The following is a 57,671-nucleotide window of genomic DNA, read 5'->3' as shown; positions in this document are numbered from 1 at the left end:
CAGGCTTTCGGCGTTGAGTTCGGACGCGTAATCGCGGGCGGCAATCGTTCCATTGTCAAGTTGAACGCTGGCGGTTTGCCGAATTTTCGATCGTAGCAAACTGATCTCTAGGTCTTTCTCCAGCAGGGCGCCGATGCGGTCGATCTCGGTTTGCTGCTGCCGAAGTTGCAGCGACAGATTCCGGTCGAACACCTTCTGCTGAACGCCGATCTGCTCCCGGTTGAGGGCCAAAACCGTCCGGTCGTTGTGAAGCGTATAGGCCGACGACAGGTTCCAGCTCAACCGGATGCCCCCGATAAAAAAGCCCCGAAAGTCGTTGTTGAGGAAGTTCAGTGCCGGTCGGCCCGCCCCGCCCTGGGCAAACGCGCTCAGCCGGGGTTGCAGGCGGTTGTTCATCAGCCGCAGTTGCGCATCGAGCAGCGTCCGTTGCGACTCAAAAAGTTTTTGCTCCGGGCGGTTCAGCGACAGATTTACCGGAACGGTTGGCGCTTCGTCCACCACCAGCCGCGTGCTGTCGGTAATCGTTATACCGGTCAGCATGGCAAGTTGATCGCGCAGGCCCCGGCGGGTGGCCGCCAACTGGGCCAGTTGCTGTTCGGCGTTCAGCACTTCGGCGCGTAACACATCGACGTTCATCGTGGCAACCGTTCCATACTTTACGCCCGCTTCGGCTTTTACAATGCGGTTTTGCAATTCTGCCAGGCGGTTTCGGGTCAGGCGGGTGTTTTCGTCGGTTAATAGACTGTTCAGGAAATAGGCGTTGACCTGCTCTTTCAACCGGTTTTGGTCGACGGCTACCTGCTGCAAACTCACCGCCGTACTGGCCCGTTGCACCTGTTTCTGGAGCGTCGTCTGCTGGCCGTCGAACAAGGTGTAACTCACATCCGCCGTCAGCTTGTACTGATCCTTGCTGAGTTGCGGAATCATTGCGTTCGGCAATTCGATGGGCAGTTTAGTCACTTCCGATTGCCAGCTTGCCTGCCCGTTGACACCCACCTGCGGCAGTCGCCGGTTTTTGTCCAGATTGGCTACGGTCAGATCACCGGTTTGCTGCACCAGTTCGCGTTGGCGGCTCAATGGGTCATTGCCCAGGGCAGCGGCATAGCCTTGTGCCAGCGTCACCACCGACTGCGCTCGAACCGAACCCGTCAGCAGCAGTCCCAGGAAAAGTGTGGAGATCGATTTCATAAAAATCAGTTTAAAAATTCATTCTAAATTATTTTTCTAAAAATATTTTTAATAAAATACCAAAAAAAATCAGTCGGGTTTCAGGTACGCCATAATCGTTTCAAAGACGATCACTTTCCGTTCTTCCAGGAAAGCTTTATAGGCGGTATCGTCCATACTGCCGATGTAGAGTACAATCGGTTTTGCCATAAACGGAAATACCAGACTCCCCAACAGACTGACGATTAACTGCAGTGGTTTTACGTTCCGAATGGTCCCTTTCTCCCCTTCCATCTGCAACTGCCTGACAAAACTAGATGATTGAATAATGTCTTTCGCCTTGAGCTTTTCGAAAATTTCGCTGCTATCTTTCTGTAATTCAGATAGTATGAAAACCGGCACATGGGGATTCGCACACAGGAAATCCGTGTAGTTATCGACCACTTTCCAGATTTTTATTTCCAGTGGCACTTCTTCATTCAGGATGGACACGACTCTGCCTAAGAACGAACCCATCGTTTCCATGAAAATGCTCTGAAAAAGCTGCTCCTTCCCCCGAAAATAATAATTCACCATCGCCATGGTCGTGCCGGACTCCTCGGCAATGTGACGCAGCTTCGCCCCGTCGAATCCGCGTTCCAGAAATACCTTCTTGGCGGCTTCCTTGATCTTCTGCTCCGTGTTCTGCTCGGTCTGTTTCGGTTTCATCGGCACAAAGGTAAGGACATAATCGGTTTATTAAAAACTTTTTTAATAACTATTTTTAGTTGTGACACAGAGGTGATCAGAGGACATCAGAGATGATCAGAGAAAATTTTTGGTTAACACTGAAAAACCGCCGGGTGTCTCCGTTCGTGTAATAACCGGTCCAATCGGTTGTCGCTTGAGGCAAGTGAACTATATTTGAAGTATAAAGATAAGATCATAAGCTATACGGCCCCTGCAGTCGTATTTACGAGTGACTAAACTGTCGACTTTTTGTATGATACGTCCGTGCTGGCTCATCCTTTTAGTCATACCGCTCCTGCATTCCTACGCCCAGTCGAATCAACCCCTCCGAATTCCTGAAAAACCCCCGATCGCCAATCAATTTGAGCATCTGTCGGTAGAAGATGGCTTGTCCAATGACTTCATAACGGCTATTCTCCAGGATCGCGACGGTTTTATGTGGTTTGGAACGGGGGAGGGCCTCAACAAATACGACGGTTCTTCTTTTACAGTTTTTAAACCGGATCCCAGCCGGCCAGCCCGCAGCTTTCAGAATGGCTACATCATGGGCCTGTGCGAAGGCGACTCCACCCAGCTATGGGCGGTTACAAGGGGTGGTGGATTGCATGAAATCAACCGGAAAACGGGGGTCGTCATTCCGCATTCCATTCAGGCCAGCCAGGCCAACCGGTGGAATAACCAGCATTCCATCTTCATCGACCACCAGCGCATCCTCTGGATCAGTGCCTATGCGGGTCTGGCGCGCTATGACCCGGCCAGGCACCATTTCACCCTCTATCCCTCCCCCGTTGCCGAGGTGCCGGTAATCACGGCTTTTGAAGACCGCCAAAAACGTTTCTGGGTCGCCACCCACCAGGGATTGTACCTCTTCGACCGGCCGACTGGCAAATTCACCCCGGTGGCGGTTCAGGGATTGAAGGGCCCCCAGCCCTCCTTCCAATCGTTTTACCTCGATGAGAACGATGTGCTCTGGCTGGGTACGGCCCTGGCGGGCTACAGTCTGTTCAAGCTCGATCTGCGCAGCCAGCCGTGGAACCTGGTTCCCTACAACCCGCGCGGAGAACTTCATTCCTTCGTGTGGCGGAACACCATCCACCGGGATTCCACCGGGATGATCTGGATCGGAACCACCAAAGGCTTGCAGGGAATCAACCCGGCCAGCGATCAGGTCTTTACGTACGAGTCTGACCCAAACCGGTACAAAGGCCTGGCCAGCAGCAGCATACAGGCACTCTACCACGACCGGTCGGGGATGATCTGGATCGGAACGAATAACGGAATCGACCGGCAGGCCGTGAACACCAAGCCCTTTTCCACCTACCAGGTAAAGGCCAATGAGCGGAGGGCTCATGTACCCGAAAACAGAGCATACGCCGTCTTTAAGGATGCGCACGGTCAGCTCTGGTTCAACAATTCACCCGGAATATATCGACTTTCCGCCGATCAACAACGGCTTGACCCCATACCGCCCGAAAAGCTGGGAGCTGTGGGAGACCACTACAACGAGGTGAGATCGTTCTTACCCGACGGCAAGGACGGCATCTGGCTGGGATCGTATGATGGTTTATACCACTTCGATCAGGCATCCGGACAGTTTACGGGTTACCCGTCGGAAATGCCGGCCCAGTTTATTGCGGTTCAGCAAAAGGCGGGGAAACCGCAGGGCGACGTCTGGATTGGGGGCGATGGCGGTTTTGCTTCTTTCAATGTCCGGACGCATCGCTACACCTATTACCGCTATCAACCGGGAAAACCGGGTGGCATCCCCGACCGGTTTGTGTATGGGCTTCTGGTGAGCCAGTCCGGTGCGGTATGGATTCTGATCCACCGGTTGGGCCTGTGCCGGCTGAATCCCGAAACGGGCCAGATAACCCGCTATTCGGCCGGTCCCAAAGGACACCTGAGCAGCAACGACGTTCGAACCATCTACGAAGATCCGAACGGAATAATCTGGATCGGCACGTACCTGGGCGGTTTGAACCGGTTCGACCCGAAGACCGGCCTGTTTTCGACGATCACCCACCAGGATGGCATCCCCGGCCACACCATCGTTGGCATCACCGGGGATGCGTCGGGGCATCTCTGGCTAAGCACCAACGACGGCCTTTGCCGGATCGATCCCCGTACCAAAGCCATTCGCAGCTACCAGGTTTCGGATGGTTTACCCAGCAGCAACTTCAAGCAAAACGCCGTCTTTCGATCCGGAAATCAACTTATTTTCGGCAGTGAGAATGGCATTGTCCAGTTCGACCCCGACCAGATTCGCGATGATACGCGCCCCTTTCCGGTTTATGTTACCGGCCTGACGGTCATGGACAAACCCCGGCAAATCACGGGGAACGTTATTCATCTGCAACACGACGAGAACTTTTTGTCGATCGCTTTTGCGGCTCTGGCCTATGAGCAACCCCGGCAAAACCAGTATGCCTACCAACTCGTTGGAATCAACCCCGACTGGGTTCAGAACGGAAACCGCACCGTGGTCAATTTTACCAGCCTGCCACCGGGCCAGTACACATTCCGGGTAAAAGCCGCCAACAGCAATGGATTCTGGAGCCCGCACGAAGCCGCTATTCAAGTGATTGTCCACCCGCCGTGGTGGGCCAGCTGGTGGGCGTATGGCCTGTATGGGCTGGCGATTGCCGGGGCGATCTGGGGGTACATCCGGTTTTCTACCAACCGGTTCCGGCAACGCCAGGAGCTTGAACTGAATCGTCGGCAGGCTGAGCAGTTCAAGGCCATCGATGAGCTGAAAACCCGTTTTTTCTCCAACATCACCCACGAGTTTCGTACCCCTCTGTCGTTGATCATCGCGCCGGTGGAGAAACTGCTCCAGGAAGGCCGGTTCGATGGTCCGATGCTCCGGCTGATCCACCAAAATGCCGAAAAGCTCCTGCGGCTGATCAATCAATTGCTGGATATTGCCAAACTGGAGGGGAACTACATGACGGTTTCGCCCCTGCAGGGCCAGGTTACCGACTTCATCCACCCCATCGTCGCGGTTTTCCAGCGGGCCGCCGAGCAAAAAGGCATCACCTTGACGTATACGATGGACCACTTTCCCGCCCAGGCGCAGCTTTTCGACGCGGACAAGTGGGAGAAAATCCTGACGAATCTGCTCGCCAATGCCCTCAAATTTACCGGAACGGGTGGAAGCATAAGCCTGACCGTCGCGCCCGTTTGGGTAGCGGACGAAATGACGGGGGTTCACTTTCAACTGGTCGATTCGGGCATCGGCATGGCTCCCCAACACATTCCGCACATTTTTGACCGGTTTTATCAGGCCGACACCTCCACGACCCGCGCCCATGAGGGCACCGGTCTCGGGCTGGCGCTGGTTCACGAATTGATTCAGTTACTGGGTGGCCATATTGCCGTAGAGAGTGAGGTAGGGGTAGGAACCCGCTTCAACTGGATGCTGCCGGTCAGCCCGGTCACCAACGTCGACCACCCCCGGGTCCGGGTGTCCGGTGCGCCGTTGTCTGTTGCCGACCCACCGACACCACTTGATCACCTTTCCGGTACGAGCCCGTCACCGGAGGAAAATATCGCTCCCCGCATTTTGATCGTGGAAGACAATCAGGAGTTGAGGGAGTTTCTGGTGGGTGAACTGACCGCGTCCTATCAGGTTTTACAGGCGGTTGACGGGCAGCAGGGCTGGGAGGTAACCCAGGCGGAACTGCCCGATATCGTTCTGACGGATGTGATGATGCCCCGCCTGGATGGCCATGAATTGAGCCGGCTCATCAAAGGCCATGCGGATACCGATCATATTGCCGTCGTGATGCTGACCGCCAAAGCCGCCCAGCCCAGCCGGCTGCAGGGGCTACAGGAAGGAGCGGATGATTACCTGACCAAGCCCTTCAGCATGGCCGAACTGCGTCTTCGGCTTCAGAACCTGTTCAACCGCCAGCAACGACTTCGTGAACGCTACCAGCAACAGTTTTTGGCAAGCGCTACCGCTCCATCGGTGGAAGGGGAGGTCACACACCCCTTGCTGGAACGGATTTATGACCTCATGGATGAGCGACTCGATGATCCGCAACTGAGTGTCGAGTGGCTGGCCGATCAACTCGCCATCAGCCGTCGTACGCTTCACCGGAAAGTAGTCAGCTTAACGCCCTGGGTGCCCAATGAACTCATCCGGCAGTATCGAATCCGGAAAGCGGCCGGGTTGCTCCAGGCGGGGCATACGGTGTCTGAGACGGCCGATCTGGTTGGTTTTAGCACCCCTTCTCACTTCGCCATGGTTTTCAAAGAAGTGTATCAGCAAACGCCCACCGAGTTCATGACCAGCCCTACAAAAAGCCTCTGATGACGTGATTTTTCGGCCTTTTCCGGGTAAATGTCCCCAATTTGACAGCATCTGTCCCCAATTTGACAGCCTGACAGCCAGCAAAACAGCACCTTTGTCCTGTTGATAATGTGTGCTATCCACACCATTTTTTTACTAACCCACCGTATCCTTTTTGGTCTAAGCTGCCCTTGCGAAGCGGCAGACCGTAAAGCAATCGTTACTTCCGTGCCTGCCCCAGCAGCCACGCTCCCAACTCTTTACTCGCTTTGTAGTTTTCGTAGACCGTCGGAATGATTCGCCCATCGGTGTATTCATTGTAGAGCCAGGGGTCGCCGACGGCGAAAACCGTCCCTTTTCCCACTTTTGCCACCGCCATGATGACGTCGCCCTCTACCGAAACGAGGGCTTTGGCCGGGGCTTTGAGATCGAGCGTCGCCAGTTCCTTGATGTAAACGGCTTTCGTTTCCTTAAAAACCGGGTTTCCAGCCGGAATCGTCACCTTGCCCTGCTCCCAGTTTTTGCCCTTCACCATGTTGCGGTTTTTGTCGGTAAACCGGATGCCGAAGGTCTGCGCCAGTTCGTTGAAGTGTTTCGTTTCGCAGTTGGCGGTGTCATTCGCCATCATCACCAGCACCCCACCGGCTTTCACCCACTCGTTAATCGCCTTAATATCAGCTTCCTGGATATAGTTCGGCTTGGTGGTTTCTTTCGGCGAATCGGGATCGACAATGATGTACACGCCGATGCCTTTCAGGGATTCAGCCGTCGGCGCGGTTCGAACCGGAACGGTTTTGGCGCCCAGTTCACGGAAGGTGTTGCCCCAGTGCCAGAATCCAGAGTGCATCCGATCCTCCCAGGTGTAGTGGAATTGTTCGGGTTGACCGAGTAAATCCTTGCGAAATTCGTGGTTGAAGTGGTAATCGACGGCCACGGTTTTTCCGGCACCAAGGGCCAGTTCCGGGGCAATTTCCATCTCCAGACTCGCCATGATAAACGGCCCGACGCCCTTCAGGTCGTTTTTGCGGATCGGCTCGCTGAGGTAATACTCGTAGCTGCCATCGCGGTAGGGTGTTCCCCCCAAGCCGCCCACGCTGACGGTGCCGTTGAGGTTGATGGTCCCGTTCGGTTCTTCTTCAATGAAATTTTTCAGAATCCCCTGATACCCTTTCTGCGCCGAAGCCAGAAACGACTGGTCCAGGTATCCCATCCGCACGGCTTTCGCCAGCGTATACACAAACATGCACGATGCCGAAGCCTCGATGTAATTCCCTTTCCGGGTTCCCTGCGTGGTCATCTGGTACCAGCAGCCGGTTTTCGGGTCCTGGTAGTTTACGATGGGCGTTGCCAGCCGTTGCAGGTAGCTCACCAGATTGGCGCGTTGGGGGTGGTTGGTCGGGAAATAATCCAGCACATCGACCAGCGCCATGCCGTACCAGCCAATCGACCGACCCCAGAAGTGGGGCGACTGCCCGGTTTTCGGATCCGCCCATTTCTGCTCGCGGCTTTCGTCGTAGCCGTGGTAGAGTAACCCGGTTTTAGAATCGACCAGGTGTTTTTCGATCAGGGCAAACTGTTTGGCAATGTCGTCGAAATTTTCCGGCTGATTGAACACCCGGCTGAATTCGGCGTAAAACGGCTCGGCCATGAACAATCCGTCGAGCCACATCTGGTTCGGATAGCGGTTTTTATGCCAGAAACCACCCTCCTTCGTGCGCGGTTGTTTCGCCAGTTGATCGCGTAACAAAAAGGCCGCTTTCTGAAATTTTTCCTTCCCCGACAGCGACTGCTGAGCGAGCAGCAGCAGCACCCGACCGGTGGTGACGTTGTCAATGTTGAATTCGTCCATTTTGTAGGTGCGAATGCTGCCGTCTTCGCGCACAAACTGGTTGATGTCGTTCAACGTATAAGTAAAGTATTTGCTGTCGCCGGTGCGGTACCAAACCCGTTCGAAGGCTTTGAGAACCAGTCCCTGTTCATAATCCCAGCGGGCGGTTTTGTGGTTTCCAATCAGAATCGAATCCTTGTGCCACGTCATGAACGAATCGGCCATGCGCTGGGAATACGGTTTTTGCTGGGCGAAAGCGCAGGTAGAGAACAGGATCAGAAATAGATATTTCATGGCATGTTTAAAATGAGTTGTATCGCAGAGTTGAGCGGAGGACATCAGAGTTTAGCAGAGAAAAACTTTGATAACCCCTGATGTTCTCTGATTAACCCTGTGTAATAACTTAAAGGAAATTCTACGACTTTCTACCAATTCAAAGCGGTGTTAATTTGGCGGTTTCGTCAGAAAGTCAGTACTTACTTAAACCTCATTTCCCCTATCCACGGTATGCCAACCCTTTCAACCCCCGAACATCCGCATCGACTTCCCATCGACCAGTTGCTGAAGGACTTGAACGTCGATCCCAAAGTCGGGCTGACCGCCGAAGAAGCCAAAAACCGCTACGACGAATTGGGACCGAATGCGCTGCAGGAAGTCAAACGCGAAAGCGCCGTGACCATTCTGTTGCGGCAGTTCACCGGCGTCATTGTCTACATTCTGGCGGCAGCAGCCGGTATTTCGTTTTTTCTGGGCGAAACCGTCGAAGGCTTTGCCATCATTGCGGTTTTGCTCGTCAACGCCGTGACCGGTTTTTTGCTGGAATGGAACGCCCGGCAGTCGATGGATGCGTTACGAAAAATGGACACCACGCCCGCGCGGGTGTTGCGCGACGGCCGCATCCGGGAAATTTCGTCGGAAGAAGTCACGCTTGGCGATATCCTGATCGTAGAAGCCGGTGATCTGGTGGCCGCCGATGGCAACCTGCTCGAGATCAGCCAGTTGCAAATTGACGAATCGGCCCTCACCGGCGAATCGCTGCCCGTTGACAAAAACACGGAAATACCGCCGGACGAATCCCCGCTGGGCGATCAGCACAACCGCCTGTTCAAAGGAACGCCCGTGACGGCAGGCAACGGTCGCGCCATCGTGACGGGCATCGGGCAGCAAACGGAGCTGGGCAAAATTGCCACGATGGTGAAGGACGCCAAACGCTCGGCCACACCGCTGGAAGCGAAGCTGGATTCGCTGGCGAAAGTGCTGATCTGGGTGACGGTGGCCCTGGCCGCTTTGTTTCTGGTGGTTGGTTTGATCCGGAAAGAAGAACCGCTGCGACTGATCGAAACCGCGCTGGCACTGGCCATTGCGGCCATTCCGGAGGGCATGTCGGTGGTGGCTACCATTGCACTGGCCTACGGCATGCTGCGGCTGGCGGAAAAGAAAGTGATCGTCAAACGGCTGTCGGCCGTTGAGACGCTGGGCGGCACCAACGTCATTTTTACGGACAAAACCGGCACGCTGACCCAAAACCGCATCGAGGTCAACACGCTTGAACTGCCGGATTTCCACGCCGAGATCCGGGCCGATGCGGAAGCTAAAAAACTGGAGGTTTTGGAGGGTGATCAGGCCGTTACGGAATCAGACGCCTACCAGCAACTCATCCGCGTGGGCGTTTTGTGCAACAATGCGGATTATGACATCGTAAAGGGAAAACCCAAAGAAGTGGGCGATCCGGTGGAAGTCTCGCTGCTGAAATTCGCGATTGCCGCCGGTCACAACCCCGACCGCATCATCCAGAATTTTCCGCGCAAAGCCGAACAGGCGTTCAGCTCCGACACCCGGATCATGGGCACGCTCCACGCCCACGAAGGCGGTTATTTCGTGGCGGTAAAAGGCGCTGCCGAGGAAGTGCTCGAACGCTGTCATTCGCTCAATGAAAAAGACCGGAAAGCCTATTACGACATTTCTGAGAAAATGGCCGTCGACGGGCTGCGAACACTGGCGTTTGCATTTCGGGAAACCAACGAGAAACCCGGTGACGATTTTACCGACGGCCACCTGACGTACGTCGGCCTGATCGGTTTTCTCGATCCGCCCCGCACCGAAGTAACACCCGCACTCAAAGCCTGCCGGGCCGCCGGGATCAAGGTCATCATGGTGACCGGCGATCACCCCGCAACGGCCCTCACGATTGCGTCCAAAGTCCATCTGATCGAAGCTGGCGAAGAAATTGTCCTGACAGGCAAAGACCTCAAACCGCTCGATCAACTGACGGAAGCCGACAAGGAGAAGTTGCTGGCATGTCGGGTGTTTGCGCGGGTCAGCCCGGCGCAGAAGCTCGATATGATCGATCTGTATCAGCAGCAGGGCGACATTGTTGGCATGACCGGCGATGGCGTCAACGATGCGCCCGCGCTGAAGAAGTCGGACATCGGCATTGCGATGGGCTTGCGCGGCACGCAGGTGGCCGCCGAAACCGCCGACATGGTGCTGAAAGACGACTCGTTTGCGTCCATTGTGGCCGCCATTGCGCAGGGACGGGTCATTTTCGAAAACATCCGCAAGTTCGTGCTCTTCCTGCTGTCGTGTAATTTGAGTGAGATTTTTGTGGTGACGTTTGCGGGATTTCTCAACGTCGGCAATCCGCTGCTGCCGTTGCAGATTCTGTTCATCAACATCGTCACCGACGTGTTCCCAGCCCTGGCTCTGGGGGTGGGACGGGAAAATTCGAGCCTGATGCACCAGCCGCCCCGCGACCCCAAAACGCCCATTATGGATAGCCGCGACTGGCGGATGGTAGTTTTTTACGCCTTAGCCATGACGGTTTCGGTGCTGGGAGCCTACTGGCTCGGCACAACCCGATTGGGGCTGACGGCAAAGGAAGGCAACAACCTGACGTTTTACGCGCTCTCGTTTGCGCAGTTGCTGCACGTTTTCAACCTGCGGTCCGGCCATTCGTTTTTTGTCAACGAGATTACACGAAACCGGTACATCTGGTATGCCTTGCTGCTCTGCCTGGTGATTCTGGTTCTGACCTATTACGTGCCGTTTTTAAACCAGGTACTTAGCATTCAACCCATGACCAGCACCGAACTCTGGCTCATTGCCGCAGCCGGTCTGGCACCGGTGATGCTGGTGCAATTGGTGAAGGGAATTATTAAATAGGAACACGGATTGAACCGATAAAACGGATCAAAACAGATAAAATCAGTGTAAATCCGTTTAATCGGTTCAATCCGTGTTCCGATCAAACTATCAGCCCCGCCGATTTCCGGAACCAGTCGATCTCGGCGTGGTAGTCGGCCACGGCTTTCCGGCGCTCGTCGTCGGTCCAGCCCAGTTCGGCGGCCATCAGGTCGGCAACGGTTTCAGAAATCTGGTCGCTGGATTCCCAGTCGGTGAGTTCCAGCCCAAACCGCCGGGCCAGCACGTCCTTGAGGGTCTGCGCCATTTCGGCCCGCACCACAAAAACCACCTCGGCTTTGGTGTGTGGCAAGCGATCCGAAAGTCGTTCGGTCCAGTCGGGCCGGTCGTGCATGAGCTGCGCAATTTCCAGACTTTCCGTGCCATACTGCCGGTTCAGGTGTCTGGCAACGACTTCCGGAACGGCGTATTTATTGACCAGCACTTTCCAGAAATCATCCGCGTAGCCTTCAGCCCCAACCAGTTTGATGTGATCCGTAACGCAGGGTTCTTCGGGCATTTGCTGCAATTCGTAGAACTTGTCGATGGTGTCTTTCGCCATCAGCCGATACGTCGTCCATTTACCCCCCAGGATGCTAACGAGACCCGAGGACGGATCGACCTCCACCTCGTGGTCGCGCACCAGTTGCTTCGTGTCGGCGTTCGGATCGGCCTGCAACAACGGACGCAATCCGGCAAAACCGGCGATGACCTGATCGGCAGTGATCGGTTTTTCAAAATACCGGTTGACGTAACTGATCAGGTAATCGACTTCCGCCCGCTCGACCACCGGCTCCGATTCGCCCAGTTCCGACTCGGTTTCGGTCGTTCCAATCATCAGTTTTCCGTTGTAGGGAATGATGAACACCACGCGTCCGTCGTCGGTTTTAGGCACCAGAATGGCGGCATCCGACGGCATCAACTCGCCCGGCACAATGATGTGCACGCCCTTGCTGACCCGCATCCGGATGCCCATTTCGGGGTTCGCCAGCAAACGGATGCGGTCGGCAAACGGGCCGGTGGCGTTGATAAACCGTTTGGCCCGCACCCGCAACAACCGCCCCGTCAGCGAATCCCGGACGTACAAAACCACCAGTTGACCGGCCGCATCTTTCTCAAAGGTACGGGCTTCGGCGTGATTGAGGGCCACCGCGCCGTATTGCATGGCGGTTTTGACCAGCGACATGTTGTAACGCGCGTCGTTTAACTGACCGTCGTAATACAACACCGCACTGTGGATTTTATGGGTGAGCGAGGGGTTGCGTTTCAGGGCTTCTTCCTTGTTCAGCCACTCGCTTTTCCCGATGCTCAGGTCGCCGGAGAGCGTGTCGTACATTTTCAGTCCGGCGGTATAGTAGATGCCTTCCATCCAGCTCATGCAGGGCGTCAGCAGGGCCAGCGGGTGCGCCAGGTGCGGAGCGTTCCGGATGAGCGTCAGGCGTTCGCGCAGGGCTTTTTTCACCATATGGTACTGGTTCAGATCGGCCTGTTTGACAGCCTGTTCCAGATACCGCACCCCGCCGTGAATCAGTTTGGTCGATTTACTGGACGTTTCGGAAGCAAAATCGTGCTTCTCGATGAGAATGGCTTTCAGGCCCCGGCTTTGGGCATCGAGCAGACACCCGGCGCCGGTGGCACCTCCACCAATGATGCAGATGTCAAATTCCTGATTTTCGGCTTCTTTGAGATGGTCGGTACGCTGCATAAGACTGTTAATTATTTCGCAGAGTTTAGCGGAGAAACGCAAAGGTAAGCAGAGTCTGGTAGTTATTTTCATGCAACTTTTCGACCAACCCGCCCACAGGGCGCCACATGGATAACCCCGGATGCAATCCGGGATGAGGAGCGTCTGAGTTGTGCGAGGATGTGGTATACCGCGTCTGCCCCGGATTGCATCCGGGGTTATCCATGTGGCGTCCTGTGGGCGGGTTGGTAACTTCCTGGTTTGTTTTTTCCGTAGCTCTATTACCTTTGGTTATAACTATAGCTTTATTGATTGTTCAAATGGAAGATTTTCGGCTGAGGGTATTCTACAGCGTAGCCCGTCATCGCAGCTTTACGAAGGCATCGGCGGAGTTATTTATTACACAGCCCGCCGTCACCAAACACGTGAAGGCTCTGGAAGATATGCTCGGTTTGCGGCTCTTCGACCGGAAAGGCAACACCATTGTGCTGACGCCCCCCGGCGAGGTGTTGTTCCGGTATGCCGGCCAGATTTTCGATCTGTATCAGGAAGCCCTTTTTGAACTCAACACCTTTAAAAATGACTTGAAAGGCAGTTTGCGGCTGGGTGCCAGCACCACCATCGCCCAATACCTGATTTCGCCACTTCTGGCTTCCTATTACGAACGGTACCCGACCATCCAGCTCAGTTTGCTGACCGGCAACACGGAGATGATCGAACACGCGGTTTCGGCCAAAGAGATTGATCTGGGCATTGTGGAAGGCAAAAAACACCATGCCGGGTTGAAATACCATGATTTTCTGGAAGACGAACTGGTGGCCGTCGTGCACAGCAACAGTCGCTACAGCCGTCTGAAGGAAATCTCGCTGGAAGAACTGAGTGCCATTCCGATGGTGTTGCGCGAACGGGGTTCCGGTACGCTCGAAGTACTGGAAACTGCCCTCCAGGCGCGGGGCATCCGGCCTTCTGCGCTAACGGTGGTCATGCACCTGGGCAGTTCGGAAAGCATCAAATCGTTTCTGGAACACGCCAATTGCCTGTCCATCCTGTCGTCACGAGCCATTGAAAAAGAAGTCAAGAGCGGAGTGCTCAAGATTGTCACCATCAAGGATTTTCGCCTGCCCCGAACGTTCAGTTTCGTCCATTTACAAGGCTTACCCGAAGGACTGGCCGCTGGTTTTATGACGTTTGCCCGTCGGTATTATATGCCCTGAGCCAGCGAACAAAACCGTTACCGAACAAATGTACAACACGATACCAGGCAGATTGATATTTATTTGCACTGATTATGTTACCATTTGACTATATCATCATCTTAATAGTAACCTTATGCATTTAACCTGATCAAATCGCTTCGTTTATTGACAGCACAGACTGGGCGCATAAACGGGAAATGTAAGGGCCTTTCAACTCGAAACGTGTAACCAATACTTCCTTTTCATGCTCCTCTGTTCTACCACCAGTCTACCAAAATCATTTGCCTCTGTCCAGGCTTTGCGTGCCCTGGCGGCCCTCCTTGTAACGATCTTCCACGTATCCATGAAAATGGAAGATGTTGCGATTTATTCCCCTTTCTTACGTTGTTTCAAAGCCGGTTTTGGGGGCGTCGATTTGTTTTTTGTAATCAGCGGTTTCATCATTACCCACACCAACGGGTCGATAATGAACCGACCCGATCAGTTGATTCCGTATGTAAAAAAACGCTTCGGACGCATTTATTCCATCTACTGGCTGGTATTCCTGTTGGCCGGTGCGTTATTCCTCGGGCTCAACGCCTTTGCGCCCTCGTTGAGATGGCTTTCCTACGGTTTGAATCCCGTCGAAATCGTGAAAGCACTGACGCTTTTTCCCTTTCATGAAAGCCTGTTACCCGTTACCTGGACATTGAGCTACGAACTTTATTTCTATGTTCTGTTCGGGCTGCTGATTGTCTCCCGGTATTTCATGATCATCCCCGTTGTTCTGGTAGCGGCAACGGTGCTCAACGGTTTGCCAACCGGGCAGCCCCCGTTGTTCGAATTCAGGTATCATTCCTTCCTGTTGAGTCCTTTCATTCTTGAATTTTGCTTTGGTGTAGGTGCCTATCTGCTTGCCCGCCGGTATGTTTTCGAAATTCATCCCTTGTTGATGATGCTGGCCGCCGGTTTTTTCTTCCTGACCGGAGAGTGGGTTGACCCGGCCGACCATTGGTTACGAATCACGGGGTTTGGTCTTCCGGCCACCGTTCTTTTGCTGGGCCTGATCCGCTGGGAAGTCGCAAACCGCTTCTCCTATCCGGACTGGCTGTTAAAACTGGGGGATTCGTCTTACCTGTTGTATTTGATTCACGTTCCGGCCGTTATGATACTTACGCAGGCCCTGATGATTCTGGGGTTTTCAACGTACGTGGTGGTTGCGAACATTGTGCTGGTGGCCCTTCTGGCCTGGTTTAGCTGGCAGGCGCACCGGTGGGTCGAAAAACCGCTTTTACACTGGATTTACACCAGACGGCCCAAAACCGCAGTACCCAGAAAAGCCCATCCGGAAACGATTCGCTATGAATCGGTACCGGTATCCGTTCTTCACACACAAAATGACCAGGTGGCAGCGTTATCCTGAAACGGTCGAGGGATTTTTTTCTGTCCAGAAGCCTCTTTTGAGGCTTTTTTTATTCGTAAAATCTCCCGAAGATTGGGTTTTCATCACCTTTTGCTCTCCAATGCGTAACAACCAGTTTTATTACCTCGTCCTTTTTGTTTTAGTTATCGTCGATGCCTGGCTGCTGGCCCACCCGAACCTGATTGGCCAAATCAGCATTTTCTGGTACGACCACGATTACCTCGAAACACTGCCCAAAGCCATGGCCACCGTGGCGGTTACGGTTTTAGTGGCTCTGTTGATCAGCTTTCTCATCAGCCGGGCCTTGAGCGGTTCGCTGGCCATTCTGCTGGCGGTCACGTTGTTTGTGGTCTGTCTGTTTGCGATTTTTCAAACCTACACCCGGTTTTCTACCGGAACGTATCAATTGATGGGTTCCGGATTTAAAACCGGCGCGGTATTGCTTCCCGTGATTCTGGCAATTATCTTCGGAAAAACGTCGTACGATGTTTTAACGACGAAAAAGCCTAAAAAACGCCGATGACGTTGACGACCTACCTGCTTCCCCTTCTCTATGGTATCACTTCTTTTTTTTCGTCGACGTTCCGGTCCCCGGGCGCTACGGCCCTGGTCAACCCGGGCGGGGCCGAGAGCCGGTTGTATAAACCCGATCGGGTTTTTGATGGTGAAACCGTACACGATGGGTGGGTGGTTTTGGTCAAAGGTGCTACCATCGAAGCCGTCGGACCCGCAGCCAGTGTTCGGAGCGAAGGTGCTGACGTGATTGATTTAAAAGGAACTACACTATTGCCGGGCCTCATTGAAGGCCATTCCCACCTGCTGCTCCACCCGTATAACGAAACGACCTGGGACGATCAGGTGTTGAAAGAGCCCCGCTCCTACCGCGTTGCCCGGGCTACCATTCACGCCCGAAATACGCTGCTGGCGGGTTTTACGACTGTTCGCGATCTGGGAACGGAAGGAGCGGATTACGACGATGTGGGACTTAAACAGGCCATCGACCAGGGCGTTATTCCGGGTCCACGCATGATTGTGGCCACCCGTGCCCTGATTGCAACGGGCAGTTACGCACCCAAAGGATTCAGCCCCGACGTCGATGTGCCGCAGGGGGCTGAGGAAGCCGACGGCCACGACAAACTCATTCAGGCCGTCCGACGACAAATCGGCAAGGGTGCCGACCTTATTAAAGTCTACGCCGATTACCGCTGGGGGTTGATGAGTGAGGCCCGGCCAACGTTCACGCTCGATGAGTTGAAACTGATTGTTGAAGTGGCCCGCAGCAGCGGACGGCCCACCGTCGCGCATGCCACCACGGTGGAAGGCATGCGCCGGGCGATTCTGGCGGGGTGCGAAACCATTGAACACGGCGATGGTGGTACGCCCGAAATCTTCGCTCTAATGAAAGATCGGGGGACTGCCCTCTGTCCAACCGTGGCCGCAGGGGATGCCACCAGCCAGTACCGGGGCTGGAAAAAAGGCATTGACCCTGAACCGGAGCGCATTCGCAACAAACGAATCACCTTTAAACAAGCCCTGGATGCCGGGGTAAAAATCTGCTTCGGTGGCGATGTCGGGGTGTTTACCCACGGCGATAACGCCCGCGAACTGGAAATGATGGTGGACTATGGCATGAAACCGCTAGAGGCCTTACGCTCAGCCACCTCGGTTAACGCCGGCGTGTTTCATCTGGCCGACCGGGGTCGCATTCAGGCCGGTTTACTGGCCGATCTGATGGTGGCGGAGGGTGATCCGACCAAAACCATCGGGGCCATCCGAAAGGTGCGCCTGGTGGTAAAAAATGGTCAAATCATCAAATTATAGTCGCAACTAATGGCATCCATTTCGGGTTAAACAAGTAGATTTTACATAATCCTTGCGTTTTTACCAAAGTAATCACTTGTCGTTAGTGGTTTTTGGCTAATTTCGCCCGGCAACTCCGCGCCCGGCATTGTCCGCCCGTTGCGCAGGGTCGTCAATATGGAGGATAGATAGCCAACCTGAACGATTAAGTTTACCATAACCGATTTACTCTACCCCAAATACGTATGTCAAACACTGCCGAACTGTCTGTTGATGGTAAAACCTACCAATTTCCAATCGTTGTTGGTAGCGAACAAGAAAAAGCCATTGACATTTCCAATCTCCGCGACCAAACGGGTTATGTTACGTTAGACAAAGGATACAAAAATACCGGTGCGACCCAGAGCGCGATCACTTTCCTGGATGGTGAAGAAGGCATTCTGCGGTACCGGGGCTATTCCATTGAAGACCTTGCCGACAAAGCCAGTTTCCTGGAAGTGGCTTACCTCCTGATTTACGGCGACTTACCAACTCAGCAGCAATACGCCGAGTTTGAAGACAGCATCCGGCGTCATACGATGGTGAATGAGGACATGCGGAAAATTTTTGAGGGTTTCCCCAATAATGCCCACCCGATGGGCGTACTGTCGTCGCTGGTGAGCGCTCTGAGTGCGTTCTACCCGGATTCATACGATGACAAAGCGCCGGATCAGACGCAGATGCATATCATTCGGCTGCTGGCCAAACTGCCAACGATTGCCACCTGGTCGTTCAAAAAATCGCAGGGCCATCCGGTCAACTACCCGAAAAATCAACTCGACTATTGCTCGAATTTCCTGCACATGATGTTTGCGCTGCCGGTGGAAGACTACCAGATTGATCCGGTGGTTTCCCGCGCACTGAACAAACTGCTGATTCTTCACGCCGATCACGAACAAAACTGCTCGACCTCAACGGTACGGCTGGTCGGATCGTCACGCGCCAACATTTACTCGTCGATTTCGGCCGGTATCAACGCGCTGTGGGGGCCGCTCCACGGCGGTGCCAACCAGGAAGTGATCGAGATGCTGGAAGAAATAAAAGCCAATGGGGGCGATGTGGCGAAATACGTCGACATGGCGAAAAACGCCAAGACCACCGGTTTCCGGCTCTTCGGTTTCGGCCACCGGGTGTACAAGAATTTCGATCCCCGCGCCCGCATCATCAAAAAAGCCGCCGACGATGTGCTGAGCAAACTCGGTGTGAACGATCCGGTGCTGGAAATTGCCAAAGGACTCGAAGAAGCGGCTCTTCACGACGAGTATTTCGTGTCGCGGAAACTGTATCCAAACGTCGATTTTTATTCCGGCATTATTTACCGCGCCCTCGGCATTCCGACCAATATGTTCACCGTGATGTTTGCCATCGGTCGTTTACCCGGCTGGATCGCTCAGTTCGTTGAAATGCGGGCCCAGAAAGAGCCGATCGGTCGTCCCCGTCAGATTTATACCGGCCCGACGCTGCGCGAGTTTAAAGCCATCGGTGACCGATAATATTTACGAACGTTAGGTCTACGACAAGAGCCCCGGATGTATTCGGGGCTCTTTGTTTTTACGCTAGTTAACAAAAAAGAGGTGGTCAGCAACGGCCAACCACCTCTTCATTTGTCAAACAATACTGAAAACTTTTCCGTTGCGAAGCCGCAAAGCCAGCTTCCGGCAGTATCTTCTTAATCGAGCGTATCGTCTCCGTCGACCGGCCCGCCAATGGGATCGACCAGCGCATCTTCGTTGGCGTTCACCATTGCCCGGATTTTGGCTTCCAGTTCGGCCATCAATTCCGGGTTGTCGGAAAGCAGGTTTTTAACCGCATCGCGTCCCTGCGACAGCCGGTTGCCTTCGTAAGAGAACCAGGAACCGGATTTTTTCACGATTTCCAGTTCAACCGCCAGATCAAGTACTTCACCGACTTTCGAAATTCCCTGTCCGTACATGATGTCGAATTCGATCACTTTGAACGGGGCAGCCAGTTTGTTCTTGACCACCTTCACTTTCGTCCGGTTGCCAATGATTTCGTCGCCGTCTTTAATCTGTCCAATCCGGCGGATGTCCAGCCGAACCGACGAGTAAAATTTCAGGGCATTCCCACCCGTGGTGGTTTCGGGGTTCCCAAACATAACCCCGATTTTTTCGCGCAACTGGTTGATAAAGATACAGCAGCAACCGGTTTTGTTGATCACGCCCGTCAGTTTCCGCAACGCCTGGGACATCAGCCGGGCTTGTAAACCCATTTTGCTATCCCCCATGTCGCCTTCCAGTTCGGCTTTCGGAACCAGCGCGGCCACAGAGTCAATAACGATGATGTCAATCGCCCCGGAGCTAATCAGGTGTTCGGCAATTTCGAGCGCCTGTTCACCGTTGTCGGGTTGAGATATTAATAAGTTTTTGGTATCGATTCCTAATTTTTCAGCATATGAGCGGTCGAACGCGTGCTCGGCGTCGATGAACGCAGCCAGACCACCGGCTTTTTGAGCTTCAGCGATGCAATGCAGGGTCAGCGTGGTTTTCCCCGACGACTCCGGTCCGTAGATCTCAACGACCCGCCCCCTTGGAACGCCACCGATTCCCAATGCCAGGTCCAACCCCAGCGAACCCGTCGAAATGACCGGAATATCAACGACCTTGCTTTCACTCAGCCGCATGACAGTGCCCTTGCCATAGGCTTTGTCCAACTTTTCAATGGTCGTTTGCAGGGCTTTCAGTTTGTTCTCAGTAGCCGTACTAGCGGTTGCTTGTGCCATGTGATGTGTTTTTCCTCAAAAAATGATTTTTAGTATGTTTAGCCTTATAAAATTACGATTTTGCACCAAGATTTGCAAGCATCGTTTGTAAAATAATCAATAATATATGAAGCGTAGTATACGCACGGTAGGCCGACAAAAACTAACACAGGTTAAACACTTTTCAGGAATACCATCGTATAACCGGCCGATTACTACCATACTTGTATGGTATTTATATTTTATAACACATACAACCTGCGCTCAGTTGAACAACCGGGTCTTCGATCAGCGCTTTCGGCTCGATAGCATCCAAAAACTGAGTTTTCGCTTCACCAGTTTGGGATTTGTTCGAAATAATGAGTTTTTCGGCCCTATTGCCGACGGGTATACGCTCTTTGGTTACCAGCTCAATCCCCGGATTGCCTACCAGCCTGCGCCGAACGTAGTGCTGGAAGTCGGTGTGTTTTTCAGGAGCGATTTTGGTCAGGAACGGATTACACAAATCGCCCCGACGTTTACCGTCAAATTTCGCCACCGAAACTGGAATTACCTCTTTGGGACGTTGGAAGGGTCGGTAAGTCACAACCTGATCGAGCCGCTCTATAACTTTGAAAGGCTGCTGCAACAGCGCATCGAGAACGGCCTGCAAATTAACCACCAAACCAACCGCACCTTCTTTGACGGCTGGATCAGCTACCTCCAAAATACCCGGCCCGGTTATACGCGTCAGGAGCAGTTCTGGGGGGGCATTTCGGCGGAATTTTCGTTGCTATATTCTCCCGGTTTTCGGCTGAGCGTGCCGCTCCAGTTCACGGTTTTTCACGCTGGCGGTCAAAACATCATCAGCCCGCTGCCCGTCCGAACGGCCCTGAACGCGGCCGGCAGTCTGAGTTTGACGTGGCAGAACGAAGCGTCTGGTTTTCTGCGCTCGGCCCGGCTGGACACCTATGTGGCTGGCTATTCTGAAAATGCGGAAAAATCTTATTCCGGTGGCGCTCTTTATCCCAACCTGACCCTTCAGTTCAAACCACTGACGGTTCTGGTTAGCTACTGGCACGGAAATGCTTACCGGGCCGAACTGGGCGGTGATTTATACCAGAGCCTCTCGCGCCGGTACAACAGCACTTACGGCGAGCGCAACCGGCAACTTTTGATTCTACGGTTTTTAAAAGATATTCCGATCGCCGACGGCCTTTCGGTAGCCGTCCGTTTCGAGCCACATTATGATGCTGGGAACGGAAAATTTGAGCATTCGGAGGGGGTTTATATCACCTTTCGGCGGTAAAAAACCGGAAGAGTCTGCTACATTTGTCTATGGTTCGTAAAATCCTGCTGGCGCTTTTGGGCGTATGTATTGTGTTGGGAATCTGGTATCGCGACCTGATCGGGTATGGCTGGATGCAGGCAAAGGGGCAATTCCGGATTTTGTGGAACACGCGCCCGGTCGAAGCGGTGCTGGCCGATGCGTCAATTCCGGATTCTTTGAAGCAAAAAATTGAACTTATTCAGGAAATCAAACGTTATGCCGTTGATTCTCTGGGTATTAATCCTTCCAAAAACTACACGACTTTTTACGACCAGCACGGGCAACCGATTTTGTGGGTCGTAGTAGCTTCGGAAAAATACCGGCTTGTGGCCAAAGAATGGGAGTTCCCGGTCATCGGCACGTTTGCGTATAAAGGTTTTTTTGAACGTGACCGCGCCAATCAGGAACAGAACGAACTAAAACAACTGGGCTACGATACGCGTTTAAATGAAGTATCAGCCTGGTCGACGTTAGGATTTTTCCGTGACCCTATTTTGTCGTCCATGTTGAAACGATCGGAAGGGCAGTTGGCCGAGTTGATCATTCACGAACTGACGCATGGCACGCTGTTTGTGAAAGACAACCTGGAATACAACGAAAACCTCGCGGATTTTGTCGGTGAATACGGAGCCTTAAAATTTCTGACCCAGAAATACGGAGCCAACTCACCGGCGGCTCTCGGGTATCTGGATTCGAAGCAATACGGCGAAAAATACGATGAACATGTTCTGCGCGGAACCCGGAAACTTGATAGTTTATACGCTACTTACAACCCTCAAACACCCGAACGGGTCAGGGAGGAGAAGAAGTGGCAGTTGATCGGCCAGATTGTCGAAACCGTCGACACCCTGGAAACAAAGTCGCTGGCGGGCATACCAGTTCCTAAAAAGCGCCGGTTTAATCCGCAGAATTTGCCGAATAACGCGTACTTCGTGGGCTATAAAACCTACCGGCAGCAGCAGAACAGCTTCCGGCGCGAATTTGAAGAGAAGTTCAATAGCAATTTTAGTCAGTATCTGACGTATTTGAAAAAGACGTATCCGTCTTTATGAGTTTGATGACGGTTGAGCCACTTTTTTTGGCGGTTCATTCGTTTCCAGTTGGAAGTATCTATCTCTAATCCTGACATTTGCGGGGCCAAGGGTCAAGCGATCATGAAAAAAGTAGTCCTTATCCTATCCATCCTAACCAGTGCGGCTCTGTCGCAGGTGGCGCTGAAACCGGAAAATGCGTACCGTCGCGTACCCAATTCCAGTTTTGGGGCCGGTGAGCACCTGGAATATAAAGTCCATTACGGCATTTTCAACGCTGCGGAAGCGGTGGTCGATGTAGCTCCTACGCTTTATAAAGTCAACGAACGGCCTTGCTACCGCGTCAACGTGTATGGCCGAACCGTCGGTGCCTTCGACCTCGTCACCCGGATTCGCAACACCTGGCGGTCATACATCGACACGACGGCAATTCTGCCGCAGAAATTTTTTGCCCACATCGAAGAAGGCAATCACCGCAAGGAAGAGAACGTCACGTTCAATCACTTTGCCAATACCGTTCGGGCCGAAGAAAAAACCCAGAAGGATGTTTTTAAAGTGCCGGATAACGTTCACGACGTCATTAGCGGGTATTACTACTTACGAACCATCGACTTTAGCCGGGTCAACACGAACCAAACCATCGAAGTACCCGCTTTTTTCGACGATCAGGTCTACAACATGAAGGTACGGTATCGGGGTCGGGAGGTGGTTAAAACCCGGTTTGGTCACATCAATGCCATCAAACTGAATCCGGTTTTGCCGGAAAATAAATTGTTCAAAGGCGAGGATGCGATTCGGATCTGGGTATCGGACGATGCCAACAAAATTCCGGTAAAGATCGAGGTGGAATTGTGGGTGGGTTCCATGGAAATGGATCTGAAAAAACACTCCGGTTTACGCAACGACCTGAAATTTTTTAAGCAGTAAAGCCCCTACGAACGGCTCCTTCCAGCGCGGTTTTCCATCCAGAAACCCTACGAACCAAAGCCCGGGCGCAGGCGATAAACCACGGCAGATGGTCGTAGGTGATTTCGGTATAGGGGCGGCTTTCGGCCCCAAAGCTCTGGTAATACGCCTTCACCGACTCCGCTCCTACCGCCGGACTTTCGAAATCAAATTCCACAGGTTGTCCGGCAAATTCCTCAATAAGTTGATTGATCATCCACAACCGGGCCTGTTGCTTCCGCCCGGTCTGTGATGCGCCATTAAAAAGATAACTGATCCGGTCGCGATCCAGCACAAACAAGCCACCCGCTTCAGCGTTTTTTTCGCCTTCCTTTCGGGCCAGCCAGATGCGCGTCATTCCCCGGTATTTTAGTTGATCGACGGCTTTCATAAACCGGTCGTAGATTGTTAAATCCAGTTGAATACCACCGACTGCCTTTTCTTCGTTGTGTTCCCGATGCAGTTGAATCAGTAGCCGCATGTCCGGTTTTTCTTCTACCACCCAGCCCACATTGCGCGCCCGGTTGAGATTGGTTTTTCGGTCGGTTGCATAATGACGGTAGATTTCTTCATACGGTTTATTGAGCGGCAAAACGTGGTTAATACGCTCGATCACGGAAAAACCGGTCGGAAATCGCAGTTCGTTTTCATTTTTTTCGTTAAACCGGTACGAAACCACCCAGCGAAATGACCGGTTTAATTGATCGAAAAATTTGGAAGACCATGAAGCTAAATCGATTCCGGCCCGGCTGAAAATCCCCAGTTGCTGGCAGTAATCGGGTTGATAGGCATACCGTATCCCGTACTTTTTTTTGTAAACCACCGGCATCACGGCTACGTATTGTCCGCCCCGTTCGGCCACGATACCGCCCCACTGTGGAGCGCCGACGCCCGTGGTCAGGGCATCCAGGTACCACGAGAACGCATAGATCAGTCGTTGGGACGATTCGGCAACGCAATCATCCCAGCGAACCGCGTCGAGGTCAGCGCGGTCGAGATACCGGACGGTCATCGGGAGAGAAGCGTTTGCTGCAGCCATTGCTTCATCCGGTGCAAGAACCGCACCGAATCCGGCAATCGATTGCTGACCAGCCGAACATACGGCTCCGGTTCGGCCCCGAAACTTCGGTTAAAAGCCACCAGATTTTCGACTTCCGGACTTTCAAAATCAAAACAGAGCGGCTGCCCGGCGTATTCACGAATGAATTGATCCAGAATAACGGTTCGGGCGTTGCCCCTTCGCCCTTCCGGACTAGCCGCGCAGAACAAATGAATGATCCGGTTTACGTCCGTCACCAGCAGGCACCCCGCTTCGATCCGTCCGTTTTGCTTTGCCACCCGAATGGTTACCTGCTGCCGGTTTTGCAAAACCGCAACCAGTTGCCGAAGTTGACCATAGGCCTGGGGCGCAACGCGACCAATACCAGCGGTGTTGTGCTTCCGAAATAAGTCGATCAGCGGAGCAACATCGTCGGTATCGACAAACTCCCATTCGCGCTGCAAACCGCGTTTCAGGTTGTTTTTTCGATCTTTCGAATAGCCCGCAGCCAGTTCCGCATACGGTTTCCGGAGATTCAATACGTGATTTGTCAGGAAAATTGGTTGTAGTTCCGGCGCAACTAACCCGGCTGAATTGACGGCATTGAACTGATACGAAGGGATGTAGCGTATGTGCTGATGGAGGGCTTCCAAAAACCGGGGTAAAACCGAAGAATCCGGTGTTTCGCCAACCGAAAAGACGCCGAGCTGGTGGCAGAATAAAGGCTGAATAACGGACTTGACGCCATACCGTCTGCGAACCGGCAATGGCATCACTCGTTCATAATCACCTTCTACCAGCAACTCCCACCCCGGCGAAACGACGTCCAGATACCACGAAAACGCATACACCAGCCGCTGCGGAGAAAGGGCCACGCACCGATCATACGCGGCATCGTCGAGGTGTTGTCGGGAGAGCAGACGAACCAAAGGAGTTTAGAGTCTGGGGTTCATTACTTTAGGTAGTTAAGAATTAAGAGTTATGAGTTAATGCGTCAGCCAACTTTTAACTCATAACTCTTAATTCTTAACTTATTTCAACGAACCCTTCAGCTTTTCGACGGTTTCGCGGATTTGCGGGTTCGTGTTGGTGATGTCGCTGATCGTTTGAATGGCATGAATCACCGTGCTGTGGTCACGTCCTCCGAAGTGATAGCCAATCGATTTCAACGACAGTTCCGTCAGGTCTTTGGCCAGAAACATGGCAATCTGGCGCGGGAAAACGGCTTCTTTCTTCCGGCTTTTGCTTTTCAGATCAGAAACCGCGATTTTGAAATGATCGGCCACCACATCCTGAATGGTATCGATGGTCACTTCCTTGTCCGAGTCGATGATGAGGTTCCGGAGGGTGTTCCGCGCCAGATCCAGATCGATTTCCCGGCGGTTGAGCGACGCCTGTGCCATCAGCGACACAATGACGCCTTCCAGTTCGCGCACATTCGTGTTGATGCTGTGCGCCAGGTATTCGATGACGTTATGCTCGATAAAGATGCCTTCGGCCAGCAGTTTTTTCTGGATAATCGCCGTCCGTGTTTCCAGATCCGGCTGGGTCAGATCAGCCGTCAGTCCCTGCTTGAAGCGCGACTGAAGTCGGTCCTGCATGCCCTGCAAGTCGCGGGGGGCACGGTCGGACGTCATGATGATCTGCTTCTTGGCGCCGTGCAGGTGGTTGAAAATATGGAAAAACGTCTCCTGGGTTTTTTCTTTCCCCGCCCAAAACTGCACATCATCGATGATCAGCACGTCGACCTGCATGTAAAAACCCATGAAATCCCGCAGCGAATCGGTACGGATGGAGTTGATAAACTGGGTGGTAAACTTTTCGGAAGACACGTACAGGACGAATTTGTCCTGATTGTTATTTTTGATATAATTGCCGACGGCCTGCACCAGGTGCGTTTTGCCCAACCCAACCCCGCCGTAGATCATCAGCGGATTAAAGGCCGTGGTTCCCGGATTCTGGGCGATGGCGAAACCCGCCGAGCGGCCCAGCCGGTTGCAGTCGCCTTCAATAAAATTATCAAATGTATAGGCCGGATTCAGGTACGAATCCAGTTGCAGTGAGTCCAGGTCTTTCATTTCAAATGGACTCTTCAAAATATCGGCGTCGACGTTATCCGGTTTGGCATTTTGAGGTGACTTTGACGTCGGCACGTTGACTGTCAACGGCTTACTCCCTTCGTCACCTTTATCGACAATGATCGAATATTGCAATTGACCGTGATGACCGATGGCAAAGTCGAGCGCTTTTCGGAGTAAATGAACATAGTTTTCCTCCAGCCATTCGTAAAAGAACTGGCTAGGTACCTGGATGGTCAGTTCGCTTCCATTCAGGCGCAGGGGAACAATCGGCTCAAACCAGGTCCGAAAACTCTGGTCAGGAATGTTCTCCTGGATCACCTGCAGGCAGCGGTTCCAGACCGTCACTGCTTCACGCTGTATGCCGGGTACGGATATGTTCACAGTTTCATTTTACCTAATAATAAAGCCAAATTGCCCAAGACAATCAGCCCGGTGGGTGAAAAAAGGGAGACAAAAGTAGGAAAAAAAATAGAGCAGACAAGGTGACTTGCCAAACTCCGGCCGGATAAAAATACAGCCCCATTTTTTATCTATCAATACATTAAAATAGATTATCAAAATAATACAACCCAATAGTGAACAGTGAAGCCTCCCGCTGTGGCTTTACTCCGAAAAGACCTAACTTTGGAAAAGAATGGATTTGATGAATTCGATGGTTGAATGGTTGAAAATGGTTTGATGGTTAAAATGGTTTGATGGTTAAATGGCTAATGGCTGCTTGTGAAGGCCATCCTTTTTACCGTAAAACCATTCAACCATCAAACCATTCAACCCTTTTTAACCCTACAGCCCTTGATACTATGTTTTCTATAAAATCGCTCTTTCCGGCCGTTACGAAAGCGGAGTGGACCCGGCAGGTGGTGGCCGACCTAAAAGGAAAACCGGTTGAATCCCTGAAGCGGCTCACACCCGATGGCCTGGAGACGGAGCCGTTTTATACAAACGAAGATCTGGCGCAACTGCCACTTGCCACAAACCAGCAAAGCCAACAAACGGGCCGGTCGCTGGGCTGGCTGAATGTTCCTGGTGTGCGGTTTGAAACGGAAAGTGAGACCAATACAGTTCTGCGTACGGGGCTCACCAAAGGAGCCGATGGTTTTCTTCTTGATTTGACCGAGGCAAAAACCGAAGAAATTCAGTGGAGTCGGCTACTGCATGGCCTGAAACTGAGCGACACGCCAGTTTGGTTTCGCGTCGATGGGCAGTCGGAGAACGTGGCGATGGCGTTGAAACAGATTCTGCCGTATCAACTGAAAGGCGGAATTGTCGACGAACCGGTGAGCCGTTCCCTCCAGTCTGGCACCCATCCCGATGCAGCTCTGGCTCAAATGGCGGAAGCAACGCGCCTGACGCTGGATTCACCCCACTTTCGGACCATCACGGTCGGCAGCACGGTTTTTCACAACGCCGGGGCCACTGCCACGCAGGAACTGGCCTTTACGCTTAATTCGGTGGTGGAGGTCTTTGATCACCTCACCAACGCCGGTCTAACGATGGAACAACTGATTCCCAAAACCGCCCTAACGGTTTCGGTCGGAACGAGTTACTTCACCGAGATCGCCAAACTCCGCGCCCTCCGCATCCTCTGGCAACGCTTGTTACTTCATTATTCGATATTCGACCGCGTCGGCGGACCGATTCGCTATTCAATATTCATCCACGCCCAAACCTCCACCTTCTACGACGCCACGGCCACGCCTTACAACAACCTGCTCCGGGCCACGACGGAAGCCATGTCCGCCGTCATCGGGGGCTGCGATGCGCTGACCGTTCATCCGTATGACACGGTTTTCGGCGAACCCGATGAGTTTTCCACCCGCATTGCCCGGAACATTTCCATTTTGCTAAAAGAAGAAGCCCATCTGGACAAAACGCTCGACCCCTCGGCGGGTTCGTATTACCTCGAAACCCTGACGAACGAGTTGGTCGAATCGGCCTGGGCGTTGTTTCTGGACATCGAAAAGCGGGGCGGTTTGTTGAAAGCAACCGAAAGCGGTTTTGTTCCGGGCGAACTGGAGAAAGCGTACCAGGCCAAAGTGGAAGCAGTGAAGAACGGCCGGATTTTGGTGGGCGTGACGAAGTTTCGGGTTGATGAGGAGGTCAGGGTAGCCAAACCGGTAAAGTTTTTTGAAACCCTACCGGTTTTACGATTGCCCCAAGAATTCGAGTAATTTCCAGAAGAAAAAACCGGTATGAGACCTGATTTCAATACGCCACTTCACCAAACGACACCTGACAACCTTCCATCGTCAGTTAGCCCGTCGCGCCCTTTCATTACCTCCGAAGGCATCAAAATAAAACCGTACTACGAAGCCGCCGACCTTGCCGACGCCCAGCACCTGGGTTCCGTCGCCGGTATTCCTCCCTTCCTGCGCGGCCCCTACAGCAGCATGTACCTGACCCAGCCGTGGACGATCCGCCAGTATGCCGGTTTTTCGACCGCCGAAGCGTCCAATGCGTTCTACCGCCGGAATCTGGCGGCCGGGCAAAAAGGGCTTTCGGTCGCGTTCGATCTGGCGACTCACCGGGGCTACGATTCCGACCATCCGCGCGTGGTGGGTGATGTGGGCAAAGCCGGGGTTGCCATCGACACCGTGGAAGACATGAAGACGCTCTTCGACCAGATTCCGCTCGATCAGATGTCGGTGTCAATGACCATGAACGGGGCGGTTTTGCCCATTCTGGCGTTTTACATCGTGGCGGCAGAGGAACAGGGCGTCCGGCCGGAGCAATTGTCGGGCACCATTCAGAACGACATTCTGAAGGAGTTCATGGTACGGAACACGTACATCTATCCGCCCGAACCGTCGATGCGGCTGGTCGGCGATATTTTTGCGTATACGAGTCGCTACATGCCCAGGTTCAACTCTATCAGCATCAGCGGCTACCACATGCACGAAGCGGGCGCGCCCGCCCATATTGAACTGGCTTATACGCTGGCCGATGGCCTGGAATACATCCGAACCGGTTTGAAAGCCGGGATGAGCATCGATGATTTTGCACCCCGCCTGTCGTTTTTCTGGGGAATCGGCATGAACCATTTTATGGAAATTGCCAAAATGCGGGCGGCCCGGGTGCTTTGGGCCACGCTGATCCGGCAATTTGAGCCCAAAAATTCGAAGTCGCTGGCGTTGCGAACCCATTGCCAGACCAGTGGCTACAGCCTGACGGAACAGGACCCGTTCAACAATGTGGCCCGGACGTGTGTCGAAGCGCTGGCGGCTGTGCTGGGGCATACGCAATCGCTGCACACGAATTCGCTGGACGAAGCCATTGCGCTGCCCACCGATTTTTCGGCGCGGATTGCCCGAAATACGCAGCTTTATCTGCAATACGAAACCGACGTGACGTCCGTGGTCGATCCGTGGGGTGGTTCGTATTACGTCGAATCGTTAACCGATCAGTTGATTCAGAAAGCCTGGGCGCTGATTCAGGAAGTGGAAACCCTGGGCGGCATGACCAAAGCGATTGAAACCGGCCTGCCCAAACTCCGCATCGAGGAAGCGGCCGCCCGCAAACAGGCCCGGATCGATTCCGGCAAAGATGTCATTGTCGGCGTCAACCAATACCGCCCCGATTCGGAAAAGGAACTGGAATTGCTGGAAGTCGATAACCAGGCCGTTCGGGAAGGACAGATCCGGCGGATTAATGAGGTGAAAGCCCGGCGGAACCAGGCCAAAGTGGAAGCCGCGCTGGAAGCGATTACCGAAGCCGCTCAAATCCCCCCCCGCCCCCTAAAAGAGGAGTCTACACCCCCTTTAGGGGGATGGGGGGCAACCAACCTCCTGACCCTCGCCATCGAAGCTGCCCGCCACCGCGCCACGTTAGGAGAAATTTCATACGCTATGGAAAAAGCATTTAGCCGTCACAAGGCCACGATTCGTTCTGTGTCGGGCATCTATTCCGCCGAGGTGTCGGATGATGAAAATTTCCGGCTCGCCCGTCAGCTCACCGACCGGTTTGCCGAGCGGGAAGGCCGCCGTCCACGGATTCTGGTGGCCAAAATGGGGCAGGATGGCCACGACCGGGGGGCCAAGGTCATTGCCACCAGCTTTGCCGACCTGGGCTTCGATGTGGATATGGGGCCGCTGTTTCAGACGCCGGAGGAAGTGGCCCGTCAAGCCGCCGAAAACGACGTTCACCTCGTGGGCGTGTCGAGTCTGGCCGCCGGGCATAAAACGCTGGTGCCGCAACTGATCGAAGAATTGAAAACCATTGGCCGCGACGACATCATGGTCATTGCCGGGGGCGTTATTCCCGCGCAGGACTACCAGTTTCTGTATGATGCGGGGGTCAAAGGCGTTTTCGGGCCGGGAACGGTTATTTCAATAGCAGCTCAGAAAATATTGAAGGAGCTGATGCCCGAGTTAGGTCAGCCCTAGATCGTAAACCGTTTTTTCGTATTTTTATAAAAATTGATTTTCACTATGATCACAAGCCGCGTTGCTGATTTACTGGAAGCGCCGGATGCCAAACTGGTTATCGAACGGGCACAGGCTATATTGAACGACGAAGCACAACGGCGTAAAGAATTCCGTGAGTGGCTGCGCGATGATGTAAAAGCGGAATTTATAAATGGTGTGGTTGTGATGCACTCGCCGGTTAAAAGAAGGCACCTTGAAGCTTCCAAATACCTGGTCAATTTGCTTCAAAATTATGTCACTGTTCACAATTTAGGTGAAGTCGATTTTGAAAAAGCGCTGGTTGCCTTATCCCGAAACGACTACGAACCCGATATTTGCTACTGGAACAAAGAAATAGCGGCATCGTTTCACGACGATCAGATGGAACATCCCGCCCCGGATCTCATTGTTGAAATTCTCTCCCGAACCACCACCGGGCGCGATCGCGCAACGTCCGTTGGGGGAATAAAATTCGAAGACTATGCGGCCCACGGCGTCCGGGAGTATTGGATGATAGACCCGGTTCGGCAATCACTGGAGCAGTATAAACTGGACGAGGATTTGATGGCTTTTGAAGAAGTTGCGGTTCTTTTTGTGAATGACACCCTCGAAAGTCTGACGATTCCCGGTTTCCGGATTCCGGTTCGGGCTATTTTCGATAAAAGTGTGAACCTGATTACCCTGCAAGTGTTAATCAGGGAATAAAGACCGATCAATCCCGCACCGGAAAACGCCCCAATTGACCTTCCAGGTCCGAAATAGCCCGCTCCAGCTCATCGTTGTTGGGACTGACCGACAACCAGAAAGGTTTGTAGGGATCGCTGTACCAATCCGGGGCCGCTTCCTGATCGAGCTTGATCCCGAATGAATACCCACTCAAGCCCTTCGACGAATTGCTAAAGCCCAGGCACGGTTCTACAAACGAAAGCCGGGGAGAAAGCTCCCGCTGAGAAACCACTGATCGCATCCAGTTGATCAGCAACTCAATTTCCCAGGTCGACAACAGGGGTGCCGTCGTCGTATACTCTTTGTTTCGGTACCGGGTTTTTAAACTGATCAACAGCCAGTTACGATCCATAAAATACTGCGAATCGCTGTATTCATAGTCCAGGATATCGAGTTCAAAAGAAGCTTCGGGGCCAGTCAGTTTCATGGGTTAGAAAATCAGGCGGTCTGTTTGCGGCAAACCGAAGTACAATCAACACAATCTTACAGCGCAGTTCAGGCACGGGGCAGCCAGGGCAAATCGCAGAACCGAATCAGGAAAAAACCGGGTCTCAACCGAAAGCCAGTAGCCATTCAAACACAACCAACACGTAGGGATAAACGTAAAGTAAAAATACAAAAGGGATAGAATTTTATAGCATTTTCCGTTTAAAAAATTTAACTAGGCGAGAAATAATTCAACGTCACCTCTTTATCGTCGGATAAACGAAATTAAGTAGGGACTGTACACGAACATTTTTTTTGTGTTATTGGAATAGTCGTTAATTTCACCTGTCCAAACTTCCTGTGAAGATACAGTTCACCACAAGCCATTGACTTTATGTCTACCAAACGAGTACTGATTGCCGAAGACAGCTCCGTTATCCAGAACCTTGCCCGTAAAATTCTTGAATTCCAGAATTACGACATCACCTCCGTTAAAAACGGGGAGCAGGTCTTGCAAATTCTGGAAAAGGAAGATTTCAGCATCATCCTGCTGGATATTAACATGCCCGTGATGGATGGCATGGAGTGCGTACGCCGGGTGCGGGCGCTCGCCGACAAGGAAAAAGCCGCGGTTCCCGTTGTAGCCATCACCGGAAACGCGAAAAATTATACGGAGGAAGAATTTAAAACCGCCGGTTTCAACGATGTTCTGGTGAAACCGCTGAACTTCGACCGGCTGGTCGAAGTCGTGAATCAGCTAACGGATAAATAAGGTGTGAAGAAATGGAGGAGTGTCTGTTCAATCACTCCTCCACTCTTCCTTCCTTCAATCCTTATGATTGTTACACTCCTCGGAACAGGAACATCCTCCGGTGTGCCGCTGATTGGTTGTGCGTGTGACGTATGCCGCTCGATTGACTTCCGGGACAAACGGTTGCGGACCTCCGTTCATCTTGACATTGATGGAAAAAGCTTCGTTGTCGATACCGGCCCGGATTTTCGACAGCAGATGTTACGCACCGGTATCCAACGACTCGATGCGGTGCTGTTTACGCACGAACACAAAGACCATACCGCCGGGCTGGACGAAGTTCGGGCTTACAACTTTCTCCAGGGGCAGGATGTTCCCGTCTACGCCCACCAGCGCGTTCTGAACCAGCTTCAGACTGAATACGCCTACATCTTCGCCGAAAAAAAGTACCCCGGCATTCCGCGTCTCCAGTTGAACGAGATCAGGAACGAGCCGTTTGAAATTGAGGGTGTTCTGTTTACGCCCATCGACGTATTACACCATCGCTTACCGGTTTTTGGTTACCGCATTCATAACTTCACCTACCTGACCGACCTCAATTATATTTCCGACGAAGAGCTGGAAAAGGTGTACGGAACGCGGATTCTGGTGCTGGATGCCCTGCAAATCGAGCCCCATATTTCCCACTTCACGCTCGAACAGGCCCTCGCTCTGGTGGAGCGGATTCGGCCGGAACAAACCTATTTTGTCCACATGAGCCACAAAATTGGTCTTCACCGGGAAGTCGAAAAACGATTGCCGCCGTCGATCCGACTGGGTTACGATGGGTTAAAAATTGAACTGTAGGCGATCTCACCCCAACCGATCCACCATCTCGATGCACGCCCGGCCGTTGTGATACGGGCATTTCCACATGCTGATTTTGGTATTTCCGAGTATTTTGTGGTTTTCGTCAATGCCGCTATACCACTCGCCGTTCTTCTTGTCGAGCATATAGGCTTTTATGAAGTCCCACGTTTTCAGTGACTTATCCAGAAACTGCTGCTCCTTGGTTAACTGATACGCATTCATAAAACCGACCATGGCCTCGGCCATCACCCACCACGAGCGTTCGCGGTTCACATGGTTTTCTTTGGGATCATACTCGTAGTTCATCCCGCCGTCGGCTTCCAGGCCGGTGGCAGCCGCCCGCGCCATTTTTACAGAAAGCGTCTTGATGCGTTTGATCAACGCTTCGTCGTGCAGGGCTTCGGCCGATTCGACCAGCAGCCAGGAGGCTTCAATGTCGTGGCCGTAGGAAATGGCGGTTTTCCGGACCTTCCAGTCGTCGTCCATGAACAGATTCATCCGGTACGTTTTCGGATCGATAATGTATTTCTCAAAATTACCGATCAAGCCATGAATCTGCTGGTTCAGACCCTTATCCGGCCAGGCGCGGTAAAGGTTAGTGAATGCCTCCAAAATGTGGAGGTGCGTATTCATGGTTTTGCTTTCGTGATTGTCTTTTTTGCTGATCACGTAGTCGTCGGCCATGCCCGACCAGTCGCGGGTCATCGACTCGTAAAAGCCGCCCCGTTTGGGATCGTAGGCGTGTTTGATCATGCGTCCGTAAATCTCTTTCGCAAAATCCAGGGCGGGCTGGTGTTTGGTGGCCCGGTAATATTCGCTCAATCCGTAGATCGCAAACGCCTGACCGTATTGTTGCTTGAAGGTCTGCTGCGGCTCGCCTTTGTAGTCGACGGCCCAGTACACCCCGCCTTGCTCCTTATCCCGAAAATATTTTTCGATGTAGTTGTAGGCACGTTCGGCGTAAGGCAGGTATTCGTCGTGCTGCATGTGCCGGGCGGCAGCGGCAAACGTCCACAGAATGCGGCTGTTGAGCACAATGCCTTTGGCGGCATCGGTTTTTGGCACATTCTGATAATTGACCTGCCCGTAATACCCCGCAACCGGATCGGGGCCGTATTTCTGCCAATAGGCCAGAATGTCTTTTAATTCCTGATTGAGTTCCTGACGGATCGCTCGAAGGTCAACCATACCAAGCTTAGGAAAGTATAAAGAAATAGCGAATACTGAACATTGAATAACGAATATCGAACAATGCCGTGAATTTATCTACTCCGCCCCTCGATATTCGTTATTCAGTGTTCGTTATTCGATATTCTTTTAACTACTACCCTAATTTCCCGAATCACTTCCGCTCCGGGACTTACTATGGCCGCTGTGTCCGTGTCCTCCACGCTCCTCCTGCAATTCGGCCTTCGTTTTGCCAGTGTGGTCTTCTTCAGGCTCCTGCTTGGTTTTATGCTGATTGGATCGGCTTTGCGCCATGTTTGGCGTTTGGCCGGATGTATCCCGGGCGTTGTAATTCCGGTTATTATCGGAACCGGGCTGCTTGTCGTTCGAACCGGGGAGGTTCGTGGTTTTGTTGTGTGCCATGAGTACAGATAATTTGGTACAAGAATTGAACCGGTAGTAGGGAAAATTGTTTGGAGCGGTACTTTTGTACCCTATGCACACCAATTACTATTTTCTCCGTCAGCTTGCTCCTGCCCTGAAACCGCATTTGGTTGGCCTGAAACTCATGGAATGTTTCAGCCAGGATCGGGACGAACTGGTGCTGGTGTTTGCCCACGCCCGGGGGAAAGTCAATTTTTACCGCCCGTTTTTCATTAAAGCCACCCTTCGACCCGATTTTTCGGGCCTGCTGTTTCCCGAAACCATTCAACGCGCCCGCATCAACAGCGTCGATCTGTTCGAGAATTTGTATGACCAGCCGGTGATCGACGTCCGCTCGTTTCTGAACGAACGCTGTCTGGCCATCACGCTGGAAGGCGGTTTTACGTTGCTGTTCAAATTCTTTGGAAACCGCCCCAATCTGCTGATCTTTTCGGATGATGCGGTGATCGACCTGTTCAACAACAAACTGGCGGCCGACACGCAACTCGTTCTGTCGGCTCTCAACCGGCCGCTTGATCAATCCTGGGAAGCCTACCAACAAAGCGGTTTCGACCACCGGAAGCCGTTTCCGACCTTTGGGAAACTTGTCAATGCGTATCTGGAGGAAAAAGGCATCAACGAAAAAGACGAAAGCGGGAAGTGGGACTTGATTCAGGAAACTGTGCGGCAACTGGAACAACCGCGCTTTTACCTCACGACCTTCCAACACAAACCGGCGCTATCCCTTCTGCTTTACGGCGAACCCATCCGGCAGGAATTTACCGATCCGCTCGAAGCCAGCAACCGGTTTTTCGCCAGCTTTATGGGGCAAAATACGCTGGAACGCGAGAAAGGCGAAGCCCTGCGGTTATTGGAAAAGCGGCTGAAACGCACCAAAGCCTCCATCGACGCCAACCTGCAACGGCTCATTGGCCTGGACGAATCAGTTAAGAATGAAGAGGTTGCCAACATCCTGATGGCCAATCTGCACCAGATTCCCGAAAGTCCGGGGGCGCGTTCGCCGGAGGTGGTGGAACTGGAGGATTTTTACCGGAACAAACCGATTAAAATCAAGCTAAAAACCGATCTCAGTCCCCAGAAAAACGCCGAACACTATTACCGGAAAGCAAAAAACGAGAAAATTGAAACCGGTATTCTTCAGGAACAAATCGAAAACCGGGAGTTGGAAGTTCAGCAGCTTCAGAAGCAAATCGACCTGATTCAACCCGTGGAATCGCTGCGGGAGTTGCGGAAATACCTGAAAAAGAATCCGATCAACGAAGAAAAAGCCGCCGACGGAACCGCCCCTCTGTTCAAACAGGTGATGCACGAAGGTTTTGTGATTTTGATTGGCCGCAATTCGAAAAACAATGATTTGCTGACGCAGCAATACGCCTACAAAGACGATCTGTGGCTGCACGCCCGCGACGTGCCGGGTTCGCACGTCGTGATTAAATACAAAGCCGGGAAGACGTTTCCCAAAACCGTGATCGAACGGGCGGCTGAACTGGCGGCCTGGTATTCCAAACGCCGGACGGATTCGCTCTGCCCGGTGATTTATACACCCAAAAAATTCGTCCGCAAACCCAAAGGGCTGGCGGCCGGTCAGGTGAAAGTCGAAAAAGAAGAAGTGATTCTGGTGGTGCCGAAAGACGAAGGATTGCTCAAAACCGCTTAACCCCATGATGTTCCGTAGTATAGTGTTTATCACCAGTTTTCTGGCTTCATTTTTCGTTGACGCTCAGGTTGAAACGCTCAACCAGAAGGCATCCGGCTACCGGGGCATCTGGTATTTTATCGGCGACACCAAAAACGAGTATGTCTACAAATACAGTGGCGGTTTAGGAACGTATCCGGCCAATCACTATCCATTCTCGGTTTACGCCCCGGCGGTCGGGCGGACGTTTTTCTGTTATGGGGGCGTCACCGACTCCAGTTCCCGCGCGTTGTGTCATATGGTCGGGTTCTTCGATCACAAAACCGGGATGGTGTCGCGCCCCACGCTGGTGCTGAACAAAAAAACTGATGACGCACACGACAATCCGGTGATTCAGTTGGATCGTCAGGGGTATATCTGGCTCTTTTCCACCTCGCACGGGACTGAACGTCCGTCGTTTATTCACCGGAGCCGGAAACCGTATGACATCAGCGCCTTCGACCGCATGGAAGCCACGCGCCGGGATGAAACCGGGCAAACCGTTCCGTTCAACAACTTCTCTTACCTGCAAACGTATTACCAACCCGGCAGCGGTTTTTTCAACCTGATGACCCATTACGACCGGGGCGTTTTACCCTACGGTGCCAACAAACCCCGCCGAACGATTTCCTACATCACCAGCCCGGATGGCATTACCTGGTCGGCCTGGCAGGATATTGCGAGCATCGAGGAGGGCCATTACCAAAGCAGCGGGCAACGCGGCAGCAAGATTGGCAGTGCGTTTAATTACCACCCTAACACCAAAGTCGGTGCCGGACTCGATTACCGCACCAATGTCTATTACGTCGAAACCGACGATTTTGGCAAAAGCTGGCATACCGCCGACGGAAAACCGGTTCAGTTGCCCCTCAAAGACACCCTCAACGCAGCCCTGGTGAAAGATTACCGGAAGTTGGGCCGGAATGTGTACATCAGCGATGTCAACTACGATGCCACCAACCGACCGATCATTCTGTATGTCAGCAGCAAAGGCCCGGAACCGGGACCCCAAAACGGCCCGTATGAATGGCAGGTGGCTCACTGGACCGGCAAGCAATGGGCAATCCAGGCCGTGGCGCAATCGGATCACAACTACGATATGGCATCGCTGGTGGTGGAAGGCAATGCGTGGCGCATCATCGGCTCCTTCGAAGCCGGGCCGCAGCCGTTTGGCACGGGCGGTGAACTCTCCATCCTGGAAAGCCGGAATGCCGGAAAATCCTGGAAAACCGTGAAAGCCGTTACGCAGAACAGCGTTCGAAACCATGCCTATCCCCGTCGCCCCGTGGTGGCCCATCCCGGTTTTTACGCCTTCTGGGCCGATGGCAACGCCCGAAAACCGTCGGCTTCTTTTCTCTATTTCTGCAACCGGGAAGGGCAGGTGTTTCAATTACCGGCTGAAATGAAAGGGGAAATGGAAAAACCGGTGCCGATGGGAAGAGATTAATTTTAAATGTAAAATATTGAACGCCAAATGTAAAAGTTGAAGCTGGGATGATTTTCTCACTTTTACATTTGGCGTTCAACATTTGATATTTTACATTCCTTTTATTTAGCGATTAAAACCGCTTTTGTCAGCCGACGGTCGCCGGTGGTTAGCGTCAGGTTATAACGTCCGACCGGCAGGTGAAGCACCGGCCAGGTAACCGTATGCCGTCCGCTGGTAAAAGGCCGTTCGGATAAGGTAACTACTTCCTGCCCCGCCAAATTGGTCAACACCAGCCGCCCCGTAAACGCCCCGGCCACATCGATTTGAGCCGTTAGCTGATCGCGGGTGGGATTCGGCAAAACCGTCAGTTGCGTCGCCGGAACCGGGTCGTTCAGGGCCGTAATGACTTCCGTCACTTCGACCTGCTTCAAAATCCACCCATTCGGATCAATTTGAATTTCAGTCGGTTGTCCTTTCACGGTAAGCTCGAACGTCTGGTCGGCGCTGGTGTTCACGACGGTGATCAGGGTATCGCCCACCGAGGTTCTCACCAAAACCGGGACTGGCATCGTGAAAAAAGCCGGGTTGGCCGTGCCGGTGGTTTGCTCCAGCCGCAGGTTCACCCGGTATTGATTGGCTTGCCCCGCCAGGGCTCCGCTGCTCCATTTCACGCGGTAGGTCGGGTAATTCTCGCCGTAAATCCACTGCTTAAAAAAATAGTCGAGCGGTTTTCCGTAGACCTGCGACGCAATGGCGGCAAAATCCTCGGTGGTAGCGGCTTTGTAGGCAAACTCCGAAGCGGCATATTTCTGCAAAATCTCCCGAAACTTCTGATCGCCCACGATGCCCCGCAGCATGTGCAGGACGGTCGCGCCTTTGTAATACGTCCGGTTAGAATCAAAGATGTTGTTCACATTCGCCAGATCCTGCACAAACAGTGTCCCGCGCGCCCGACGGGCCAGCAGCATATACGAATTCATGTAGGAACGAAGCGCGGGAGTTCCCCCGACGGATTCCCGGTACAGCACTTCCGCGTAGGACGCAAACCCTTCATTGAGCCAGATGTGTTCCCAGGTTTTGCAGGTAATTTTGTTACCAAACCACTGATGAGCCAGTTCATGGGCAATCAGATCGGTGTTGAAGGCCCCCATCGAACTGATGGTCTGGTGCTCCATTCCTCCACCCCAGCCGAATTGCGCGTGGCCGTATTTCTCTTTGAGAAACGGATATGGTCCAAAGTAATTCGTAAACACCGCCAGCATGGCCGTGGTCTGATCCAGCGTCTTTCGCACGTTTTCGGTCAGGGCTTCGGGGTAAAGGTAGTGCGTCACCGGCATCGAATCCGTGGGCGATGAGCGGAACGTCTGTTCGTAGAGCGCGTAATTCGACATGGCTACCGAAATCAGGTAGTTGGCAATCGGATAGCGGTTTCGCCAGCGGTACGTACGCGTGCTGTCGGCGTTGTCGATGACCCGTTCCAGTCGACCGTTCGAAACCGAAACAAATTGCTTCGGAGCGGTAATCCAGACATCCGACGAATCGGCTTTGTCGGCGGGTGAATCTTTACAGGGAAACCAGTCACGGGCACCATACGGCTCACTCAGACTCCAGATAGCGGGTTGATTTTGAGAGCCATGCGTACCAAACGTAAAGCTTCCTAAACCCGTTGCGCCCGGTTTTCCCTGGTAATAAACCGTTACGGTTAGCGCCTGACCCTTGCCCAGTGGCTGGGTGGGCGTAATGGAAAGCTGGTTGTTTTCCTGCGAAAACGCGAGTTTCTGCGTGCCGGTTTTCACCGAATCTGCCTTCATTTCATTGGCCAGATCCAGGAAAAACCGGTTGAGGTTATCGCCCGCGCTGGTGAGTCTGATCGTGGCAGCCCCGCGCAGGTAATTGGGCGTGTAGGTGATGTTCAGGTCGAGTTTGTAATAGGTCACGTCGATGGTCGCATCGCCGGGGTACTGAATGCGCGCCGACCGGCTGGATTTTGCCAGCGACCCGAAATAGTTCAGGCGCGTATGCTGGCAGGTAGCAACGCCATTGTCGGGTAATTGGGCGGATGCGGTGAGGCAAAATAAAAACAGGCTCAGCGCGTGAACCTGCTTCCGGATCATTATTTCAGCGAAATGTGTCTTCATACTAGTTTTCTTCATCCAGAATATCCCCCGGCAACGCCTTGGGTTCGGCTTTCAGTTGGTCGTATTGCTGTGTCAATTCGGTCAGTTTGCGCTGTTCTGCTTCGGGTAATTCGAGCTGCCAGCCCATCGTTTCGGCCAACTGGTACATCATAAACTGAATCTGGTTGTTGGCAATCCGGGGTAAATCGCTCTCCATCGCGCGGTCGAGCATCGTTTGTTTGGATTCGTCGAGCAGCCGGGTGTAATCCTCGCTCCGGAAGTGATTCAGATAGCCCGGATCGATGTCGTAAAATTTATAGTCGGTATCGATGGACAGCACCTGCGGTTCGGGAAACGATTCGATGATGAGCTTTTTCTCGCCCGACTCCGGCTGCCGAAACCGGATCTTCGCAAAGTCAAATCCAACCAGCACTTTGGCCTTCGCAATGATTAACGCTTTTTTGGGGTCATTGATGAAATACAGAAACTTTTTATCGTCCTGATAACTCAGAATTTCCGTAAAATACCCTTCGGCCATCACCACCTTAAAGACTTTCTCGATCCGGTCCAGCAAAATCGTGGACTCCTTGCGAACGTCGGTGATCGGATTCGCCTTTTTTTTGCGCCACCAGTTGGAGATCGCAACACCGCCAAAACCGCCCAACAGCAGCGTAATGAGAATGAATAACGTATTCGAAGACTCCATAGAAGAGTTGGATAGTTGACGAAAGGTACAGACTTTTGCAGTTCTACCAAACAGGGCCTGCTTTCCTTTAAGACGCTAAAAAAGGGAATTGGTTTCTACTCCATGACGAATAAATTATTGATTGTCGTTGCCGGCCCCACCGCCGTTGGAAAAACCAGCCTGTGCGTCCGGTTGGCGAAGGTGTTGCAAACCGACGTCGTCTCGGCGGATTCGCGGCAGTTGTACCAGGAACTTACCATCGGAACTGCCAAACCAACCACCGGGGAAATGCAGGGCGTCCGGCATCATTTCGTTGATTCCCACAGCATTCTGAATCCGGTGAGTGCCGGGCAATACGAGCGGGAAGCCCTGGCGGTGCTGGATGAACTGTTTCAGACAAAGGACGTCGTGATTTTGTCGGGCGGGACGGGGCTGTACATCAACGCGGTCTGCTTTGGCCTTGATGATGTTCCGCAAGCCGATCCGGCCCTGCGTGCCGAACTCATGAACCGGCTCGAAACTGAAGGACTGGAGCCATTAAGGGAACAACTCCGGCTGCTGGACCCAACGTATGCCGAAACCGCTGATCTGCAAAATTCGCAGCGCGTGATCCGGGCGCTGGAGGTCTGCCTGAGTTCAGGAAAACCGTATTCGTCTTTTCGAAAACAGGAAGTTACGGGTCCGTTGTCGCCCCGCCCGTTTCAAATGGTCTTCATCGCCCTGGATCGTCCGCGGGCGGAACTTTACGACCGCATCGACCGCCGGATGGATGCCATGCTTGCCAGCGGTTTAATCGAAGAAGTACGCTCCCTCCTGCCCTACCGGCATTCCACCGCTTTGCAAACCGTTGGTTATAAGGAAGTTTTCGGGTATTTGGATGGAGATTATGATATGACCGAACTGGTGCGTCTGCTGAAACGCAACTCCCGGCGCTATGCCAAACGCCAGTTGACGTGGTTCCGCCATCAGGGAAATTATCAGTGGTTTGGAGCGGAGGAGGAAGAAGAAATCTTGAAGGTTATTGAATATCGAATAATGAATATTGAATGACGAATAGCGAAGCAGGAAAAGAGAATCGAAAGCCCCTATTTCGATATTCGTTATTCAATATTCATTATTCGATATTGCTCAAACTATCACTGCGCTTTCCGCTCATTTTCCCGGTACGCCAGAATGCCGCCGATCAGGTTGCGGACGTTGGAAAAACCGTTCTGCTCCAGGAATTGCTGCGCGCGACCGCTGCGGGCTCCCGACCGGCAGTAAATAATGACTTCTTCGTCTTGCAGATCTTCCAGGTCATCGATCTGGCTGGGAAGACTGCCGAGTGGATACAGCTCTCCCCCCAGATTATCTTCGTCAAATTCGTATTCTTCGCGAACGTCGATCAGGTTGATTTTCTCGCCTTTGTCTAACCGTTCCTTGAGTTCCTGTGCGGTAATGTCCATGTCAATCGTGTTTTGTCATTTATCAGAAAGGCAAAAGTAGGGTTACTTTCGGATAATTAATTTCTGAACCACGGTCTTTTTACCGTCTGACAGCCGAACCAAGTAAAAACCGTCCGCTAACTGACTGACGTTTAACTGATTTTGTCCAACCGCCGGACGGGCATCGACCAACAGCCGACCGTTCAGATCGAGAATTTCAATCTGCCGAATCGCCGGATTCTTCCAGATCAAAATACCGGAACTGGGATTCGGAAACACCAGCAGTTGGGCTGCAGCTTCCGCGTCATCCTCAATTCCGGTGATGGGAGCATCTTTTCCGGTTCCCATCACGGGCCGGATCATTGGCACTCCGCCCGGATTGTTGGGGTCCCAGGACGAACCCCGGCCTTCAAAAACCTGATTGCCGAACGGGCTGTTTTTATCGAAACCGATGGCTACAATATAGTCTTCACTCACCTGCGTCCAGCCGACGTAAAAGGTGTCGGTAACGGCCACGCCATACTCGAGCGGAATTTCAACGAAACCGCTCCTGGAATTGGCGTAACTGATGACGGCAGCCTTCTGATACAGCACCCGACCCGGTCTTCCCCGGTCATCGGCATACAGGCTAAAAACCGCTACCTGCCCGGTCAGGTTCGTTTTCACCGGTGCGAAACAGATCTGAAGGGCCGACACCGCATCCGGTTTGTTCAGCAAAAACCGCATGGCCACCCGCCCTTGCCGTTGCGTATTCTGAATCGCGGCTTCGGCGGTACCGTCGTCGTAGGCATAGTAGTTATCCAAAACCGTTACCGACGCGATCGTGTCGTTTCGGCGGAGGTTGACGCCGGGAATCGTATCGGTGGTCTGAACCGCAAACTGGGTTTGCAACCACGCTTTTTCGGCCGTAAAACCGGCGGGCAGTGGTTGCGGTTTCATGGTTTTGGGCTGCGAACTCAGCGACGCAATTCCTTCTGAGGGAGACTGGTACTGCTGAAAAACCGTACCGCTTAGCTGGTCTTTCACAACCGCGCGGTACGTTGTGAAGTTGAAGTTGTTGAACAGATTGACTATGTCCGTTCGGATCGTATCGGCGGTTTCACCCACGGGGTTCAGCCGGTATTGCTTCATCGGCATGGCCGAATACCGTTTCAAAAACGACGAAACCGGTTGCCGGGTCGCAATGTCTTTGATATACAGATTGGTAGCCGACCGGCCTTTGTCCATATAAATGTAGTCGAGATGCCAGCTATCGAACGCGCCCGACGTCCGGCCAAAGGCCTCAAACCGGAACTGAAAGGATGCATGCAGAAACCGGGCCTGGTTGACGGCGACGAACGATTGCGTAAAATTATTGTTGGCCGTATCCCCTTCCTGTTTCCAGACGGTTTCCCAGGTTCCGGCATTGTTCAGAAACTGGAGCCGCAGCGAATCCTCGGCATCGGGCAGTTCGCCCAGCCCTTTGCGCTGCCAGTAAAAACTCAGGAAAATGGCATCCGCTGCCGACATTCCTGCCAGATTGATCGGGTTAGCCGTGAGCGTATCGGTTGGCCCATTCGCGTCCTGATCCAGAAAATCGTAGGGCGTTCCATTGGCTTTCAGTCCGTCAAACGTGGCAACGTTCAGCGAAGGATGGTTGATGGGGAGCGTGTTGTTGATGTAGACGTTGCTGGGTTGCCACAAAACCGCGTTAGGCCGGTCGACCGCCGTTGCAAAATCGTCGAAAAAGGGCAGTTTCAGCGCCTGAATCCGGGCTCCGGCGGTTGCCGGTTTAGGGAGTGTCAGTTCGTTCGGAAAGGATTCCATCGGGACAACCCGAATCTGCGCAGAAGCGGTCGGCAGCCAGACAAAAGCCGCGAGAACCAGACTATAGAGAACCGTCGGGCTACATGCATGACTAACCAACCGTAACCAGCCGGCAACAGCCGATGGATGACAAAAAACCCGTCTGTTGCTTGCTATAGGGTGCTTCATTCTTCCTGCGTATCATCATTTTCGACCGGACCAACCACCCAGAGGTCAATCACATCGCCCACGCGAATGGTCGCCCCGGGTCGGGCAGCCGGGTTTTGCCGGACCACCGTGCCGACTTCTTTTTCAGGATCTTCTACAGGAAGAATCGTGCCAACCTGCAAATTAGAACCCCGGATCAGCATTTCGGCTTCGTCGCGTGGTTTACCTACAACGTCCGGAACGGCAAACATAGTATTGCCCAGGCCGTCGCCCACCACAATGTCGATTTTTGATCCTTTGGCAATCCGCGTACCCGGCAGGATTTCCTTTCCTTCGTAGAGTTGCTGCAAAACCGTACCCTGCGCCAAATCGGGAACGTATTTCAGTTTACCCATCTGTAACCCGTTGCTGGACAGCGCATATTGCGCGCTGACGTACGTCTGATCCACGAGCTTGGGCATGGGAATCATGGGCGGATTTTCGGTCGTGATGGTAATGTAGATTTTGCGCCCTTCTTTGACTTTGAAACCGGGTTTGGGATACTGCGAAACCACCGTCAGCGGCTCGGCACCGGCCACGTAGGCAGAATCCTCCACTTCAAACCGCAGGTCGTGGTCGCTTAAAAAATCCTCCAGTTCCGACGTATTCATCCGGCTCAGATCCGGAACCGTGATCGTCTGACCGTGGTGGGTGGTAAACGGGAGATACAGGAAGAAAAAGCCTAAAAACAGAACGGCTACCAATCCCAGCATAATACCCGCGTGGGTAAGCAGGTCGGTCGTCGAACGGGTGCTGATTTTCGTCATGAAATCAAGGTATGAACGCTGGGTTAAACCACAATATTAGCGGTTTGCCGGGCGGTTATTGATACAGGCCCAGCATTTTTTTTATGTATTTCCCTACCACATCGAACTCCAGATTGACCACATCGCCCACCTTGAGGTCGCGAAAGGTCGTGTGCTCGTAGGTGTAGGGAATGATGGCGACCCGAAACGAATCCGGTCCCGAATTAAAAACGGTCAAACTCACACCATTGATACAAATCGAGCCTTTTTCAACGGTAATATTGTTCTCTTTGGGGTCGTTGGCCGTCAGGCGGTATTGAAAATCGAACAGCCAGCTTCCGTTCTGGTCGGCAATGCCGGTAACAACCCCCGTCTGGTCGACGTGGCCCTGAACAATGTGGCCGTCGAACCGGCCGTTGGCAGGCATACAACGCTCCAGATTGACCCGGTCGCCGGTTTTGACCTGACCGAGATTGGTTTTCTTTAGCGTTTCTTCCACCGCCGTAACGGTATACGCCTTACCATTCACCGATGTCACCGTCAGGCAAACGCCGTTGTGGCTCAAACTCTGGTCAACTTTTAATTCGGGGGCAATTCGGGATTGCAGATGGAAGGTGAGGTTGGTCCCCTCGGCGGTGATGTCGGTCACCTCGCCGGTCGCTTCAATGATTCCGGTGAACATAGTACGCTTAATCTTGGATAATGCCGTCAATACGACTAACAGGATGTAGAGGAGAAGAATTCCTTTTCAGATAGCGGTGTCAAAGTCGGCGGGGTCGTCATATTCATTGGAAAGCACCAGCAGGAAAGCACCGCTCGTCAGCTCCTCAATCTGATGCCAGTCTCCCGGCTCCAGGAGCAGGCATTTCCGGGGATCATCCAGCACAAAATCCGTTGATTGCGCCCCGCTCCGGGCCTGCATCCGGCAGCTCCCATTCAGGCACAGAATGGCGTGCCAGGCCCGGTGATACCGCTGTCCGATCCGCAGCGTTTCTTCGGTTTCGTAGATGTAAAAAACGCGTTTGATCGATCCCGGCATAATTTTTTCAATCACGGTCAGATTTCCGGAATCGGATTCAAACGTATCTAAAACTAAAAGTTGAGCCATACTTTGCCTTTACCCGCGTCAATTGGGCGGTAAACTACTGAGAAATTTGGCAAAAATTTAACAAAACAAGCCTTTTGAGCAAAACCACAAAAGTACCCGTCCTGCGCGGTATTTTCCGGTCCGGGCGACCTGTTTTTGCACAAAAATGACACCAACCGGCACACGAAGCCGGAAAACGAATGCAATTATCCTGCAAAAACCCGTTCTGAATCTGTAATTTCACGGCTCAAAACCATCCTGTTATGCCTCGGAATCGTTTTTTGCTGGTGGGTCTGTTTCTGATTGTGCTGGCGATCATCTACTATTCTTTTTTCGACTCCGGGAATACCGATACCCCGGCGGTGACCAACCCGGAATCCTATCGTCTGGAAGTGCTCCAGAAGCGGAAAGACAAAGAAGAATTCTTCCGAACGAGCAGCGAGTCGCCATTTACCGATAAAACCAAATTCAAAAGTCTGGTCTATTTCAACCCCGATCCGGCCTACCGCGTTGCGGCCCGACTGGAGCCTTTTGCCGACAAAAAGAAGCTGGTGGTTCCCCTGACCGACGGCAGCGAGGAAGTCTACGAGAAATACGCCCATGCGGTTTTTACGATCGACGACGAGTTGTGCCGTTTGCTGGTGCTCAAACACGAGAACACGCTGTCGGTTCTCTTCAAAGACCAGACGAGTGGCAAGGAAACCTACGGCGGGGGACGCTACCTGGATTTCAGCCCCGACGACGTGAAGGAGAACCGCCTGGTGATCGATTTCAACGAAGCCTACAATCCCTATTGCGCTTATAACCACGAGTATGCCTGTCCACTGCCGCCAGCCGAAAACAGCCTTCCGGTTGCGGTTCGGGCGGGGGAGAAATATGTTGAAAAATGAGCCTTTCCTGCGGAGTTTTCACTGTTTTAGGCTAACACTATATAAATTCCAGGCGTCTTTTCGGGCGGTTTCAATCTCGTGGGCTAACAACGGATCGGTCAGGACTTGCGCCCGAGTTTGAATTTTTTTTAAAAGCTGCTTATTTCTGTAATATTTATTTCCAAAAGTGTTGTAATCGTACATTTTGGGCAATACATCATCATTTAACGGGAGTATATGCTCACGATGCATCTTATCCAAAAAAGTTGTAAAAAACGTCTCGGCAACAGCGGTTTTTGCCTCGTCTCTCCATAGCCGTTGAATCGTTAATTCAAACGTCCGGCGATTTTTCAGGAGCGTGTTGTAAGCAGCATTCAATAGTTTCCGCTGCTCATCCAGATTTCGGAGTGCCGATTGGCCCGTAAAGGCACCATCGGAATACCCACGGAATATTTTCGCAGTATTATACACCTCATTTAAATACGCATTGATCTGACTGGTTAAATCCATGATCAAAAATGCCTTCTGGTCTTCAGGTGTCAGAGTCTTATCATTCCACCCACCAATTGGCGGAGTATATTCGCTCGCAGCCAGGGTGAACGTAATCGAGTCGCCCACCAGCCCGACTTCCATATCATCCAGCACCCGCCACTTGAGCTGGTGATCACGGCCCGGTTTAACGACGGTAAGTCCCTGTATCGACTTTAGCTCCGTCTTTCCGATGCCATCCCAGCAGGATGCGCGGATTTTGTAGGCTTGGTTGGGTGCTCCTCCCACCAGATCATACGAGATCAGAATGGTATCTCCCGATGCGGAAGCCCGGATCTGTTCGATGCGCTGGGCATATACCGGCGTCATCATTACTAGATAAATCCCTCCCCAAATCAGCTTTTTCATACCGATCAATAAATAGATTAACAGTTTACCAGTCAGGAATTTATAATTTCCTATCGAAGAAAACACATCGTATCTACAAGTTGCCCAGCTTTTTATTGACCGGTATGAAGATACTACTTCTGGTGATTCGACAGTGCTTACTGCTGGTACTAGTTGGGGGTCAATCCGGTTTCGCCCAGACTCCGGAATTTAAAGCAACCAGCCCGCCCTTTCGGTTTAACATCCGAAAAACCGGACCCCGCTCCCCCGTGCATTCGACCGCGATCAGCACCACCAGTCCCCCATACCATTTCGATATCCAACCGCTCTCGAACCGGCGGCTGGGCCCCAACAGCCATGTTCTGCTGGTTGCCAATGAGAAATACGACGACAAGCGGTTTCGGAATCTGCCCGACGCCACCTTTGATGCGGCAGAAATCGGCAAAATCCTAAAAGACCGGTTTGGGTTTCGGACGGACCTGCTTCCGAATGCGACTCGTCGCCAACTTGAAATCAAACTACAGGAACTGAACAAACGAAACTGGCAATCGAACGAACAATTGCTGATCTACATCTCGGGGCATGGTGAACAGGACAACGGGCAAGGGTATCTGATCATGAAGGATTCCGACAAAGATGATCAAAACAACTATTTTCCAATGGCTTATCTAAAAAGCCTGGTAGACCGGCACAAGTGCAAGCATATCCTGCTGATACTGGATACCTGCTACGGAGGAGCCATCAGCCACACTTCGCGGTCAGGCGGAGATGGTCCACTGAAGCCAACCGCCTGCGAGGAATGGCGCAAAGACCTGAACGCTTATTTTTCCTGCGTCATAAAGGACCAGACCCGGCTGTACCTGTCGTCCGGTAGTCTGGACGTTGTGCGGGGTGGACGGAAAGGGGAGCATTCGCCGTTTGCAAAAAGTTTGCTGCAAAAGTTATCCGAAACCACTGGAAGTACGACTAAAACCGTATCCGTTTCTGAACTGATACCGCATCTCACAAAAGACAATCCGCAGTTGACGTTTACCAGCGAAGCCGAGGGCGGCTTTCTTTTCGTAGCGTACTAAAACCGACCAGAACCGCAATTTTCACCGTCTCTTATGAAAGCACTCTACCATTTACTAGTCTGTTTCGGCTTGCTAACCGGACTCACCACCTGTAAAAACGGGGATGATGATTCCGATTCTGCCGAACCGCTGGCCGCTATTGAAACCGCCATTCCAAACGGTTTGATTCCGGGTTCGGCCCTGACACTGAAAGGGCGAAACTTTCTGAGCGTCACGTCGGTCAAACTCGCCAATACGACGGTTCCGGCCAGCGACTTCATCCGCACGGCTCCCGACGAGTTATCTTTCAAGGTACCGATGGGCACAACTGCCGGCAAAATCTGCATAGTCAACCAGAACGGGCAGGGCGAATGGAAGGACATGGCCCTGATCACCAGCGGAGTATTAACAGCCGACAATGTTGGTGTAAACGTCAGCAGCCCGGTGCAGGGTTACTACAGTGATGCCTGTTCTCCGCAGTGGTTTATGTACTGTCTCAATGGCGCCTGTCTGGTCTATCGCCGTCAGACACGCGCCGTGCCCGTTGGTGCCCCTGCCGGGGCAACCTGTGAAAAATATTATTCTGTCGAGCAGATTTCGGGTTCCAGCTATGAGGTGTACCCAAACGACAGGGTGACGCTGAAATTCGAGTTGAAAAAAAACAGTCAGGAGTACACGGGGATGGTTATCATGATTATGAACGGAACGACCTACCTGGGTAATATGGTAAAAAAGAGCAGTGGCGGCAGTCTCATCGGGTATTCGATTATAGACGGTCAGACGCTCAAACTTTGCAACCCTTACCCAAATCCACCCGCTGGATTTTACGGACAACCCTCACAGCTTTGTGCCGAGTTCAAACCCTGTACCAATTGCCAGTGACAACCAGAAGCGCCCGTGAAAATTCTCTTCGTTTTCGGTATAGGTTTACTGGTGATTACGAGCGGTTTTGCACAGCAAAGCCGCCAACAATGGCTCGATTCGCTATACGCTGAACCTTTCCAGAATCCAACGGTATCGGCGGTTCTGTTACCCCAGGGCTTTGTGGAACTCAACAATACAGCCGCGCTTCAGACCACAAACCGGCTTTTCAACGGTGAATCCCGGCCTGAAAAGCTCAACGCGCGGGCCAGCACCTTCAGCGACCTGTTTCAGGTCACCTACGGTATTTCTAAATCGGGCCGGTTTAACCTGGGTCTCGACCTGCTCTACAACCGGTTTCGGGTAGACCTTGACCCGGCTTCTTCGCCCTGGAAAGTGTTCGGTAGCGACTCGGCCCTGTCGCAAGCCGGTTCCTTCAACACCCTCGGAGCGCGGTTTCGGTGGAAGCCCAAAGGCATTCCGGATGCGCGCCAGTTTGTGGTGCAGGGGTTTCTTTACCAACCGATTTACAAACCGCGCGAAAGCCAGACGAGCTTCCGGCTCCAGGCGGTGACGGTTTTCGACCTGGGTCCGTACCTTTACCTTTACGCCCAGGCTGGTATTGGTTATGCTCTCCCCAACAGCCGCATTTCCGGATCGTTATCCCTGCCAGTCACCGCAGTGTTGCAATACCAGCTAAAGCCCACCATTGGCCTGCTGGGTGTGATGACCCACGCAATGTCGTTTGGTAAAACCGGCGAAGCATCCACCCGGCTCACCGCCTTCGGCACCCAGCTCGGGGGCGGTTTGCAAGTCCAGCCTTCGCTGCGAATCGGCGTCAACGTTTTTTATACCCGGTATCTGCTGGGAAAAAATTCCGGTGTTTTCGACACGCTTACACTGGGAATCCGCTCTATTATGTAGAAACGTTCAGAACAAAAAACGTCAACCGATGAAAAAAACGCCTGATTTTCAGACCATTCCAAAGATAATGGTTCTGCTGAGTCTGCTGGCAGGAAGTGTTTCAGCACAGATCCAGCCCGACAGTGCAACGCAGTTCGTTGTTGTAAAAGGAACCGTCGATTCGAGCTACCGCCCGCGGGCCGGGGTGCTGATATCAGCCCGGCGATCCGGCAAGAACACCCGGACGGATGGGGCGGGCAAATTTGAATTGCTGATTTTGCGCACAGACACACTGACGTTTACCTACTCCGGTATGCCGGTGCGCTCCTACGCCTTTTTCCAGTTGACCGGTGATGTGGCCCTTTCGTTTGATCTGGTGACCGCTGAGGGGCAGCAAGTCGCCATTGAAAATGACAAGGGCGATGCCCAAACCGTCGATAAAAACGCGCTCCCGATGTTCCCCTGGCCCGTTCCGCAACCTTCCGCCCGGTATGTCCTTGAAGACCGGTATTTCGCAACCGCCCGCACGCTCTCGCAGGTCGACAAGCAGCTTTCGTCTGCCCTGCAAAAAAGCCACTATCCGGGTTCTTCCTATTACCTGATTCCCAACGGCTTCGCGATGGTTAACCAGATTGAGCAGATTGAGCCGGATGGAGCACCAAAAGCCGATCCGGCCGAACGCTGGTCGCTGCAGGTGCAGCCCCTCCGGAAGTTTGATCTTGGTAATTACCTGCGTCTTCTCTTTACGTCGGCAACCGGCCATTTCCGGGTAGTGGTTTTTCTGGTAACCAACGAAATGACTCCGCCCAGCTCCCTGGAACCGGACTTGCCCACCGCGAAGGCCTGGCTCAACCGGGGAGGAGATTATCTGCCGGAGGCAATCGGCAAGCAACCCTACGGAAGCGGGTATCACGTCACGGCACTGATTTATGAATTTCAGAAGCCCGAAAATGGCCAGGCCCGTCCGGTCGATCCAAGCAAGAACTCCGGTCAAATACACCTGACAAAATCTAATTTTATACCCAATTTAAGCCGGTAACTTTTATGGAAAACGATCGAATTGCTAAATCAGATGCTCAAAAGAATCTGGCGGTTACATGGGTGGTTGCTACCGCAGTTTTAATACTACTTTTTTTCATTCAAACCCTGGTGGGGAACAAATATCCGGGCCAGAGCGACGAAGCCTGGGACTGGCTGATTCCACAGGTATTTCCCACCCTGACGCTGATGTTTGGCGTGATGGTTGCCCGGGCCCAATCGGCTAAACGCCGTGACATCGTCGTTCGTCGGTCTTATTACCGCTTGACACTGGCAGTCGTTATTTTCTACTTTATCATTCTCTTTGGCGTGGTTTTTACCGCACCCCTCGATTTTACCTTTAACGAAACACCCGCCCTGGAGCACTTAAAGCGATCCACCAAAATCGTGAGTGTGGTGCAGGGCTGCGCCACGATCACTCTGAGTATTTTCTTCGTCAGTGAGGCCCCTGCCCGGTAGATTGTCGGACCGGTTCTGCAAACGCAAGCCCTGTTCTTCTCAGCCAAGGGGCTGGATTGCGAACCCTGAAATATAAAATCACTCCCCTTAAATATACCAGCAACTAACCACGAATTCCTATCTTTGAGATTCCATTTGAATCGGTCCGCTTCGAGCGGTTTTTTTTCCAGTTGCTGTATGAAGATTTCCTATAACTGGCTCAATCAACTGATTAGCCTGAGTGAAAGCCCCGAAAACGTCGGTAAAATCCTGACCGATACGGGTTTAGAAGTGGAAGGTATCGAGAAAATAGAGTCTGTTCCGGGCGGTTTGGAAGGAGTCGTGATCGGTGAGGTGCTGACCTGCGAAAAACACCCCGAAGCCGATAAACTGAGTCTGACGACGGTTGATGCCGGTCAGGGAGCACCCTTGCACATTGTCTGCGGGGCTCCCAACGTGCGGGCCGGTCAGAAAGTGGTGGTTGCCTTGGTGGGTGCCACCCTCCACCCGGTCAGTGGCGACCCGTTTACGATCAAAAAAGCGAAGATTCGGGGGGCCGCTTCCGAAGGCATGATTTGTGCGGAAGACGAAATCGGGCTGGGCGTCTCCCACGCCGGGGTGATGGTGCTGGATACCGACCTGCCAAACGGAACACCCGCTGTCCGTTATTTTGGCCTGGAAGCCGACTACCAGATTGAAATTGGACTGACGCCCAACCGCGCCGACGCAGCCTCGCACCTCGGTGTGGCCCGCGACCTGAAAGCCGTGTTGCAGCGGCCGGTTCAGTGGCCGTCGGTCGATGCGTTCAAAATTGACAACCAGCATCTGCCGATTTCTGTTACGGTCGAGAGTCCGGAAGGCGCTCCCCGCTACGCCGGGTTGACCATCGACGGTCTGACCGTTGGCGAGTCGCCCGACTGGCTGAAGCTGCGGCTGCGGGCCATTGGCCTGAACCCGATCAACAACATTGTCGATGTAACCAATTACGTCTGTCATGAACTGGGTCAGCCACTGCATGCCTTTGACGCCGACCAGATTACCGGCAATCAGGTCATTGTCAAAACCGTGGCTGAAGGCACGCCGTTTGTGACGCTCGACGGGGTTGAACGGAAGCTGGCGGCCAACGACCTGATGATTTGCAACGCCAGCGAACCGATGTGTATTGCCGGTGTATTTGGCGGTCAGCAATCAGGCGTGAAAGCGCAGACGACCCGGATTTTTCTGGAATCGGCCTATTTCAGTCCGGCCTGGATTCGGAAAACTTCGCAATTCCATGGCCTGAAAACCGATGCGTCGTTCCGCTTCGAACGCGGCACAGACCCGAACATGCCGGTTTTTGCGCTCAAACGGGCCGCTTTGCTCATTCAGGAAGTGGCCGGCGGAACCGTCAGTTCAGAAATCATCGACCTCTATCCTACCCCGGTGTCGGACCGCACTGTGGCGATTCGCTACAAGAACGTTGACCGGCTCATCGGCATACAGATCGACCGGGTCGAAATCAAGCGGATTCTGGAAAGTCTGGATCTTCAGATCAGTGACCAAACCGACCTGGGCTTCACGGCGCTGGTGCCGCCCTACCGCGTCGATGTGGAACGGGAAGTCGATGTAATCGAAGAAATCCTGCGGATTTACGGACTCGGCAACGTCCCGCTTTCGGACCACCTTTCCTCGGATTTCCTGTCGGAGTTTCCCGAAACCGATCCCGATCAGTTGCAGGAACGCGCCAGCCAGCTTCTGGCGGGCAACGGTTTTTACGAAACCCTGAGCAACTCGCTAACCCGCCCGGCCTACCACGAAGCCATTCGGGCGAGTTTGCCAAACGCAGATGTGCAGTTGTTGAACCCGTTGAGCGAAGAACTCTCGGTGATGCGTCAGACCTTGCTGTTTTCCGGTCTGGAAACGCTGGTATACAACATCAACCGGCGGCAGAAAGACCTGAAAATTTTTGAATTCGGCAAAGCGTACAGCCGCGATGGCGAGCGGTTTTTCGAACGGCCCCGCCTGGGAATCTGGATGGCCGGGCGTCTGCAATCCGAAAGCTGGCTCACCGGAAACCAGCGAAACAGCGAAACGGCCTTAAACTATCATGACCTTGCGGGTGTTGTACAAAAAGTCTTAACTTCGTTTCGGGTTAAAACAACTGATAACCAACCCGCTGACCCGGCTATCTTCCAGTATGGCTTGACCTTGCTGGTGAACAAAAAACCGCTGGTTTCACTGGGTTTGGTAAAGGCGGGTTTAACGAAACGGGTTGAACTGAAAAACACTCCGGTTTTCTACGCGGACTTCGACTGGCAATACCTGTTGAAGTTGTACAACGCCAAAGTGGTTTTCGAAGAAGTAGCGCGGTTTCCGGAAGTTCGGCGTGATTTGTCGCTGGTGCTGGATACCGGCATCACCTACGCGCAAATCAGTCGGCTGGCATACCAAACAGAGCGGAAACTGCTTCGGGATTTGAACGTGTTCGATGTGTACGAAGGCGAAAACCTGGAGCGGGGCAAAAAATCGTATTCGGTCAGTTTTATTCTGCAAGATTCCGGGCAGACGCTGAACGACACCGTCATTGACAAAACGATGAACCGGTTGATGGCGGCTTTTGAGCGGGAACTGGGGGCCGTGATCAGAAAATAAGTTTCGGTGGGTTGTTCCTTTTTGATTCAGAAAAGAATCCGTTCCAAGTGGTACTTTAGCCCGGAAATTTCAACGCAACCATGAGCAATACGTCGACGGTTTTATCGCAACTGGACTCCTTCGAGGACAAGGCGAATCGCCTGGTCGAACTGGTCAAAGCGGGGCGGCAACGGATTAGCGAACTGGAGCAGGAGAATAGCGCTCTGGAGCGCGAAAAGGCCAAATTGACCAATGAGGTAGCAAAACATCAAAATCAACTGAGGCAATTGGAAAAAATGGTGAATAATTCATCAAAAGAGTTTTCTAAACCAACAAATATTCCTAAGATTGTAAATAACAAACACAATGACGCAGAGACTACTGCCGAATTGAAGCAACAGCTCACGGTTTACATCGAAGAATTGGATCGTTGTATTGCCTATTTGAGTGACTTGTCATAAATCACTTGCCGGAGGGTTGAAACGCCCGATGCGTTTTTGCCACCGGATCGACAAGCTGTACGGATGGAAGAGTTATTGTCAATAAATATCCGAATTGCAGGCCGGAACTATCCGATCAGCGTTCTTCCAGAAGACGAAGAAACCGCCCGGGAAGCCGGACGTCTCGTTAATGAACGCTTTTTAGGGGAGAAAAATAAGAAAAAAAAGCGCGATGACATGGATATTCTGGCGGTAATTGCCGTCATGAATACCGTACGATGGCTAAACGCTCGCAGTGAAAAACTGGCGCTGCAAGAAAAGATAACACAACGGATAACCCGTTTAGACGAGTTAATTGACTCGACGTTAACTACTTAATTAGTGAGTAGAAAACCAAACGCGAAAACCGCCTTCTTCCCGTACTTCCAAACGCTGACTGCCTGAACAGTCGGCTTGCTTCATTTCTTCGGCACTGTAGTTGTCTGTGAAAACTATATTTTTCACACAAACGTCTACGGACATGAATAAAATTGATTTCTGGGTGATGCTCCTGTCGGATATAATCTCGATCGCAGTGGGCATCTACATTGGCAGAAGGCTTTTAGGCCGCCTGTTTGCCCAGCGTGAGAAGGACGCCGAAACCCGATCGGCAGAGATCATCAAAAACGCCGAATTGACGGCTGAAAATATCAAGAAAGACCGCATTCTCGAAGCACGGGAAAAGTACCTCAAATTGAAAGCTGAGTTTGAAGAAGACACCAACCGGAAGAAGAACATTCTGATTACCAACGAAAACAAACTCAAACAACGCGAGCAACAGCTTCAGCAACAAGCCGACCAGAGCAAACGCAAGGAAGCCGAACTCGACCAGCAGAAACAACAACTGGCCCAGCAGCAGGAAGCCATCGGTAAACGCCGGGAAGAAGCCGAACGCATGCGCCAGCAGCAGGTCGAAGCCCTGGAGAAAATTGCCAGCCTCACCGCCGAGCAGGCCCGCGAACAACTCGTGGACGCCCTGAAAGCAGAAGCCGATTCGCGCGCGTCGTCCTACATCAAAAGTGTGGTGGAAGAAGCCAAACTGACGGCCACGAAAGAAGCCAAAAAGGTGGTGATCGAAACCATCCAGCGGACGGCCACGGAGCACGCCATCGAAAACTGCGTGTCGGTGTTCAACATCGAAAGCGACGACATCAAGGGGAAAGTGATTGGCCGCGAGGGCCGAAACATCCGGGCGCTGGAAGCCGCCACGGGCGTTGAAATCATCGTTGACGACACCCCCGAAGCCATTATCATTTCCGGTTTCGACCCTGTTCGGCGCGAAATTGCCCGGTTATCACTCCACCGGCTCGTTCAGGATGGTCGGATTCACCCCGCCCGGATTGAAGAAATTGTGGCCAAAACCCGCAAGAACATCGAAGATGAGATTGTCGAGATTGGCGAACGAACGGTAATCGACCTCGGGATTCACGGGTTGCACCCCGAACTGATCAAGATGATCGGCCGGATGCGTTTCCGTTCCAGCTACGGCCAAAACCTGTTGCAGCACTCCCGCGAAGTGGCCAAACTCTGCGCCACCATGGCCGCCGAACTGGGCTTAAACGCCAAATTAGCCAAACGCGCCGGACTGTTGCACGATATTGGCAAGGTATGGCCCGAGGAAGCCGAACTGCCACACGCGGTTTTAGGAATGGAACTGGCCAAGAAATACAAGGAACACCCGGAAGTTTGCAATGCAATCGGTGCGCACCACGACGAAATCGAGATGACCACCCTGATTTCGCCCATTGTGCAGGTGTGTGATGCCGTATCAGGGTCGCGGCCGGGCGCACGGCGGGAGATGATGGAATCGTATATCCGACGGCTGAAAGAACTCGAAGAACTGGCGATGAATTTCCAGGGCGTCATCAAATGTTACGCCATTCAGGCAGGTCGCGAACTGCGGGTGATGGTGGATGCGGAGAATGTTACGGACGAAAAAGCCAACACCCTCTCGTTCGATATCTCCCAGAAAATTGAGAAGGAAATGCAGTATCCCGGTCAGATCAAAATCACGGTCATCCGGGAAATGCGGTCAGTGGCCTACGCGAAATAAGTTTACGGTTTGAGTTAACCGGGGAGAGCCCTGGAAGGGCGGTCTGTCAATAGTAAATATAGCATCCATCAGTTCGTGGTAGCTCCGGAGGAGCGGTCTAAAAACATCTTCAGGCCGCTCCTCCGGAG

Annotated in this window: 47 protein-coding genes (1 of these 47 running past the window's edge); 28 read left to right on the top strand and 19 right to left on the bottom strand. The window is 52.7% G+C overall.

Annotation, left to right across the window (positions count from 1 at the left end; translation table 11 throughout):
* Positions 1-1,188: the 5' portion of a TolC family protein gene (locus F0P93_RS29580; RefSeq protein ID WP_150881412.1), read on the bottom strand. It extends 78 nt beyond the left edge of the window; the window shows 1,188 of its 1,266 coding nt (coding positions 1-1,188); its start codon is at positions 1,186-1,188; the stop codon falls past the left edge of the window.
* A gap of 69 nt (positions 1,189-1,257) precedes the next feature.
* Positions 1,258-1,875 carry a TetR/AcrR family transcriptional regulator gene (locus tag F0P93_RS29575; RefSeq protein WP_150881411.1) on the bottom strand — a complete coding sequence of 206 codons (618 nt, stop codon included), beginning with the start codon at positions 1,873-1,875 and terminating at the stop codon, positions 1,258-1,260.
* 274 nt (positions 1,876-2,149) lie between these two features.
* Between F0P93_RS29575 and F0P93_RS29570 the strand changes: the two genes are divergently transcribed.
* Positions 2,150-6,211 (top strand): hybrid sensor histidine kinase/response regulator transcription factor, encoded by a 4,062-nt coding sequence (locus tag F0P93_RS29570; RefSeq protein ID WP_150881410.1) that lies wholly within the window; start codon positions 2,150-2,152, stop codon positions 6,209-6,211.
* Positions 6,212-6,410: 199 nt separating this feature from the next.
* Here F0P93_RS29570 and F0P93_RS29565 read toward each other — a convergent pair whose 3' ends face one another.
* Positions 6,411-8,312 (bottom strand): glycoside hydrolase family 88 protein, encoded by a 1,902-nt coding sequence (locus F0P93_RS29565; protein WP_150881409.1) that lies wholly within the window; start codon positions 8,310-8,312, stop codon positions 6,411-6,413.
* Positions 8,313-8,525: 213 nt separating this feature from the next.
* Between F0P93_RS29565 and F0P93_RS29560 the strand changes: the two genes are divergently transcribed.
* Positions 8,526-11,180, top strand: coding sequence for a cation-translocating P-type ATPase (locus tag F0P93_RS29560; RefSeq protein WP_150881408.1), 2,655 nt, complete (start codon positions 8,526-8,528; stop codon positions 11,178-11,180).
* An 82-nt stretch (positions 11,181-11,262) separates the two neighbouring features.
* Here the strand turns inward: F0P93_RS29560 and F0P93_RS29555 are convergent, their stop codons facing one another.
* Positions 11,263-12,903 (bottom strand): glycerol-3-phosphate dehydrogenase/oxidase, encoded by a 1,641-nt coding sequence (locus tag F0P93_RS29555; protein ID WP_150881407.1) that lies wholly within the window; start codon positions 12,901-12,903, stop codon positions 11,263-11,265.
* Positions 12,904-13,202: 299 nt separating this feature from the next.
* Between F0P93_RS29555 and F0P93_RS29550 the strand changes: the two genes are divergently transcribed.
* The 5 genes from F0P93_RS29550 to F0P93_RS29530 all read left to right on the top strand — a co-directional run bounded on the left by F0P93_RS29550 (position 13,203) and on the right by F0P93_RS29530 (position 18,812).
* Positions 13,203-14,096: a LysR substrate-binding domain-containing protein gene (locus tag F0P93_RS29550; RefSeq protein ID WP_150881406.1), complete on the top strand. Its 894-nt coding sequence runs from the start codon at positions 13,203-13,205 to the stop codon at positions 14,094-14,096.
* A 226-nt stretch (positions 14,097-14,322) separates the two neighbouring features.
* On the top strand, positions 14,323-15,480 hold the full coding sequence (locus F0P93_RS29545; RefSeq protein WP_150881405.1) for an acyltransferase family protein: 1,158 nt from the start codon (positions 14,323-14,325) through the stop codon (positions 15,478-15,480).
* A 100-nt stretch (positions 15,481-15,580) separates the two neighbouring features.
* The gene (locus F0P93_RS29540) at positions 15,581-16,003 is read left to right on the top strand and encodes a hypothetical protein (RefSeq protein WP_150881404.1); all 423 of its coding nucleotides are present in this window, start codon (positions 15,581-15,583) and stop codon (positions 16,001-16,003) included.
* Entirely contained in the window at positions 16,000-17,301 is a 1,302-nt protein-coding gene (locus F0P93_RS29535; protein WP_150881403.1) for a metal-dependent hydrolase family protein, read from the top strand. The genes F0P93_RS29540 and F0P93_RS29535 overlap by 4 nt, the downstream gene beginning before the upstream one ends.
* A 224-nt stretch (positions 17,302-17,525) precedes the next feature.
* A complete protein-coding gene (locus tag F0P93_RS29530) occupies positions 17,526-18,812 on the top strand; it encodes a citrate synthase (protein WP_150881402.1) in 1,287 nt (428 codons plus the stop codon).
* 176 nt (positions 18,813-18,988) lie between these two features.
* Here the strand turns inward: F0P93_RS29530 and recA are convergent, their stop codons facing one another.
* Entirely contained in the window at positions 18,989-20,059 is a 1,071-nt protein-coding gene (gene recA, locus F0P93_RS29525; RefSeq protein ID WP_150881401.1) for a recombinase RecA, read from the bottom strand.
* A 247-nt stretch (positions 20,060-20,306) separates the two neighbouring features.
* Between recA and F0P93_RS29520 the strand changes: the two genes are divergently transcribed.
* The 3 genes from F0P93_RS29520 to F0P93_RS29510 all read left to right on the top strand — a co-directional run bounded on the left by F0P93_RS29520 (position 20,307) and on the right by F0P93_RS29510 (position 23,305).
* On the top strand, positions 20,307-21,326 hold the full coding sequence (locus F0P93_RS29520) for a lipid A deacylase (RefSeq protein ID WP_150881400.1): 1,020 nt from the start codon (positions 20,307-20,309) through the stop codon (positions 21,324-21,326).
* 29 nt (positions 21,327-21,355) lie between these two features.
* Positions 21,356-22,399: an aminopeptidase gene (locus F0P93_RS29515; protein WP_150881399.1), complete on the top strand. Its 1,044-nt coding sequence runs from the start codon at positions 21,356-21,358 to the stop codon at positions 22,397-22,399.
* Positions 22,400-22,501: 102 nt separating this feature from the next.
* Positions 22,502-23,305, top strand: coding sequence for a DUF3108 domain-containing protein (locus F0P93_RS29510; protein ID WP_150881398.1), 804 nt, complete (start codon positions 22,502-22,504; stop codon positions 23,303-23,305).
* On the opposite strand, the gene F0P93_RS29505 is transcribed toward F0P93_RS29510, so the two are convergent.
* From F0P93_RS29505 to dnaA, 3 genes are all read right to left on the bottom strand, one after another.
* The gene (locus tag F0P93_RS29505) at positions 23,295-24,362 is read right to left on the bottom strand and encodes a GNAT family N-acetyltransferase (RefSeq protein ID WP_150881397.1); all 1,068 of its coding nucleotides are present in this window, start codon (positions 24,360-24,362) and stop codon (positions 23,295-23,297) included. The genes F0P93_RS29510 and F0P93_RS29505 overlap by 11 nt on opposite strands.
* Positions 24,332-25,291 (bottom strand): GNAT family N-acetyltransferase, encoded by a 960-nt coding sequence (locus F0P93_RS29500; protein WP_150881396.1) that lies wholly within the window; start codon positions 25,289-25,291, stop codon positions 24,332-24,334. The genes F0P93_RS29505 and F0P93_RS29500 overlap by 31 nt, the downstream gene beginning before the upstream one ends.
* A gap of 102 nt (positions 25,292-25,393) precedes the next feature.
* Positions 25,394-26,803 (bottom strand): chromosomal replication initiator protein DnaA, encoded by a 1,410-nt coding sequence (gene dnaA / locus F0P93_RS29495; protein ID WP_150881492.1) that lies wholly within the window; start codon positions 26,801-26,803, stop codon positions 25,394-25,396.
* 440 nt (positions 26,804-27,243) lie between these two features.
* Between dnaA and F0P93_RS29490 the strand changes: the two genes are divergently transcribed.
* The 3 genes from F0P93_RS29490 to F0P93_RS29480 are packed head-to-tail and all read left to right on the top strand — an operon-like array spanning position 27,244 to position 31,551.
* A complete protein-coding gene (locus tag F0P93_RS29490; RefSeq protein ID WP_150881395.1) occupies positions 27,244-28,614 on the top strand; it encodes a methylmalonyl-CoA mutase family protein in 1,371 nt (456 codons plus the stop codon).
* 21 nt (positions 28,615-28,635) lie between these two features.
* On the top strand, positions 28,636-30,825 hold the full coding sequence (scpA, locus tag F0P93_RS29485; protein ID WP_150881394.1) for a methylmalonyl-CoA mutase: 2,190 nt from the start codon (positions 28,636-28,638) through the stop codon (positions 30,823-30,825).
* Positions 30,826-30,870: 45 nt separating this feature from the next.
* Positions 30,871-31,551 (top strand): Uma2 family endonuclease, encoded by a 681-nt coding sequence (locus F0P93_RS29480; RefSeq protein ID WP_150881393.1) that lies wholly within the window; start codon positions 30,871-30,873, stop codon positions 31,549-31,551.
* A gap of 7 nt (positions 31,552-31,558) precedes the next feature.
* Here F0P93_RS29480 and F0P93_RS29475 read toward each other — a convergent pair whose 3' ends face one another.
* Positions 31,559-31,999: a WapI family immunity protein gene (locus F0P93_RS29475; protein ID WP_150881392.1), complete on the bottom strand. Its 441-nt coding sequence runs from the start codon at positions 31,997-31,999 to the stop codon at positions 31,559-31,561.
* 393 nt (positions 32,000-32,392) lie between these two features.
* Here F0P93_RS29475 and F0P93_RS29470 point away from each other — a divergent pair, with 393 nt between their 5' ends.
* Together F0P93_RS29470 and F0P93_RS29465 are read left to right on the top strand one after the other, a co-directional pair.
* Positions 32,393-32,770, top strand: a complete 378-nt coding sequence (locus tag F0P93_RS29470) for a response regulator (protein WP_124906585.1) — start codon at positions 32,393-32,395, stop codon at positions 32,768-32,770.
* Between the two features lie 63 nt (positions 32,771-32,833).
* The gene (locus F0P93_RS29465) at positions 32,834-33,595 is read left to right on the top strand and encodes an MBL fold metallo-hydrolase (protein WP_150881391.1); all 762 of its coding nucleotides are present in this window, start codon (positions 32,834-32,836) and stop codon (positions 33,593-33,595) included.
* 6 nt (positions 33,596-33,601) lie between these two features.
* Here F0P93_RS29465 and F0P93_RS29460 read toward each other — a convergent pair whose 3' ends face one another.
* Both F0P93_RS29460 and F0P93_RS29455 read right to left on the bottom strand, forming a co-directional pair.
* A complete protein-coding gene (locus tag F0P93_RS29460) occupies positions 33,602-34,786 on the bottom strand; it encodes an AGE family epimerase/isomerase (RefSeq protein WP_150881390.1) in 1,185 nt (394 codons plus the stop codon).
* Between the two features lie 141 nt (positions 34,787-34,927).
* Positions 34,928-35,188, bottom strand: coding sequence for a hypothetical protein (locus F0P93_RS29455; RefSeq protein WP_150881389.1), 261 nt, complete (start codon positions 35,186-35,188; stop codon positions 34,928-34,930).
* 73 nt (positions 35,189-35,261) lie between these two features.
* Here F0P93_RS29455 and F0P93_RS29450 point away from each other — a divergent pair, with 73 nt between their 5' ends.
* Together F0P93_RS29450 and F0P93_RS29445 are read left to right on the top strand one after the other, a co-directional pair.
* Positions 35,262-36,866, top strand: coding sequence for an NFACT RNA binding domain-containing protein (locus tag F0P93_RS29450; protein ID WP_150881388.1), 1,605 nt, complete (start codon positions 35,262-35,264; stop codon positions 36,864-36,866).
* Between the two features lie 4 nt (positions 36,867-36,870).
* The gene (locus F0P93_RS29445) at positions 36,871-38,331 is read left to right on the top strand and encodes a BNR-4 repeat-containing protein (RefSeq protein ID WP_191908957.1); all 1,461 of its coding nucleotides are present in this window, start codon (positions 36,871-36,873) and stop codon (positions 38,329-38,331) included.
* Between the two features lie 101 nt (positions 38,332-38,432).
* Here F0P93_RS29445 and F0P93_RS29440 read toward each other — a convergent pair whose 3' ends face one another.
* Together F0P93_RS29440 and F0P93_RS29435 are read right to left on the bottom strand one after the other, a co-directional pair.
* Positions 38,433-40,451 (bottom strand): M1 family metallopeptidase, encoded by a 2,019-nt coding sequence (locus F0P93_RS29440; protein ID WP_225309702.1) that lies wholly within the window; start codon positions 40,449-40,451, stop codon positions 38,433-38,435.
* Position 40,452: 1 nt separating this feature from the next.
* Positions 40,453-41,136 (bottom strand): DUF4230 domain-containing protein, encoded by a 684-nt coding sequence (locus tag F0P93_RS29435; protein ID WP_150881387.1) that lies wholly within the window; start codon positions 41,134-41,136, stop codon positions 40,453-40,455.
* 102 nt (positions 41,137-41,238) lie between these two features.
* On the opposite strand from F0P93_RS29435, the gene miaA reads away from it, so the two are divergent.
* Entirely contained in the window at positions 41,239-42,165 is a 927-nt protein-coding gene (miaA, locus tag F0P93_RS29430; protein ID WP_150881386.1) for a tRNA (adenosine(37)-N6)-dimethylallyltransferase MiaA, read from the top strand.
* Positions 42,166-42,251: 86 nt separating this feature from the next.
* On the opposite strand, the gene F0P93_RS29425 is transcribed toward miaA, so the two are convergent.
* The 5 genes from F0P93_RS29425 to F0P93_RS29405 all read right to left on the bottom strand — a co-directional run bounded on the left by F0P93_RS29425 (position 42,252) and on the right by F0P93_RS29405 (position 46,385).
* A complete protein-coding gene (locus F0P93_RS29425; protein WP_150881385.1) occupies positions 42,252-42,560 on the bottom strand; it encodes a rhodanese-like domain-containing protein in 309 nt (102 codons plus the stop codon).
* Between the two features lie 42 nt (positions 42,561-42,602).
* Complete coding sequence (locus F0P93_RS29420) at positions 42,603-44,444, bottom strand: T9SS type A sorting domain-containing protein (RefSeq protein WP_191908956.1); 1,842 nt, start codon at positions 44,442-44,444, stop codon at positions 42,603-42,605.
* Between the two features lie 65 nt (positions 44,445-44,509).
* Positions 44,510-45,298 carry a PASTA domain-containing protein gene (locus F0P93_RS29415; protein ID WP_150881383.1) on the bottom strand — a complete coding sequence of 263 codons (789 nt, stop codon included), beginning with the start codon at positions 45,296-45,298 and terminating at the stop codon, positions 44,510-44,512.
* Positions 45,299-45,353: 55 nt separating this feature from the next.
* Positions 45,354-45,959, bottom strand: coding sequence for a riboflavin synthase (locus F0P93_RS29410; protein ID WP_150881382.1), 606 nt, complete (start codon positions 45,957-45,959; stop codon positions 45,354-45,356).
* A 66-nt stretch (positions 45,960-46,025) separates the two neighbouring features.
* A complete protein-coding gene (locus tag F0P93_RS29405; RefSeq protein ID WP_150881381.1) occupies positions 46,026-46,385 on the bottom strand; it encodes a sugar 3,4-ketoisomerase in 360 nt (119 codons plus the stop codon).
* 242 nt (positions 46,386-46,627) lie between these two features.
* On the opposite strand from F0P93_RS29405, the gene F0P93_RS29400 reads away from it, so the two are divergent.
* Positions 46,628-47,254: a DUF1684 domain-containing protein gene (locus F0P93_RS29400; RefSeq protein WP_150881380.1), complete on the top strand. Its 627-nt coding sequence runs from the start codon at positions 46,628-46,630 to the stop codon at positions 47,252-47,254.
* An 18-nt stretch (positions 47,255-47,272) separates the two neighbouring features.
* On the opposite strand, the gene F0P93_RS29395 is transcribed toward F0P93_RS29400, so the two are convergent.
* Positions 47,273-48,130 carry a hypothetical protein gene (locus F0P93_RS29395; RefSeq protein WP_191908955.1) on the bottom strand — a complete coding sequence of 286 codons (858 nt, stop codon included), beginning with the start codon at positions 48,128-48,130 and terminating at the stop codon, positions 47,273-47,275.
* Between the two features lie 104 nt (positions 48,131-48,234).
* Between F0P93_RS29395 and F0P93_RS29390 the strand changes: the two genes are divergently transcribed.
* The 9 genes from F0P93_RS29390 (at position 48,235) to rny (ending at position 57,543) form a co-directional block, all read left to right on the top strand.
* Complete coding sequence (locus F0P93_RS29390; protein ID WP_191908954.1) at positions 48,235-49,182, top strand: caspase family protein; 948 nt, start codon at positions 48,235-48,237, stop codon at positions 49,180-49,182.
* Positions 49,183-49,215: 33 nt separating this feature from the next.
* Positions 49,216-50,043, top strand: coding sequence for a hypothetical protein (locus tag F0P93_RS29385; RefSeq protein ID WP_150881377.1), 828 nt, complete (start codon positions 49,216-49,218; stop codon positions 50,041-50,043).
* Positions 50,044-50,058: 15 nt separating this feature from the next.
* Complete coding sequence (locus F0P93_RS29380) at positions 50,059-50,946, top strand: hypothetical protein (protein WP_150881376.1); 888 nt, start codon at positions 50,059-50,061, stop codon at positions 50,944-50,946.
* A gap of 28 nt (positions 50,947-50,974) precedes the next feature.
* Positions 50,975-51,964 (top strand): carboxypeptidase-like regulatory domain-containing protein, encoded by a 990-nt coding sequence (locus F0P93_RS29375; protein WP_150881375.1) that lies wholly within the window; start codon positions 50,975-50,977, stop codon positions 51,962-51,964.
* A gap of 5 nt (positions 51,965-51,969) precedes the next feature.
* On the top strand, positions 51,970-52,422 hold the full coding sequence (locus F0P93_RS29370) for a hypothetical protein (RefSeq protein WP_150881374.1): 453 nt from the start codon (positions 51,970-51,972) through the stop codon (positions 52,420-52,422).
* Positions 52,423-52,599: 177 nt separating this feature from the next.
* The gene (pheT, locus tag F0P93_RS29365) at positions 52,600-55,032 is read left to right on the top strand and encodes a phenylalanine--tRNA ligase subunit beta (protein ID WP_150881373.1); all 2,433 of its coding nucleotides are present in this window, start codon (positions 52,600-52,602) and stop codon (positions 55,030-55,032) included.
* 80 nt (positions 55,033-55,112) lie between these two features.
* A complete protein-coding gene (locus tag F0P93_RS29360; protein WP_150881372.1) occupies positions 55,113-55,472 on the top strand; it encodes a hypothetical protein in 360 nt (119 codons plus the stop codon).
* A 63-nt stretch (positions 55,473-55,535) separates the two neighbouring features.
* Complete coding sequence (locus F0P93_RS29355) at positions 55,536-55,829, top strand: cell division protein ZapA (protein ID WP_150881371.1); 294 nt, start codon at positions 55,536-55,538, stop codon at positions 55,827-55,829.
* A gap of 142 nt (positions 55,830-55,971) precedes the next feature.
* Entirely contained in the window at positions 55,972-57,543 is a 1,572-nt protein-coding gene (rny, locus tag F0P93_RS29350) for a ribonuclease Y (RefSeq protein ID WP_150881370.1), read from the top strand.
* Positions 57,544-57,671 lie beyond the last annotated feature (128 nt).

This window comes from Larkinella humicola, from assembly GCF_008727875.1.
Taxonomy (GTDB): Bacteria; Bacteroidota; Bacteroidia; order Cytophagales; family Spirosomataceae; genus Larkinella; species Larkinella humicola.
The sequence above is the reverse complement of the archived record's forward strand: the minus strand, read 5'-3'. Positions and strand labels throughout refer to the sequence as shown.

Coding starts and splice junctions, on each gene's coding strand:
- F0P93_RS29575 (WP_150881411.1), bottom strand. CDS start 1,875: ATGAAACCGAAACAGACCGAGCAGAACACGGAGCAGAAGATCAAGGAA.
- F0P93_RS29570 (WP_150881410.1), top strand. CDS start 2,150: ATGATACGTCCGTGCTGGCTCATCCTTTTAGTCATACCGCTCCTGCAT.
- F0P93_RS29565 (WP_150881409.1), bottom strand. CDS start 8,312: ATGAAATATCTATTTCTGATCCTGTTCTCTACCTGCGCTTTCGCCCAG.
- F0P93_RS29560 (WP_150881408.1), top strand. CDS start 8,526: ATGCCAACCCTTTCAACCCCCGAACATCCGCATCGACTTCCCATCGAC.
- F0P93_RS29555 (WP_150881407.1), bottom strand. CDS start 12,903: ATGCAGCGTACCGACCATCTCAAAGAAGCCGAAAATCAGGAATTTGAC.
- F0P93_RS29550 (WP_150881406.1), top strand. CDS start 13,203: ATGGAAGATTTTCGGCTGAGGGTATTCTACAGCGTAGCCCGTCATCGC.
- F0P93_RS29545 (WP_150881405.1), top strand. CDS start 14,323: ATGCTCCTCTGTTCTACCACCAGTCTACCAAAATCATTTGCCTCTGTC.
- F0P93_RS29540 (WP_150881404.1), top strand. CDS start 15,581: ATGCGTAACAACCAGTTTTATTACCTCGTCCTTTTTGTTTTAGTTATC.
- F0P93_RS29535 (WP_150881403.1), top strand. CDS start 16,000: ATGACGTTGACGACCTACCTGCTTCCCCTTCTCTATGGTATCACTTCT.
- F0P93_RS29530 (WP_150881402.1), top strand. CDS start 17,526: ATGTCAAACACTGCCGAACTGTCTGTTGATGGTAAAACCTACCAATTT.
- recA (WP_150881401.1), bottom strand. CDS start 20,059: ATGGCACAAGCAACCGCTAGTACGGCTACTGAGAACAAACTGAAAGCC.
- F0P93_RS29515 (WP_150881399.1), top strand. CDS start 21,356: ATGGTTCGTAAAATCCTGCTGGCGCTTTTGGGCGTATGTATTGTGTTG.
- F0P93_RS29510 (WP_150881398.1), top strand. CDS start 22,502: ATGAAAAAAGTAGTCCTTATCCTATCCATCCTAACCAGTGCGGCTCTG.
- F0P93_RS29505 (WP_150881397.1), bottom strand. CDS start 24,362: ATGGCTGCAGCAAACGCTTCTCTCCCGATGACCGTCCGGTATCTCGAC.
- F0P93_RS29490 (WP_150881395.1), top strand. CDS start 27,244: ATGTTTTCTATAAAATCGCTCTTTCCGGCCGTTACGAAAGCGGAGTGG.
- scpA (WP_150881394.1), top strand. CDS start 28,636: ATGAGACCTGATTTCAATACGCCACTTCACCAAACGACACCTGACAAC.
- F0P93_RS29480 (WP_150881393.1), top strand. CDS start 30,871: ATGATCACAAGCCGCGTTGCTGATTTACTGGAAGCGCCGGATGCCAAA.
- F0P93_RS29475 (WP_150881392.1), bottom strand. CDS start 31,999: ATGAAACTGACTGGCCCCGAAGCTTCTTTTGAACTCGATATCCTGGAC.
- F0P93_RS29470 (WP_124906585.1), top strand. CDS start 32,393: ATGTCTACCAAACGAGTACTGATTGCCGAAGACAGCTCCGTTATCCAG.
- F0P93_RS29465 (WP_150881391.1), top strand. CDS start 32,834: ATGATTGTTACACTCCTCGGAACAGGAACATCCTCCGGTGTGCCGCTG.
- F0P93_RS29460 (WP_150881390.1), bottom strand. CDS start 34,786: ATGGTTGACCTTCGAGCGATCCGTCAGGAACTCAATCAGGAATTAAAA.
- F0P93_RS29455 (WP_150881389.1), bottom strand. CDS start 35,188: ATGGCACACAACAAAACCACGAACCTCCCCGGTTCGAACGACAAGCAG.
- F0P93_RS29450 (WP_150881388.1), top strand. CDS start 35,262: ATGCACACCAATTACTATTTTCTCCGTCAGCTTGCTCCTGCCCTGAAA.
- F0P93_RS29445 (WP_191908957.1), top strand. CDS start 36,871: ATGATGTTCCGTAGTATAGTGTTTATCACCAGTTTTCTGGCTTCATTT.
- F0P93_RS29440 (WP_225309702.1), bottom strand. CDS start 40,451: ATGAAGACACATTTCGCTGAAATAATGATCCGGAAGCAGGTTCACGCG.
- F0P93_RS29435 (WP_150881387.1), bottom strand. CDS start 41,136: ATGGAGTCTTCGAATACGTTATTCATTCTCATTACGCTGCTGTTGGGC.
- miaA (WP_150881386.1), top strand. CDS start 41,239: ATGACGAATAAATTATTGATTGTCGTTGCCGGCCCCACCGCCGTTGGA.
- F0P93_RS29425 (WP_150881385.1), bottom strand. CDS start 42,560: ATGGACATTACCGCACAGGAACTCAAGGAACGGTTAGACAAAGGCGAG.
- F0P93_RS29415 (WP_150881383.1), bottom strand. CDS start 45,298: ATGACGAAAATCAGCACCCGTTCGACGACCGACCTGCTTACCCACGCG.
- F0P93_RS29410 (WP_150881382.1), bottom strand. CDS start 45,959: ATGTTCACCGGAATCATTGAAGCGACCGGCGAGGTGACCGACATCACC.
- F0P93_RS29405 (WP_150881381.1), bottom strand. CDS start 46,385: ATGGCTCAACTTTTAGTTTTAGATACGTTTGAATCCGATTCCGGAAAT.
- F0P93_RS29400 (WP_150881380.1), top strand. CDS start 46,628: ATGCCTCGGAATCGTTTTTTGCTGGTGGGTCTGTTTCTGATTGTGCTG.
- F0P93_RS29395 (WP_191908955.1), bottom strand. CDS start 48,130: ATGAAAAAGCTGATTTGGGGAGGGATTTATCTAGTAATGATGACGCCG.
- F0P93_RS29390 (WP_191908954.1), top strand. CDS start 48,235: ATGAAGATACTACTTCTGGTGATTCGACAGTGCTTACTGCTGGTACTA.
- F0P93_RS29385 (WP_150881377.1), top strand. CDS start 49,216: ATGAAAGCACTCTACCATTTACTAGTCTGTTTCGGCTTGCTAACCGGA.
- F0P93_RS29375 (WP_150881375.1), top strand. CDS start 50,975: ATGAAAAAAACGCCTGATTTTCAGACCATTCCAAAGATAATGGTTCTG.
- F0P93_RS29370 (WP_150881374.1), top strand. CDS start 51,970: ATGGAAAACGATCGAATTGCTAAATCAGATGCTCAAAAGAATCTGGCG.
- pheT (WP_150881373.1), top strand. CDS start 52,600: ATGAAGATTTCCTATAACTGGCTCAATCAACTGATTAGCCTGAGTGAA.
- F0P93_RS29360 (WP_150881372.1), top strand. CDS start 55,113: ATGAGCAATACGTCGACGGTTTTATCGCAACTGGACTCCTTCGAGGAC.
- F0P93_RS29355 (WP_150881371.1), top strand. CDS start 55,536: ATGGAAGAGTTATTGTCAATAAATATCCGAATTGCAGGCCGGAACTAT.
- rny (WP_150881370.1), top strand. CDS start 55,972: ATGAATAAAATTGATTTCTGGGTGATGCTCCTGTCGGATATAATCTCG.